This is a genomic window from Rhodobacter sp. (genome assembly GCA_020637515.1).
Taxonomy (GTDB): domain Bacteria; phylum Pseudomonadota; class Alphaproteobacteria; order Rhodobacterales; family Rhodobacteraceae; genus Pararhodobacter.
Map to the genome: position 1 here is coordinate 1 of JACKKG010000001.1, position 56,852 is coordinate 56,852.

At 68.8% G+C, this 56,852-nt stretch carries 51 protein-coding genes (1 of these 51 running past the window's edge); 24 read left to right on the forward strand and 27 right to left on the reverse strand.

Going from position 1 to position 56,852, the window contains the following annotated elements; translation table 11 throughout:
• Nucleotides 1-514 precede the first annotated feature (514 nt).
• Entirely contained in the window at nt 515-949 is a 435-nt protein-coding gene (locus H6900_00005; protein MCC0071647.1) for a DUF302 domain-containing protein, read from the forward strand.
• Between the two features lie 12 nt (nt 950-961).
• Here the strand turns inward: H6900_00005 and msrQ are convergent, their stop codons facing one another.
• The 6 genes from msrQ to H6900_00035 form a co-directional block, all read right to left on the reverse strand.
• Nucleotides 962-1,600 carry a protein-methionine-sulfoxide reductase heme-binding subunit MsrQ gene (msrQ, locus tag H6900_00010; GenBank protein ID MCC0071648.1) on the reverse strand — a complete coding sequence of 213 codons (639 nt, stop codon included), beginning with the start codon at nt 1,598-1,600 and terminating at the stop codon, nt 962-964.
• A complete protein-coding gene (gene msrP / locus H6900_00015; protein ID MCC0071649.1) occupies nt 1,600-2,499 on the reverse strand; it encodes a protein-methionine-sulfoxide reductase catalytic subunit MsrP in 900 nt (299 codons plus the stop codon). The genes msrQ and msrP overlap by 1 nt, the downstream gene beginning before the upstream one ends.
• Nucleotides 2,500-2,574: 75 nt before the next feature.
• The gene (locus tag H6900_00020; GenBank protein MCC0071650.1) at nt 2,575-3,975 is read right to left on the reverse strand and encodes an amino acid decarboxylase; all 1,401 of its coding nucleotides are present in this window, start codon (nt 3,973-3,975) and stop codon (nt 2,575-2,577) included.
• Between the two features lie 185 nt (nt 3,976-4,160).
• Nucleotides 4,161-5,012 (reverse strand): protocatechuate 3,4-dioxygenase, encoded by an 852-nt coding sequence (locus H6900_00025; GenBank protein MCC0071651.1) that lies wholly within the window; start codon nt 5,010-5,012, stop codon nt 4,161-4,163.
• 13 nt (nt 5,013-5,025) lie between these two features.
• Entirely contained in the window at nt 5,026-5,385 is a 360-nt protein-coding gene (locus H6900_00030; GenBank protein ID MCC0071652.1) for a protocatechuate 4,5-dioxygenase subunit alpha, read from the reverse strand.
• Nucleotides 5,386-5,402: 17 nt separating this feature from the next.
• Complete coding sequence (locus H6900_00035) at nt 5,403-6,275, reverse strand: amidohydrolase family protein (protein ID MCC0071653.1); 873 nt, start codon at nt 6,273-6,275, stop codon at nt 5,403-5,405.
• 138 nt (nt 6,276-6,413) lie between these two features.
• Here H6900_00035 and H6900_00040 point away from each other — a divergent pair, with 138 nt between their 5' ends.
• On the forward strand, nt 6,414-7,616 hold the full coding sequence (locus tag H6900_00040; protein ID MCC0071654.1) for a LysR family transcriptional regulator: 1,203 nt from the start codon (nt 6,414-6,416) through the stop codon (nt 7,614-7,616).
• A gap of 132 nt (nt 7,617-7,748) precedes the next feature.
• On the opposite strand, the gene betA is transcribed toward H6900_00040, so the two are convergent.
• Together betA and betI are read right to left on the reverse strand one after the other, a co-directional pair.
• Nucleotides 7,749-9,401, reverse strand: coding sequence for a choline dehydrogenase (gene betA / locus H6900_00045; GenBank protein MCC0071655.1), 1,653 nt, complete (start codon nt 9,399-9,401; stop codon nt 7,749-7,751).
• Nucleotides 9,402-9,456: 55 nt separating this feature from the next.
• On the reverse strand, nt 9,457-10,032 hold the full coding sequence (gene betI, locus H6900_00050; protein ID MCC0071656.1) for a transcriptional regulator BetI: 576 nt from the start codon (nt 10,030-10,032) through the stop codon (nt 9,457-9,459).
• A 116-nt stretch (nt 10,033-10,148) separates the two neighbouring features.
• Between betI and H6900_00055 the strand changes: the two genes are divergently transcribed.
• The 3 genes from H6900_00055 (at nt 10,149) to choV (ending at nt 13,095) form a co-directional block, all read left to right on the forward strand.
• Entirely contained in the window at nt 10,149-11,075 is a 927-nt protein-coding gene (locus H6900_00055) for a choline ABC transporter substrate-binding protein (GenBank protein ID MCC0071657.1), read from the forward strand.
• A gap of 62 nt (nt 11,076-11,137) precedes the next feature.
• Nucleotides 11,138-11,989, forward strand: a complete 852-nt coding sequence (gene choW, locus H6900_00060; GenBank protein ID MCC0071658.1) for a choline ABC transporter permease subunit — start codon at nt 11,138-11,140, stop codon at nt 11,987-11,989.
• Nucleotides 11,986-13,095, forward strand: coding sequence for a choline ABC transporter ATP-binding protein (choV, locus tag H6900_00065; GenBank protein ID MCC0071659.1), 1,110 nt, complete (start codon nt 11,986-11,988; stop codon nt 13,093-13,095). The genes choW and choV overlap by 4 nt, the downstream gene beginning before the upstream one ends.
• On the opposite strand, the gene H6900_00070 is transcribed toward choV, so the two are convergent.
• The 5 genes from H6900_00070 to H6900_00090 are packed head-to-tail and all read right to left on the reverse strand — an operon-like array spanning nt 13,096 to nt 18,083.
• A complete protein-coding gene (locus H6900_00070) occupies nt 13,096-13,557 on the reverse strand; it encodes a CAP domain-containing protein (GenBank protein MCC0071660.1) in 462 nt (153 codons plus the stop codon).
• Nucleotides 13,554-14,489, reverse strand: a complete 936-nt coding sequence (locus tag H6900_00075; GenBank protein MCC0071661.1) for a DMT family transporter — start codon at nt 14,487-14,489, stop codon at nt 13,554-13,556. Before H6900_00075 ends, H6900_00070 begins: the two co-directional genes overlap by 4 nt.
• A 60-nt stretch (nt 14,490-14,549) precedes the next feature.
• On the reverse strand, nt 14,550-16,328 hold the full coding sequence (locus H6900_00080) for an anion permease (GenBank protein ID MCC0071662.1): 1,779 nt from the start codon (nt 16,326-16,328) through the stop codon (nt 14,550-14,552).
• On the reverse strand, nt 16,315-17,268 hold the full coding sequence (locus tag H6900_00085; protein ID MCC0071663.1) for a DMT family transporter: 954 nt from the start codon (nt 17,266-17,268) through the stop codon (nt 16,315-16,317). Before H6900_00085 ends, H6900_00080 begins: the two co-directional genes overlap by 14 nt.
• Nucleotides 17,265-18,083, reverse strand: coding sequence for a YmdB family metallophosphoesterase (locus H6900_00090; protein ID MCC0071664.1), 819 nt, complete (start codon nt 18,081-18,083; stop codon nt 17,265-17,267). The genes H6900_00085 and H6900_00090 overlap by 4 nt, the downstream gene beginning before the upstream one ends.
• A 113-nt stretch (nt 18,084-18,196) precedes the next feature.
• On the opposite strand from H6900_00090, the gene H6900_00095 reads away from it, so the two are divergent.
• The 6 genes from H6900_00095 (at nt 18,197) to H6900_00120 (ending at nt 25,265) form a co-directional block, all read left to right on the forward strand.
• On the forward strand, nt 18,197-19,834 hold the full coding sequence (locus H6900_00095) for an ATP-binding cassette domain-containing protein (protein MCC0071665.1): 1,638 nt from the start codon (nt 18,197-18,199) through the stop codon (nt 19,832-19,834).
• The gene (gene cydC / locus H6900_00100) at nt 19,831-21,486 is read left to right on the forward strand and encodes a thiol reductant ABC exporter subunit CydC (protein MCC0071666.1); all 1,656 of its coding nucleotides are present in this window, start codon (nt 19,831-19,833) and stop codon (nt 21,484-21,486) included. Before H6900_00095 ends, cydC begins: the two co-directional genes overlap by 4 nt.
• A gap of 123 nt (nt 21,487-21,609) precedes the next feature.
• Nucleotides 21,610-23,220, forward strand: coding sequence for a cytochrome ubiquinol oxidase subunit I (locus H6900_00105; GenBank protein MCC0071667.1), 1,611 nt, complete (start codon nt 21,610-21,612; stop codon nt 23,218-23,220).
• A 5-nt stretch (nt 23,221-23,225) separates the two neighbouring features.
• Nucleotides 23,226-24,389 carry a cytochrome d ubiquinol oxidase subunit II gene (gene cydB / locus H6900_00110; protein MCC0071668.1) on the forward strand — a complete coding sequence of 388 codons (1,164 nt, stop codon included), beginning with the start codon at nt 23,226-23,228 and terminating at the stop codon, nt 24,387-24,389.
• Nucleotides 24,390-24,404: 15 nt separating this feature from the next.
• Entirely contained in the window at nt 24,405-24,530 is a 126-nt protein-coding gene (cydX, locus tag H6900_00115; protein MCC0071669.1) for a cytochrome bd-I oxidase subunit CydX, read from the forward strand.
• A gap of 111 nt (nt 24,531-24,641) precedes the next feature.
• Nucleotides 24,642-25,265, forward strand: a complete 624-nt coding sequence (locus tag H6900_00120) for a TetR/AcrR family transcriptional regulator (GenBank protein ID MCC0071670.1) — start codon at nt 24,642-24,644, stop codon at nt 25,263-25,265.
• On the opposite strand, the gene H6900_00125 is transcribed toward H6900_00120, so the two are convergent.
• On the reverse strand, nt 25,253-26,224 hold the full coding sequence (locus tag H6900_00125; protein MCC0071671.1) for a LysR family transcriptional regulator: 972 nt from the start codon (nt 26,222-26,224) through the stop codon (nt 25,253-25,255). The genes H6900_00120 and H6900_00125 overlap by 13 nt on opposite strands.
• A gap of 229 nt (nt 26,225-26,453) precedes the next feature.
• On the opposite strand from H6900_00125, the gene H6900_00130 reads away from it, so the two are divergent.
• Nucleotides 26,454-27,776, forward strand: a complete 1,323-nt coding sequence (locus H6900_00130; GenBank protein MCC0071672.1) for an aminotransferase class I/II-fold pyridoxal phosphate-dependent enzyme — start codon at nt 26,454-26,456, stop codon at nt 27,774-27,776.
• Nucleotides 27,777-27,803: 27 nt separating this feature from the next.
• Here H6900_00130 and H6900_00135 read toward each other — a convergent pair whose 3' ends face one another.
• Nucleotides 27,804-29,840, reverse strand: a complete 2,037-nt coding sequence (locus tag H6900_00135) for an AsmA family protein (GenBank protein ID MCC0071673.1) — start codon at nt 29,838-29,840, stop codon at nt 27,804-27,806.
• Between the two features lie 141 nt (nt 29,841-29,981).
• On the opposite strand from H6900_00135, the gene H6900_00140 reads away from it, so the two are divergent.
• The 4 genes from H6900_00140 to H6900_00155 all read left to right on the forward strand — a co-directional run bounded on the left by H6900_00140 (nt 29,982) and on the right by H6900_00155 (nt 34,204).
• The gene (locus tag H6900_00140) at nt 29,982-30,635 is read left to right on the forward strand and encodes a 1-acyl-sn-glycerol-3-phosphate acyltransferase (GenBank protein MCC0071674.1); all 654 of its coding nucleotides are present in this window, start codon (nt 29,982-29,984) and stop codon (nt 30,633-30,635) included.
• Entirely contained in the window at nt 30,632-31,573 is a 942-nt protein-coding gene (locus H6900_00145; protein ID MCC0071675.1) for a phosphatidate cytidylyltransferase, read from the forward strand. The genes H6900_00140 and H6900_00145 overlap by 4 nt, the downstream gene beginning before the upstream one ends.
• A 71-nt stretch (nt 31,574-31,644) precedes the next feature.
• Nucleotides 31,645-32,442, forward strand: a complete 798-nt coding sequence (locus H6900_00150; GenBank protein MCC0071676.1) for a crotonase/enoyl-CoA hydratase family protein — start codon at nt 31,645-31,647, stop codon at nt 32,440-32,442.
• A 148-nt stretch (nt 32,443-32,590) separates the two neighbouring features.
• On the forward strand, nt 32,591-34,204 hold the full coding sequence (locus tag H6900_00155) for an FMN-binding glutamate synthase family protein (GenBank protein ID MCC0071677.1): 1,614 nt from the start codon (nt 32,591-32,593) through the stop codon (nt 34,202-34,204).
• Between the two features lie 270 nt (nt 34,205-34,474).
• On the opposite strand, the gene murA is transcribed toward H6900_00155, so the two are convergent.
• The 4 genes from murA to H6900_00175 all read right to left on the reverse strand — a co-directional run bounded on the left by murA (nt 34,475) and on the right by H6900_00175 (nt 37,434).
• On the reverse strand, nt 34,475-35,785 hold the full coding sequence (gene murA / locus H6900_00160; GenBank protein MCC0071678.1) for a UDP-N-acetylglucosamine 1-carboxyvinyltransferase: 1,311 nt from the start codon (nt 35,783-35,785) through the stop codon (nt 34,475-34,477).
• 72 nt (nt 35,786-35,857) lie between these two features.
• Nucleotides 35,858-36,496, reverse strand: a complete 639-nt coding sequence (gene hisH / locus H6900_00165; protein MCC0071679.1) for an imidazole glycerol phosphate synthase subunit HisH — start codon at nt 36,494-36,496, stop codon at nt 35,858-35,860.
• Between the two features lie 3 nt (nt 36,497-36,499).
• A complete protein-coding gene (gene hisB, locus H6900_00170; protein ID MCC0071680.1) occupies nt 36,500-37,087 on the reverse strand; it encodes an imidazoleglycerol-phosphate dehydratase HisB in 588 nt (195 codons plus the stop codon).
• Nucleotides 37,088-37,140: 53 nt separating this feature from the next.
• The gene (locus tag H6900_00175; protein MCC0071681.1) at nt 37,141-37,434 is read right to left on the reverse strand and encodes a DUF1330 domain-containing protein; all 294 of its coding nucleotides are present in this window, start codon (nt 37,432-37,434) and stop codon (nt 37,141-37,143) included.
• Nucleotides 37,435-37,563: 129 nt separating this feature from the next.
• Between H6900_00175 and H6900_00180 the strand changes: the two genes are divergently transcribed.
• Nucleotides 37,564-38,415 carry an alpha/beta hydrolase gene (locus H6900_00180; protein ID MCC0071682.1) on the forward strand — a complete coding sequence of 284 codons (852 nt, stop codon included), beginning with the start codon at nt 37,564-37,566 and terminating at the stop codon, nt 38,413-38,415.
• Nucleotides 38,416-38,425: 10 nt separating this feature from the next.
• Here H6900_00180 and rimO read toward each other — a convergent pair whose 3' ends face one another.
• The 3 genes from rimO to H6900_00195 all read right to left on the reverse strand — a co-directional run bounded on the left by rimO (nt 38,426) and on the right by H6900_00195 (nt 44,525).
• A complete protein-coding gene (gene rimO / locus H6900_00185; protein ID MCC0071683.1) occupies nt 38,426-39,811 on the reverse strand; it encodes a 30S ribosomal protein S12 methylthiotransferase RimO in 1,386 nt (461 codons plus the stop codon).
• Between the two features lie 208 nt (nt 39,812-40,019).
• Nucleotides 40,020-43,463, reverse strand: a complete 3,444-nt coding sequence (locus tag H6900_00190; GenBank protein ID MCC0071684.1) for a Hint domain-containing protein — start codon at nt 43,461-43,463, stop codon at nt 40,020-40,022.
• Between the two features lie 153 nt (nt 43,464-43,616).
• Nucleotides 43,617-44,525 carry a LysR family transcriptional regulator gene (locus H6900_00195; protein MCC0071685.1) on the reverse strand — a complete coding sequence of 303 codons (909 nt, stop codon included), beginning with the start codon at nt 44,523-44,525 and terminating at the stop codon, nt 43,617-43,619.
• 144 nt (nt 44,526-44,669) lie between these two features.
• Between H6900_00195 and guaD the strand changes: the two genes are divergently transcribed.
• Nucleotides 44,670-45,968 (forward strand): guanine deaminase, encoded by a 1,299-nt coding sequence (gene guaD, locus H6900_00200; GenBank protein ID MCC0071686.1) that lies wholly within the window; start codon nt 44,670-44,672, stop codon nt 45,966-45,968.
• Nucleotides 45,969-45,983: 15 nt separating this feature from the next.
• On the opposite strand, the gene H6900_00205 is transcribed toward guaD, so the two are convergent.
• Nucleotides 45,984-46,769: a rhomboid family intramembrane serine protease gene (locus H6900_00205; GenBank protein ID MCC0071687.1), complete on the reverse strand. Its 786-nt coding sequence runs from the start codon at nt 46,767-46,769 to the stop codon at nt 45,984-45,986.
• A 32-nt stretch (nt 46,770-46,801) separates the two neighbouring features.
• Entirely contained in the window at nt 46,802-50,239 is a 3,438-nt protein-coding gene (gene putA, locus H6900_00210) for a bifunctional proline dehydrogenase/L-glutamate gamma-semialdehyde dehydrogenase PutA (GenBank protein ID MCC0071688.1), read from the reverse strand.
• 117 nt (nt 50,240-50,356) lie between these two features.
• Here putA and H6900_00215 point away from each other — a divergent pair, with 117 nt between their 5' ends.
• Nucleotides 50,357-50,815, forward strand: a complete 459-nt coding sequence (locus H6900_00215) for an Lrp/AsnC family transcriptional regulator (protein MCC0071689.1) — start codon at nt 50,357-50,359, stop codon at nt 50,813-50,815.
• On the opposite strand, the gene H6900_00220 is transcribed toward H6900_00215, so the two are convergent.
• Together H6900_00220 and H6900_00225 are read right to left on the reverse strand one after the other, a co-directional pair.
• On the reverse strand, nt 50,816-51,448 hold the full coding sequence (locus H6900_00220; GenBank protein ID MCC0071690.1) for a DUF1109 family protein: 633 nt from the start codon (nt 51,446-51,448) through the stop codon (nt 50,816-50,818).
• Nucleotides 51,445-51,990 (reverse strand): sigma-70 family RNA polymerase sigma factor, encoded by a 546-nt coding sequence (locus H6900_00225; protein MCC0071691.1) that lies wholly within the window; start codon nt 51,988-51,990, stop codon nt 51,445-51,447. The genes H6900_00220 and H6900_00225 overlap by 4 nt, the downstream gene beginning before the upstream one ends.
• Before the next feature lie 168 nt (nt 51,991-52,158).
• Here H6900_00225 and H6900_00230 point away from each other — a divergent pair, with 168 nt between their 5' ends.
• Genes H6900_00230 through H6900_00245 form a run of 4 tightly spaced genes read left to right on the forward strand, consistent with a single transcriptional unit; the run spans nt 52,159 to nt 54,528 of the window.
• On the forward strand, nt 52,159-52,461 hold the full coding sequence (locus H6900_00230) for a DUF2282 domain-containing protein (protein MCC0071692.1): 303 nt from the start codon (nt 52,159-52,161) through the stop codon (nt 52,459-52,461).
• A gap of 58 nt (nt 52,462-52,519) precedes the next feature.
• Entirely contained in the window at nt 52,520-53,362 is an 843-nt protein-coding gene (locus tag H6900_00235) for a DUF692 domain-containing protein (GenBank protein ID MCC0071693.1), read from the forward strand.
• Nucleotides 53,346-54,062 carry a putative DNA-binding domain-containing protein gene (locus tag H6900_00240; GenBank protein MCC0071694.1) on the forward strand — a complete coding sequence of 239 codons (717 nt, stop codon included), beginning with the start codon at nt 53,346-53,348 and terminating at the stop codon, nt 54,060-54,062. The genes H6900_00235 and H6900_00240 overlap by 17 nt, the downstream gene beginning before the upstream one ends.
• 1 nt (nt 54,063) lies before the next feature.
• A complete protein-coding gene (locus H6900_00245; GenBank protein ID MCC0071695.1) occupies nt 54,064-54,528 on the forward strand; it encodes a DoxX family protein in 465 nt (154 codons plus the stop codon).
• 131 nt (nt 54,529-54,659) lie between these two features.
• On the opposite strand, the gene H6900_00250 is transcribed toward H6900_00245, so the two are convergent.
• Nucleotides 54,660-56,030: an aspartate aminotransferase family protein gene (locus H6900_00250; GenBank protein MCC0071696.1), complete on the reverse strand. Its 1,371-nt coding sequence runs from the start codon at nt 56,028-56,030 to the stop codon at nt 54,660-54,662.
• Nucleotides 56,031-56,136: 106 nt separating this feature from the next.
• Between H6900_00250 and doeB the strand changes: the two genes are divergently transcribed.
• On the forward strand, nt 56,137-56,852 hold the 5' portion of the coding sequence (doeB, locus tag H6900_00255; protein ID MCC0071697.1) for an N-alpha-acetyl diaminobutyric acid deacetylase DoeB. The gene runs 286 nt beyond the window's last position; 716 of the gene's 1,002 nt are visible here — the first part of the coding sequence; the start codon lies at nt 56,137-56,139; the stop codon falls past the right edge of the window.

The following is a 56,852-nucleotide window of genomic DNA, read 5'->3' on the forward strand; positions in this document are numbered from 1 at the left end:
ACCGCACACAAAACAGACAGCCCGCCGGTCACCCGGCGCCCTCGCCTACCTTGCATCCAGAAGTCTCGCGGCGTAACCGCCACCGTCGCTGCAGCATCCGCGTTCCCGCGTCACCCCCGCTTCGGTGACGCCGTATCTAGGACCCAACGCAAACCTCCGCAAGTCCAAAAACGGGCCGGAACAACAAATTCCGCCAACTCCCCCCGTCAAACCCTTGTTTCCTTGACCCCAACCCAACGAAAACCCACACCCAACCCGACACCCCAAGACCGCACCACGTCACGAAATTGCAACAACCCCGGCCATCCACGCAACTTCCTGTCCCAACCCCCACCCCACCCACCCAACAACCCCGAATCGACAACAAAAATCACAGCAACGATGAGACCAGGATCGCGGCCCGCCCGCGCATTTTGTCCCCGTGCATTCCGGCCCGAGACATGCAAGACTGGGAATGTCCGGCGGGGGAGGGCCCGGAATGCGGCCCCGTCCCCGCCCCATCGAGGAGGTGCCCATGTCCAAGTTCCTGCCCGCCGTCCTGGCGTCGTTCCTGCTGTCCTCGCCCGCGCTGGCGGACGAATTCGTCCTGGTGCCCGCCGGCATGTCCTTTGACGACGCCACCTTTGCGGTGGAAAGCTCGATCGTCGGCCGCGGTCTGCAAGTCGAATACACCAGCCATGTCGGCGAGATGCTGGAACGCACGCGCGCGGACGTCGGCAGCGATGTGACATTGTTCACCAATGCGAACATCTACCTGTTCTGCTCGGCCTCGATGTCGCGCCAGGCGATGGAAGCCAACTGGCAGAACATCGCCTTCTGCCCCTACGGCGTGCACGTCATCGAGCGCCCCGGCGAGGCGGTGATGATCGGTTACATGCGCCGTGACGCGCCGGGGATGGAGCCGGTCAACGCGTTTCTGGCGGACCTGGTCGCCGAAGTGACCGAGTGATCGCGAAACAGGTCAGGCCGGCGCGCGCCGCGCCCCCTGCCCCCGGCGCTGCGGCCCAAGACGCAGCGCCAGCAGGGCCAGCACCACACCCAGATAGACAAAGGGTTCGGCGGGCCAGCCCTTGACCAGCCAGACATAGTGCACCGCGCCCAGAAGCACCGCCGCATAGGTCAGCCGGTGCAGCCGGCGCCAGCCCGACGCGCCCAGCCGGCGAATCGAGACGGCGTTCGAGGTCGCCGCCAGCGGGATAAGCGCCGTGAACCCGGCGAAACCGATCGTGATATAGGGCCGCTTGACCAGTTCCTCGCCGATCCGCGACAGGCTTTGCAGGTCCAGCACCGCCCAGACCGCCACATGCGCCAGCACGAAACCAAAGGCGGCAAGCCCCAGCGCGCGGCGGAACTTCAGCAAGCTGATCCCGGTCCAGACCCTGAGCGGCGTCACCACCAGCCCGGCGACCAGCCCTTGCAGCGCCAGTTCGCCGTAGCGGCGTTCCAGCGTGTTGATCGGTTCGGGACCCAGCGCGCCGGTCGCGCCTTGCCAGAACAGCCAGGCCGCCCAGGCCAGCGCCAGCACATAGATCGGCCACGACGGCACCCGCCGGGTCGCGCGATTGATCGCCTGCGCCCAGGCGGCCGGGATCAGGGCCATCAGTAATTCTCCCTGAGGTCCATCCCGTCATAGAGATGCGCCACCGCGTCGCCATAGCCGTTGAACATCAGCGTGGGTTGACGCCGGGCAAACAGGCCGCCGCCGATCTGCCGTTCGCTGGCCTGGCTCCAGCGTGGGTGATCGACCTCGGGGTTGACGTTGGAATAGAACCCGTATTCGCGGCTGTTCAGCCGGTTCCAGGTGGTCGGAGGCTGACGGTCGGTCAGGGTGATGCGCACGATCGACTTGATCGACTTGAATCCATATTTCCAAGGCACGACCAGCCGGATCGGCGCGCCGTTCTGGTTGGGCATGGGCTGGCCCCAGATGCCCGTTGCCAACAGTGTCAGCGGGTGCATCGCCTCGTCCAGCCTGAGCCCTTCGACATAGGGAAAGGGAATGACGCGGCTGCGCACGCCGGGCATGACGTCGGGTTGCACCGTGGTCTCGAAGGCGACGTAGCGGGCGCCCGACTGCACCCCCACCTTGTTCAGCACGTCGGCCAGTTCCACCCCGTTCCAGGGGATCACCGCCGACCAGGCCTCGACGCAGCGGAAGCGGTAGATGCGCTCCTCGACGCTCAGTCCGGCCAGCAGATCGGCCAGCGCATAGCTGCCAGGGCGGTCCACCATCCCGTCCACGCGGATCGACCAGGGACTGGTCACCAGCCCGGCCGCGTTGCGCGCCGGGTCCCCCTTGTCCACGCCGAATTCGTAATAGTTGTTGTAGCTCGAAATCTGTTCCAGCGTGTTGGGCGTCAGCGCCTGCGCGCGGCTTTCGCCCGCCAGCGACAGAACGCCGGCCGCGCCGGCCCCGGCGATCAGTTGGCGACGGTTCAGCCACATCGCCCGGGGGGTGACATCGGCATGGGTCAGGTCGTTTTTCCAGCGGTGAGCCATCGGGGCCTCCTTTGCGCCTGCGGTCCATGAACCATACGCACCAGGGGGCGGAAATGTTTCATCACGGGCCCGAATTCAAGCGTTCGTGACCGCGTCGAGCGCCGCGTCGATGTCCTGGGGGGTGGTGCGGTGGTTGGTGATCGCCGCGCGCAGGCAGGTGACGCCGCCGATCACGGTGGTGGAAAACACCGCCTCGCCAGAGAGTTGCAGCGCCTGGGCGATATGGGTGTTCCGCGCGCTCTGGTCCGCCGCGGGCAAGCGCGCATCGGCGGTGAACACGCAGAGGTTCGACACGACCGGAGCCGCCAGCCGCATCGGGGCGCGGGCTTCGACCCCTTGCCCCATACGCGCGGCCAGCGCACAGCAGCGCGTGATCGCCGCACCCAGCCCGTCCGCCCCATGCGCCCGGATTGCCGCCCAGGCCTTGAGCGCGCGATTGCCGCGCGACAGGTCGATGCCGTAGTCGCAAAACCAGGGATCGCCGCCACCCAGGCCCGCCGATTGGCCCGCCAGATAGGCCGGGCGCGCGGCAAAGGCGGCGCGGTGCGCGGCCTCGTCGCGGATCAGCACGAGGCCGCAGTCATAGGGCACGAACATCCATTTGTGGAAATCGCACGCCACCGAATCCGCCCGCCCGATGCCGTCGCTCAAGGCGCGCCAGGGCGTGTCCGCCAGCCGGGTCCAGGCCCCAAAAGCACCGTCCACATGCAGCCACAGCCCCTGTTCCGCCGCCAGATCGGCCAGCGCGTTCAGATCGTCGAATCGCCCCAGATCGACCGAGCCGGCCGTGCCGATCACCGCAAAGGGACAAAGACCCGCGGCGCGGTCCCGGGCGAGGGCGACGCGCAGCGCGTCCAGATCCATGCCCGCATCGGTTTCCGGGATAGCGCGCAGCGCCTGGTGCCCCAGTCCCAGCAGTTCCATTGCCTTGCGCGCGGCGTTATGCGCGCCCGCGCCGGCATAGGCGACCAGTCCTGGCGCGACCCCGCGCGAACGGACCTCGGGCTGGGCGCGGCCGCGCGCGGCGGCCAGCGCGATCACGGTGGCCTGCGAGGTGCCGGTGACCAGCACGCCGCTGCCGGTGTCGGGAAAGCCCATCACCTGGCGGGTCCAGTCGATCACGGCGCGCTCGATCTCGATCGCGCCATGGGCGCGCCCGCCGAGGTTGGCATTCATCGTCGCCGCGACCATTTCGGCCATCACGCCGCTGGCCAACCCGGTGCCGTGCACCCAGCCCCAGAATCGCGGATGCGTGTTGCCGGTGCCCCAGGGCAGCACCTGTTCGGTCAGTTCGCGCGCCAGCGCCACCTCGCCCCGTGCCACGCCGTCCAGCGCATAGCCAGCGCGGACGGTTTCGGGCAGCGGTTTCCAGGGATGCGCGCGCGCCGTCTCCAATCGGTCCATGCAGGCGTCGAGCAGCGCGTGCGCGGCGCGGCGATAGGCGTCCCAATCGGCGGGATCGAGGGTGTCGGCCATCAGCGCGCCCCCTCGGAACCGAAACCGCGGCCAACCCCGCGCCGTCGCGCCGTATCCCGTTTCGCGCCCATCCGAACCCTCCAAAAGCTGCGCCGGGCGATCCTGTCACGGCGCGCCCGGCGGGAAAAGGGGATGTGTCGGGCCGGGATGCGCAGGACCGCCCCGCGCATCCCGGCCCGCTCGGATCAGGCCGCGCATTCCAGCAGCAGCGTGCCGGCGGCGGTGTTCGAAATCGGGATGTGGTAGTTGCGCGTGACCTCGGTCACGTCGTCACCCAGCGCGCCGCGCATCATCATCCACATCAGGAATTCAGTCCCCTGGGCGCCCGCGTTCTTGACCAGCTCCTGGCGGGTGATCTTGGTCAGTTCCTCAGGGTTGTGGACGATGTTCTCCAGGCAATACTGGTCGAACTCCTTGTTGATGAAGCCCGCGCGCTGCCCGTCCAGCTGGTGCGACAGCCCGCCGGTGCCCAGCACGACGATCTTCGCGTCCTTCTCGGGGAAGGACAACAGCGCCTTGCGCAGCGCCTTGCCGAAGTTCAGCGCCCGGTTCAACGTTGGAATCGGGTGTTGCACGGTGTTCGCGCTGATCGGCACCGCCTTGGGCATGTGCGGATGGTGCGGCGCGTTCGGCCAGAACAGTTGCATCGGCACCACAAATCCGTGGTCCACCGCCAGTTCCTGGCACGAGGTGATGTCGAATTCATCCGCCACCAGCGATTCGATGATGTGCCAGCTCAGTTCCGGCGCGCCCGGGAACGGATCGAGCGCGGGCAGGCCCCAGCCTTCGTCCTCGTTCCTGTATTCATGCGCGGCGCCGATCGCGAAGGTCGGCATCCGGTCCAGGAAAAAGCCCAGCCCGTGGTCGTTGTAGATGTTGATCACATAGTCGGGCTTGTGCTCGTCGATCCAGGCGTGAACCTTGGGGTAGCCATCGAAAAACGGCTTCCAATAGGGATCGTCGTAGAGCTTGTTCTGGATCGCGTTGCCCACGGCGGGGATGTGCGAGGTGGTGATGCCACCGAGAATGCGTGCCATTGTCCGTTCCTCCTCAAGCCTGGCTGGCCAGGTAGTCCTTGAATTCCTGCGTGGTGCGGCCCGTTTGCAGACCGCCCACATCCTGCACCGACAGCTTGAAGATGCCGGCGAACTTGGCGAGGTAATAGATGTTGCCGCCGGCGGCGATCAGACCGAGCACGTCGCGCTTGCGAATGGCCTCTTTCTGCTCGTCGTTGAGGCCATACTTCGCCATGAAGCCTTCCTCATCGGCCAGGAAAGCCTCGCGGTTGACCTTCTGGTTGAACGAATAGCACATCTTGTTCAGGGCATAGCCCTTCATCGCCATCTTGCCGTCGAACAGCGTCGTGCCAGGGATGTCGATGTGATAGTCGTAACCGGGCATGTCGTGCATCGGTCTCTCCTCCTCTTCTACTGCGCCCAATACAGGCGCATCGGGTTGTCGATCAGCAGCTTGCGCCGCTGGGCGTCGGTCCGCGCGATTCGCGGAATGTAGTCCACCAGCGCGCCGTCATCGGGCATGTGGGATTTCATGTTCGGATGCGGCCAGTCGGTGCCCCACAGGACCCGGTCGTCGAAACGATCGACGATCGCCTGGTAGAAGGGCACCACATCGTCATAGGGCGCACCCTGCGCGGTCAGGCGTTCCGGGCAGGTGACCTTGCTCCAGATGTTCTCGTTTTGCGCCATCAGGTCGATGAACCGCTGGAAATCCGGGTGATCGACGCCCTTGGTCACGTCGGGCCGGCCCATGTGATCGACCACGATGATGCCGGGCAACTTGCGCAGGAAGGGGGTCAGCCCCTCGAGATCCGCGGCCTCGAAATAGACGACGATGGACCAGCCGAATTCCTGGATCTTTTCGGCAATCCCGATAAAAACCTCTTGCGGTGTCGCATCGACCAGCCGCTTGACAAAGTTGAAGCGCACGCCGCGCACGCCGCTCTCATGCAACGCCTTCAAGTCGTCGCGCGAGATGTCCTTGCCGACCGAGGCCACGCCCCGCGCCCTGTCGCCCGCGGCGAGGCAGGCATCGACCATGGCGCGGTTGTCCTTGCCATGACAGGTCGCCTGCACGATCACGTTGCGTTCGAATCCCAGAAAATCGCGCAGGGCGAACAACTTGTCCTTGCCTGCGTCACCCGGTGTATACTTGCGCTCAGGCGCATAGGGGAACTGGGCCGACGGGCCGAAGACGTGGCAATGGGCATCGACGGAACCCGCGGGCAGCCTGAAATCGGGCGCTTTCGGGTTCGGGTGATAGACCAGCCAGTCCTTGTCCATCGGTTGGGGTTGGGTCGTCATGCGCGTTCTCCTTCTGCGGCGGGCCCTGCCGCAATGTATACATTATGCCCCGTGGCGCGCCATTTGCCTATTTCGATCTGAGGCCATAAAATAAGTTTTTGCTATTCGGTTGGGCCCATGACCGACAGTCTGCCGAACCTGCGCCACATGCGGGTGTTCCTGGAAACGGTGCGAACCGGCTCGGTCTCGGGCGCGGCCGACCGCTGCGGCCTGTCGCAGCCGGCCGCGACCCAGGCCCTCGCGCGGCTCGAATCCGAGGTCGGCACCCCCCTGCTGGCGCGCCGCACCCGCCAGTTCGCGCCGACACCCTGCGGCGCGCTGTTCGTCCGCCGGGTCGAGGCCGCGCTCGCCCATCTGCACGCCGGCGCCCGCGCGGCGCTCAGGGGCGCACGCGAAAGCACCCGGCGCGCGGCTTTCGACCATCTGGTGACCGCCGCGCAGATCCGCGCGCTGGTGGCCGTGTCGGGCAGCGGCAGCTTCACCATCGCCGCCCGCCACCTGGGTCTGGCGCAACCCACTGTCCACCGCGCCGCCCGCTCGCTGGAAGAGGTCGCCGGCGTGCCGTTCTTCCTGACCACCGCGACCGGGGTCGAACTGACCCCGGCGGCGCAGGCCTTCACGCTGGGCGCCAAGTTGGCCCAGGCCGAGATCCGCCAGGGATTCGAGGAAATCGGCCGCGAACTGGGCGACGACCGCGGCACGTTCACCCTGGGCTCGCTCCCCCTCGCCCGCACCACCATCGTGCCGCGCGCCACGCACGCGCTGATCGCCGCGACGCAGGGTGTGCAGGTGCGCGTGGTCGACGGCCGCTATCCCGAACTCCTGCGCAGCCTGCGCGAGGGCGATCTCGACTGCCTGATCGGCGCCCTGCGCACCCCCCCGCCGGCCGAGGACGTGACCCAGGAACCCCTGTTCGAGGACGCGCTGGTGATCGTTGCCCACCCCAGCCACCCGCTGGCCGGGCGCGCGAACCTGCGGATCGAGGACACGCTCGCCTACCCCTGGGTCGCACCGCCCAAAACGACGCCCGCCGGAAGCTACCTGTTCGAAACCCTGCGTATCGACCAACGGCCCCGCACGCCGGTGCGGGTCGTGGCCTCGTCCCTGGTGTTCCTGCGCGGCCTGCTGGCACAGGGCGATTACATCTCGATCATCTCGCGCCATCAGATCGCCACCGAAATCCGCGATGGCCACATCGCCCCGCTCGACATCGCCCTGACCGGCGGCAGCCGGGACATCGGGCTGACCTACCGCAGCAGCTGGCGCCCGACGGCCACGCAGGCACGCCTCCTCGCCCTGCTGCGCGCCGCCATCCCCTGATGCCCCGCACAGCCGTCTTTGTGCTGGAAATATCCCGGGGGGTGTGGGGGGCAGCGCCCCCCACCGGATCGCCCGAGGGCTGGAGGCTGGAAGCCTCCCGGCCGAGGGCGAAACCCCGCCCCTTTTTACGCCCTAACGCTGCGCGACGCGCCAGTCCGGATGTATCCAGGGCTCCAGATTTGACGCCGGCAAGGGTTCGCGGCCCAGGATGTGATCCGCCATCTTCTCGCCGGTCAGGATCGAGGGCGCGTTCAGGTTGCCGTTGGTGATCCTGGGAAACACCGACGAATCCGCCACCCGCAGCCCCTGCACGCCGATCACCCGCCCCTGGGGATCGACCACCGCCAGCGGATCGTCGACACGCCCCATCCGCGCCGTGCCACACGGGTGATAGGCCGATTCGGCATGCGCGCGGATGAAATCGTCCAGCGCCGCGTCGTCCTGGATCGCCGCGCCGGGCTGGATCTCGTGCTTCACATGCTGCGCCATGGCGGGCTGCGCCATGATCTCGCGCGTCAACCGGATCGCGGTGCGGAACTCGGTCCAGTCGTCGGGATGCGACATATAGTTGAACCGGATCTCGGGCGCCTCGGCGGGATCGGACGAGCGCAGGCGCACCGTGCCGCGCGACTTCGATCGCATCGGCCCGACATGGGCCTGGAACCCGTGCCCGTCGGCCACCGCCTTGCCGTCGTAGCGCACCGCGATGGGCAGAAAGTGATACTGGATGTCGGGATAGTCGATCCCCGCGCGCGACCGGATGAAGCCGCAGCTTTCGAACTGGTTCGACGCCCCCGGGCCCTTGCCGAACAGCAGCCATTGCGCCCCGACCCAGGCCTTGCCCCAGGCGTTCCAGTATTTGAACAGGCTGATCGGCTCGCGTGTGGCGAATTGCAGGTACAGCTCCAGATGGTCCTGCAAGTTGCCGCCCACCCCCGCGCGATCGGCCACCACGGCGATGCCCTGCGCGCGCAGATGCTCGGCCGGGCCGATCCCCGACAGCATCAGCAGCTTGGGCGTGTTGATCGACGAGGCCGCCAGGATCACCTCGCGCGCGGCCGTCACCACGCGCCCGTCGGCCAGCGCGACACCCGTCGCGCGGGTGCCGTCCATCACCACCCGCGCCGCCAGCCCCCGGATGACGCGCACCCGCCCGGTGCGCATCGCCGGCCTGAGATAGGCCTTGGCCGCCGACCAGCGTTCCCCGCGCCAGATCGTCGCCTCCATGGCACCGAAGCCTTCCTGCTGGCAGCCGTTGTAATCGCGCGTGACGCGATAGCCCGCCTGCCGCCCCGCCTCGATGAAGGCATCGAACAGCGGGTTCGCGCGCGCGCCCCGCGAGACATGCAAAGGCCCGTCGTGGCCCCGCCACTCGCGCCCGCCGCCCGCATCCTCGGCGCCGTGCCAATGCTCCATGCGCTTGAAATAGGGCAGCACATCGGCAAAGGCCCAGCCATCCGCGCCCTGCTCGGCCCAATGGTCATAGTCGCGCGCATGGCCGCGCACATAGACCATGCCGTTGACGCTGCTCGACCCGCCCAGCACCTTGCCGCGCGGCGTCGCCATGCGGCGGTTGTTCAGCCCGGGTTCGGGTTCCGACGCCAAACCCCAGTCATAGCGCGCCATGTTCATCGGATAGGACAACGCGCCCGGCATCTGGATGAACGGGCCGGCATCCGAGCCTCCGAATTCGATCACGGCGACCGAATGCCCTGCCTCGGCCAGCCGCCAGGCCACCGCCGACCCGCCCGAGCCAGCGCCCACGATCACGTATTCCGCCTGCATGTCTTCCTCGATCTCGCGCGCCGGCAGCCGCGGGGCCCTCCGGCGCCAGTTACCGTCAACCCGCCAGCGCCAGCGTGAGATAGGCCTCGACCCGGGCGATGGCCCGGCCCGCGTCCGGGGTTGCCGCGCCCAGCGTCGCGTGCAAATAGGCGCCGTCGATCATCGCCGCGATCGAACAGGCCACCGAAGGCGCCCGGTCGGCCAGCAACGGGCGCAACGCGTGCGTCAGGTTCGACACCATGCGCCGCTGATAGACGACCAGCAGGCGCCGCACCTCGTCCTGGGTCTGCGCCAGGACGTAGAAATTGAGCCAGGCCGAGACCACCTCGCGGCGAAAGTTCGAGGCCGAGAACGAGGCCCGGATCACCGCCCGCACCCGGGCCTCGGGGCCGTCCGCCGCCGCCAGCGCACCGCGCACTTCGGCGCCATAAACCCCCAGCACATGACGCATCGCCGCCAGGAACATCGCCTCTTTCGAGCCGAAATAGTGATGCGCCAGCGCCGACGACATGCCAGCGCGCTTGGCGATCCGGCTGACCGTCACCTCGAGCGAACCGACATCGCCCATTTCGGCAATTGTGGCCTTGATCAACGAGGCACGTCGTATAGGCTCCATGCCGATCTTGGGCATGTCCGGCTCTCCTTCTGTCGTGTGCCGGACAAGCCCGCCACCGAAACTTTGCTTGATTCCGTGCTAGTCCATCGTTTATTGACTAGTCAATCAACAAAAACCAACGGGAGTTCCAGATGACCCTGATCCGCCTGTCCTCGGCGACCGCCGCGCTGGCCCTGATAACCGCGCCGGCGCTGGCCGATTGCGGCACCGTGCGCTTTTCGGATGTCGGCTGGACCGACATCACCGCGACGACCGCCGTCGCCTCGACCATCCTGGATGCGCTGGGCTACCAGACCGAGACGCTGGTGCTGTCGGTGCCTGTGACCTACACCTCGATGGCGTCTGGCGACATCGACGTGTTCCTGGGCAACTGGATGCCCACGATGGAGGCCGACATTGCCCCGTATCGCGATGCCGGAACCGTGGACACCGTCCGCATGAACCTGACGGGCGCGAAATACACGCTTGCCACCAATGCCGCCGGCGCCGCGCTGGGTATCCACGATTTCGCCGACATCGCCGCGCATCGCGATGAGCTGGAGGGCAAGATCTATGGCATCGAGCCCGGCAATGACGGCAACCGCCTGATCCTGGACATGATCCAGCAGGACGCGTTCGGCCTGCAGGGGTTCCAGGTTGTCGAAAGCTCGGAACAGGGCATGCTGGCACAGGTCGCGCGGTCGGACCGCCGCAACGAACCGGTGATCTTCCTGGGCTGGGAGCCGCACCCGATGAACGCCAATTTCGACATGACCTATCTGTCGGGCGGCGACGATTTCTTCGGCCCGAATTTCGGCGGCGCCGAGGTCTACACCAACACCCGCGCCGGCTATGTGGGCGAATGCCCGAACGTCGGCCAGTTCCTGACCAACCTGGAATTCAGCCTGGCGATGGAAAACGAGATCATGGGCGCGATCCTGGACGGCGGGCAGGAACCCGGCGCGGCGGCGGCGTCCTGGCTGGCGGCGCATCCCGATGTGCTGGGCCCCTGGCTGCAGGGCGTAACCACGATGGACGGTGGCGATGCGATGGCCGCCGTGACCGCCGCGCTGAACTGATGCCTGCCCCGGCCCGCCACCCCAGTGCGCGGGCCGGGGCTTCTCCAGCGACCGGATAGCCGATGTCAGACCCGATTTCCGACGCCGTCACGGGGGCCAAGATCCCGGTGGGGCATGTCGTCGCCAATATCTTCACCTGGGTGCAGGACAATTTCTGGCCAGCCTTCGACGCCCTCGAAGCCGTGCTCAGCCATGTCGTGGACGGGTTGTCGGCGGCTCTGCTCTGGCCGCACCCGCTGGTGCTGGTGCTGCTGTTCGGCGCGATCACCTGGCTGTTGCAACGCAACTGGGTGGCCGTGGCGCTGGTCGCGGGCTGCGCGCTGTTTGCCTGGAACCAGGGGTATTGGACCCTGACCATGCAGACCCTGGTGCTGGTGCTGGGATCGTGCGCGGTGTGCATGGCGGTCGGGGTGCCCCTGGGCATCTATTCGGCCCATCACCCGCGCTTCTATCGGTTGCTGACGCCGCTGCTGGACCTGATGCAGACGTTGCCGACATTTGTCTATCTGATCCCCGTTCTGGTGCTGTTCGGCCTGGGCATGGTGCCCGGGCTGGTCGCCACCGTGATCTTCGCCATGCCGGCGGCGATCCGCCTGACCGAGCTGGGCATCCGGTCCACCCCGACCGCCCTGTCAGAGGCGGCGACCGCCTTTGGCGCCACCACCATGCAACGGGTGTTCAAGGTCGAGCTGCCCTGGGCCTTTCCGCAGATCATGGCCGGTCTCAATCAGACGATCATGCTGTCGCTCAGCATGGTGGTGATTGCCGGGCTTGTCGGCGCGCCGGGGCTGGGCGTGCCGGTTGTGCGCGCGCTCAACTCGGTCAATGCGGCGCTGGGTTTCGAATCGGGGGCGGTGATCGTCGCGGTGGCGATCATGCTGGACCGGATGCTGCGCGTGGAGGCCAAGTCATGACCGAGCCCGCCACCTCGCCCGCAAAACCGGGCATTGCCGTGTCCTTCCGCCATGTCTCGATCGTGTTCGGCGACAACCCCTATGCGGCGATTCCCCTGATGGAGACCGGGCAGTCGCGCACCGACATCCAGAAAGCCACCGGCCAGGTGCTGGGGGTGCACGACTGCACCCTCGATGTGGCCGAGGGCGAGATCCTGGTGCTGATGGGCCTGTCGGGGTCGGGCAAGTCCACGCTGCTCAGGGCGGTGAACGGGCTCAATCCCATCGTGCAGGGCGACGTGCTGGTCCATGACGGCGCACAGATGGTCAGCGTGCCCAAGGCCGCGCCCAAGACGCTGCGCAAGCTGCGCACCGACACGGTGGCGATGGTGTTCCAGCAATTCGGCCTGCTGCCCTGGCGCAGCGTGCGCGAGAACGTCGGCCTGGGGCTGGAGCTGGCTGGCGTCCCGCGCGCGGAGCGCGCGCGCCGGGTCGCGGCGCAGCTTGATCTGGTGGGTCTGTCGCAATGGGCGGGGCGCAAGGTCGCCGAGCTGTCGGGCGGGATGCAGCAGCGCGTCGGCCTGGCCCGGGCCTTTGCCACCGAGGCGCCGGTGCTGCTGATGGACGAGCCCTTCAGCGCGCTGGACCCGCTGATCCGAACCCGGCTTCAGGATGAGTTGCTGGACCTTCAGGCGCGCCTCAAACGCACGATCATCTTCGTCAGTCACGACCTGGACGAGGCCTTCAAGCTGGGAAACCGCATCGCCATCATGGAGGGCGGGCGCATCATCCAGTGCGGCACCCCGTCCGAGATCTACACCGCCCCCGCGAACGGGTATGTCGCGGATTTCGTGGCGCACATGAACCCGCTGGGCGTGCTGCGCGCGCGCGACGCGATGGTCGCTGCGCCCCGCCCCGCCGCTGCGCCCCGCCCCGCCCCCGCCAGCCTGACCCTGCCCGCCGACACCCCGCTGCGCGACGCGATGGCCCGCCTGGCCGAGGGGCAGGGCCGCGTGCTGCTGACCGACAATCACCACGTCATCGGGATGCTGACCGAGGGCAGCGCGGTGGCCGCCCTGATCGCCAAGCGCGGCGCCGAGGGGCAGGAAGCCCGGGAAACCGCCTGATCAGCGCGGCGCGGCGGCGACCATCGACCAGTTCAGCCGCCCGGTTTCGGCCAGGGCGACCCCAAAACCGGCGTCGCGCGCGTCGGGCGCCAGCAGGTTCAGGCGGTGATCGCGCGAATCCATCCAGGCCGTGACGATCTCGGCCGGGTCGCGCTGGCCTTCGCCGATGTTCTCGACCGCCATCGCATAGGCGTAATCCTCGCGCCGCAAGCGCCGCCCCAGGCCGGCCAGCCAACTGCCGCGATGGGTCAGGCGTTCCCGGTCGGCCATGCGACAGGCCTGCGTCTGCGCCGCGCGGCCCAGGCGGGAATCGTTCGTCAACGCGGGCAGACCGGCCTCGGCGCGCCGGTCGTTGACCAGCGACAGCAGCGCGCTGCGCAGCGCCGGCAGATCCGCCGGCATCTGGCAGGCCGCCGCAGGTCCGGCCAGCAGCAGCACCAGAACCAGCAGGCGGAGGATCACGGCGCCACCGCGCCACGGATGGCCGCGCGCCGCAGTTGATGTTCGCGCAAGGCGATGAAAATGACCGCCGAAACGATCATCAAGCCGCCGATGACCACCCACAGGTCCACCCCCTCGCCGAAAAGGAGCGCACCCAAGGTGATAGACCAGACCAGTTGCAACGCGTTCACGGGTTGGGTCACGGTGATCGGCGCGGCGGCAAAGGCCATGGTCATCAGGTAGTGGCCCGCCGTCGCGGCCGTGGCGATGGCCAGGAACCACGCGATCTCGGTCCAGGTGACCGGCTGCCAGACCGCCAGCGCAAAGGGCGTCAGGCCGATGGTGACGGTCACCGACAGCATTCCAACGATCACCGTGGGCGAGGCCTTTCCGCTCAGGCTTTTGGCCATCATGTAGGACACCGCGAACAGGAACGAGGTCCCCAGCATCGCCAGATGGCCCGAATTCAGCTCGCGCATCCCCGGCCGCAGGATCACCAGCGCGCCCAGGATCGCCATGCCGATCGCCAGGATCCGGCGCAGCCGCAACGGCTCGCCCAGGAACAGCGCCGCGCCGATGGTGGTGTAGATCGGGTTCAGGTAGCCCATGGCCGAAACCTCGGCCAGCGGGATGCGGGTCATGGCGTAGAACCACAAGATCACCGCCAGCGTGTGCGCCGCCCCGCGCCAGCCAAAGGCCCGCCAGGTGGCCGCGTCCAGCTTTGCGCGGCGCATGGCGGGGATCATCGGCAGCAGGAACACCAGCCCCAGCGAATAGCGCAGGAACGCCGACTGCGCCGCCGGGATGTCCGATCCCATGTGCTTGACCCCGGCCGTCAGCCCGACAAAGCAGAGCCCGGATGCCAGCATCAGCAGAACCCCTTTCAGGGGCTGCTGGTCGCGCGGGCCAGCGGTTCGGGAGGAAGCAGCGGCTTCGGTATTTAACGTGTTCATGGTCTCAGCCTTGCCCCGCTTGCGTCCGCGTTGCAAGCGCGAATCGCAGACGTGCGCGGATCAAAGCGGCCAGATCAGCGGCACCACGGTGCAGACGGTCGCCGCCATCAGGATGTTCAGCGGCACGCCAACCTTCAGGAAATCGCTGAACCGGTAGCCCCCCGGCCCGTAAACCAGCGTGTTGGTCTGGTAGCCGATCGGCGTGGCAAACGCCGCCGACGCCGCGAACATGACCGCGATCACCATCGGCCGCGGGTCCACGCCCACGCTTTGCGCCAGGCTGATCGCCACCGGGGTCATGATGACTGCGACCGCGTTGTTCGACACCAGTTCGGTGAGCACCCCGGCCAGGGCATAGACCGCCAGCAACAGGGCCCAATGCGGCAGGCCTTCCAGATGGGGCGCGATCGCCGCCACCAGCAACGCCACCGCGCCCGAATGCTCCAGCCCCGCGCCGACGATCAACATGCCAAAGATCAGCCCCAGCAACCGCCCGTCGATGAAGCCGAACGCCTCGTCGGCATCGATGCAGCGGGTCAGCAGCACCGTAACCACCCCCAGCAGCGCCAGCACCTGGATCGGCGCCACGTTCAGCGCCGCCAGCCCCACCACGCCCGCCAGCACCGCCACCACGATGGGCGCGTGCTTGCGGCGATAGGCCCGCTCCGACGGTTGCGCGACATCCACCATGTCCATGTCGGCGGCCAGTCGGCGGATGTCCTCCATCGCGCCCTCGAGCAGGAGGGTGTCGCCGACCTGCACCACCAGATCGTCGAGCTGACGGCCGATGTTCTGGCTGCGGCGGTGCACGGCCAGCGGATAGACCCCGTAACGGCGGCGCAGGCGCAACTGGCCCAGCGAGCGGCCGATCATCCGGCACCCGGGCGTGATCAGAACCTCGACGGTCGCGGTCCGCACCGTGGACAACTGGTTGACCAGGCGCAGCTCGGGGTTTGCCTGCAGGCCCAGCACTTCGGACATCTGGGTGCGCAGGACCACCCGGTCGCCGGGTTCCAGCACCACCTCGCCCAGCGCCCGCCTGAGCGAGGCGTCGCCCCTGAGCACGTCAATCACCCGCGCGCCGCCGCGGGTGAACACGTCGGCCTCGGTCAGCTTCTTGCCGATCAGCGCCGACCCTTCCGGCAGCGCGACCTCGGTGAAGAATTTCATCGGCGCGCGGTCGCCCAGCAGGGCCGCCATCGAATCGCGCTCAGGCAGCAGCCAGCGGCCGGCCAGCGCCAGATAGGTCACCCCCACCGCCGACACGCACAGCCCGACCACCGTGATCTCGAAGATGCCGAAGGGCGCCAGCCCCCGCGCCTGCGCGACCCCGTCCACCAGCAGGTTGGTCGATGTGCCGACCAGCGTGATCGTGCCGCCGAAGATCGAGAAATAGCTAAGCGGGATCAATAGCTTGGATGGCGAAATCTTCATCGCCCGGGCCAGTTGCATGAAGATCGGGATCATCACCACCACAATCGGCGTGTTGTTGACGAAGGCCGACATGCCCAGCACGGTAAAGGTCAGCACGATCAGCGTGCCGCGCGGGTGTTCGGCGGCATGGGCGACGGCGCGGTGCGACAGCAGGTCCAGCGTGCCTGTGCGCACCAGCCCTCCGACGATCAGGAACATGCCGGCGATGGTCCAGGGCGCGGGGTTGGCAAAGACCGCCATCGCGTCGGTCTGCGGCACCACGCCCAGCACCAGCATCAGCGCCGCCCCGGACAGCGCCACGACCTCGACCGGGTAGCGTTCGCGCACAAAGGTGACCAGCATCGCCAGGACGATCGCCATCGCCACCCAGGGCTGCCAGTCCGCGGGCAGCTCAAGCCCGAACATCGGCCGCCCCCGCCGCAGTGCCCGTCGCGGTGCCCGTCTCAATGCGCGGGGCGTCGGCACGGCGCGGCTGCACCAGGAACAGGCCCAGGAACAGCAGGGCCAGCGCCGCCCAGATCCAGCCGCTATAGGTTTCACCCAACAAGACCATCGCCCAGACAACCCCCATGCCGGTCACGGTATAGGACACCTGCGCCCCGAACACCGATCCCGTGCGCCGCAGCAGCCACAGATACCCGCCATAGGCGCCGATTCCCAGCAGGCCCGACAGCACGAATCCCAGCCCCGGCCACCCGAAACCGGATTCGGGCAGCAACGGGGCATGGTCCAGCCAAACCAGCACGCCCGAGGTCAGAATGCTGACGACATAACCCGCCCAGAGCATCTGGAACGGCCCCGCCCGGCGCGCCGAGGCGCCATACACATAGGCCCCCTCGATGGCATAGAAGAAAGGCGCCAGCGCAGCCACCGGCACCCAGATCCACAGGCCGGGCGCGGGCAGGCTGGCCTCGGGGCCGATCAGCAGCGCCATGGCCAGCGCACCCAGCGCCACGCCCAGCAGGCGCCGCGGCACGAAGCGTTCGGTGCCCAGCGCCAGCGCCAGCGGCAGCGCAAAGACCGGCACCAAAGAGATGATGATGGACACCACGCCCGAGGGCAGGAACCGCGTCGCCGAATAGGACGCCCAGGACGGCAGCGCCATGCCGCAAAGCCCGACCACGGCATACAACCCCAGGTGACGCGCGTCGCGCGGCATCGACCAGAGCTTTCCACGCGCCGCCAACGCCACGCCCAGAACCAGGGTCGCCAGCAGGGATTGCCAGAACACGATCGCCACCGGCCGGTGCCCCGCGCCGACCGCGATCTTGATCAGTGGCGCGCTGATCCCCCAGGCCGCGCCGATCACCAGGAGCACCGCATAGGCCCGCAGACCGCGCGTCATGCCGTCGGGCCCACGCTCGCCAGTCGCCCGCCCTGACGCACGGCCACGATCCGCAGCGCCTTGCCGGTGCGGTCGTCGGTTTCCACGAACACGCCCGACACCGTCGCCGCGCCCATCGCCGGCTCGAACCGGCCCTTGGGCATGCCGGTGATGAAGCGGCGCAGCGGCTCGTCCTTTTGCATCCCGATCACGCTGTCGTAATCGCCGCACATGCCCGCATCGGTCATATAGCCCGTGCCGCCGTTCAGGATCATCGCATCGCCGGTCGGCACATGGGTGTGCGTGCCCACCACCAGCGACGCGCGCCCGTCGCACCAATGGCCCATGGCCATCTTCTCGCTGGTGGCCTCGGCGTGCACGTCGATCACCGCCGCCTGCACGCCGCCACCCAGCGGATGCGCGCGCAGCACGGGTTCGATGGCGCTGAACGGATCGTCGAAGGGCCGCTTCATGAAGACCTGCCCCATGACCTGCGCGACCAGCACCTTGCGCCCGTCGCCGGCGGTGAAGACCCGATGCCCGACCCCCGGCGCCACCTTGGAAAAGTTGATCGCGCGGATCAGCCGGGGTTCGCTGTCGATATGGCCGTGCATCGCCTTCTGGTCAAAGGCATGGTCGCCCAGCGTCACGCAATCCGCGCCGGCCTCGAACAGGGAGATCGCGTGATCGGGCGACAGCCCCATCCCCGAAGTCGCGTTCTCGCCGTTGACCACGACGAAATCCAGCCCCCAGTCGCGACGCATCGCCGGCAGCCTTTCGGCCACCGCCGCACGGCCCGACCGACCCATCACATCGCCCAGAAAGAGTATCCGCATTCCTGTTCTCTACGACGCCCCGACCCGCAAGGAAAGGCCGAAACGGGGTCGAAACGGGGCTGCGACGGTTTCGCTTATTGCCCATCCGGGAAATACCTTTCACACCCTGCAAGATGAGCGACTCGCGTCCTGATCCCCTGCGGGCGTTGCTGGCCCCGGTCCGCACCGCCGTGCTGCAAGGCTCGATCCTGAGCCTGGCCTCGGCCCTGGTGTGGCCAATCCAGGCGGCGCTTGTCGCGGCCGCGCTGGCGGCGCTGCTGGCCGAAGGCGAGCCCTCGCCCGGGCTTGCGCCCTGGCCCGCGGCGCTGGGGCTGCTGGCGCTGTTCGTGCTGCGCGCGCTGCTCTCGCACATGGCCGAGGCGCGGCTCTTCGACGCCGCCGACCGCGTGGTGGCCGACCGCCGCGCGGCGATCGTGACGCGCGAGGCGCGCACCCTGCGCGGTGACGGCGCCGGCCCGGGGGCCATCGCCACGCTGGCGGGCGAAAAGCTGGAAACGCTGGGGCCCTATGTCCAACGGTATTACCCCGCCATGGCGCGCAGTGCCGTGGTGCCGGTGGTGATCCTGGCGCTGGCCTTCTGGCACGCCTGGGCGGTGGGCACGGTTCTGCTGCTGGCCGGCCCGCTGATTCCGCTGTTCATGGCGCTGATCGGCTGGGCCGCGCACGAGGCCAGCGCCCGCCATCTGGCCGGGCTGGCCTCGATGACCGACCTGCTGGTGGACCGGCTGGCGGCGCTGGTGGACATCCGCCTGCTCGACGCCGGCGCGCGCGTCACCGCCGATTATGCCGCCAGCGCCGAGGACCTGCGCGCGCGCACCATGCGGGTGCTGCGGATCGCCTTTCTGTCCTCGACCGTGCTGGAGCTGTTCGCCGCGCTGGGGGTGGCGATGGTCGCGGTCTGGGTCGGGTTCTCGCTGCTGGGGCTGATCGCCTGGGGCGGCAGCATCGATGCCCGAACGGGGATCTTCCTGCTGCTGTTGGCGCCCGACTATTTCCAGCCGCTGCGCGATTTGTCCGCGGCATGGCACGATCGCGCCGCCGCCCGCGCGCTGGCCGACGAACTGGCCGACTGGCAGGCCCGGACCCCGGCGCTGATCCTGGGAACCGGCGCCCTTGCCGCCCCCCTGCCGGGCGCGCCCGAGATCCGGCTTTCGGGCGTCACGCTGGGCGCCGTCACCATCCCCGACGCCGTGATCGCACCGGGGGCGCGGGTCGGGGTGACCGGCCCTTCGGGGGCGGGAAAATCGACGCTGCTGAGGGCGCTGGCGGGGCTGGAGCGTCCGGACCTCGGCACCATCGCGGTGTGCGGCCGGCCGCTGGACGACGCCTCGGCCGACGCCTGGCGCGCGCGGTTGGGCTGGATGCCACAGGCGCCGCTGTTCCCCCAGGCGCCCCTGCGCACGATCATCGCGGGCAGGGGCGCGCTCGACCCCGACCTGCTGGCGATGGCGGCGCTGGGGCCGGTGCTGGCCCGTCTGCCGCAGGGGCTGGACACGGTCCCCGGCGAAACCGGCGCGGGCCTGTCGGGCGGCGAGGCCCGCCGCGTCATGCTGGCGCGGATGTTGCACGCGCGGCCCGCCGTGGTTCTGGCGGACGAGCCGACCGCCGACCTGGACCCTGAGACCGCGCGACAGGTCAGCGCCGCGCTGATGCGGCTGGCCGCCGGGGGCACGACGCTGATCGTGGCCAGCCATGACCCCGACCTGATCGCGCGGATGGACCAAAGGATTGCGCTGGAGGCCCGGCCATGAGCGCCCTCATGACCCTCTTGCGGCTGATCTGGCGCGACCAGCGGCGCGCCTTGCTGCGCGGGGCGCTGCTGGCGGTGCTGGTCCTGGCGATGGGTGCGGCGCTGCTGGGCCTTTCGGGCTGGTTCATCACCGCGGCCGCGATGGCCGGTCTGGCCGGGGGCGGCGCGGTGTTCGACGTCTTTCGCCCCTCGGCCGCGGTGCGGTTTCTGGCGCTTGGGCGCACGGCGGCGCGCTACGGCGAACGGCTCGCCACCCACGACGCCACGCTGCGCGCGCTGACCGGCTTGCGCGTGCGGCTGCTGGCAGCGCGAACCCGCGCGCCCTTTGCCGAACTGGCCCGGTTGCGCGCAGCCGAGGTCCTGAACCGGCTGAGCGCCGATGTGGATGCCCTGGATTCGGTGACGCTGCGCCTGGCGCTGCCAGTCGGCGCGGGACTGGCCGCGCTGGTCCTGGGCGCCGCCGGGCTGGCCTGGCTGGTCGATGCCCGCACCGCCCTGGCGGTCACCGGCACCCTTGGGCTGGGGGGCGCGGCGGTTCTGTGGCTGGGCGTCCGCGCCGCGCGCGCGCCGGCGCGCCTGGCCGAAATGCACGCCCAGAGCCTGCGCCGCGATGTCATCGACCTTGTCACCGCGCGCACCGACCTGGCCGCGCTGGGTCGGCTCGAGGCCCATCTGGACCAGATCGCCACCGGCGAGGATCGGCGCCGCGCACTGGCCCGCCGTCTGGACCGGATCGAACGCCGCGCGGGTCTGGCGCTGAGCCTGACAGGCGGCGTCGCGCTGGCGCTGGGCCTCGGCGGGACGCGGGCGGGCGCGGGCGGGCTCGATCCGGCGCGCGTCGCGATCGGGCTGTTTGTCGCGCTGGCGCTGTTCGAAGCGATCGCCCCGCTGCGCCGAACCGTGGGCAGTTACGGCCGGATGGAGGCCGCCGCGCGCCGTGTCGTCGCGCAACTGACCCCGGCCCCACGGCCCGACACCCCCCTGCCCCCGGACCGCACGCTGCGCATGCAAGGGGTGCGCTTTCGCCATCACCCCGACTCCGCGCCGGTTCTCGACGGGTTCGACCTGACCGTGCCGCCGGGCACCCGCCTGGGGCTGAAGGGAACCTCGGGCCGTGGCAAGAGCACGGTTCTGGCCCTGCTCGCCGGGCAGATTCGTCCCGAGGCGGGTCAGGTCACGCTGGGCGGCGACGCGGTGGCAGAGCTGGACGAGGCCCCGCTGCGCCGGACGCTGACCCTGGTGCCTCAACGCAGCGCGCTGATTCAAGGCAGCGTGGCCGACAACCTGCGCCTGGGCGCCGACCGCTGCGACGACGACACGCTGCGGCAGGTGCTGGACGCGGTGCGGCTGACCGATGCGCTGGCCACGCGCGGCGGGCTGGGCACGCCCCTGGGCGCGCGCGGCGCGGGCCTGTCGGGCGGCGAATCGCGGCGCCTCGTCGTGGCGCGCGCGCTGCTCAGGCAGCCCGACATCCTGCTGCTGGACGAACCGACCGAGGGGCTGGACCCCGCCATCGCGGCCGCCGTTCTGAACGCGGTCCTGGACCGCCTGCCCGGCGCGACGGTGATCGTCGCCAGCCACCGCGCGCAAGACCTGGCCCGGATGGACCGGGTGATCGACCTTGACCTCAGCGCGCCGGGCGACAATGCTTAAATCCGCATCAAATCATCGTATTTCCTTGATCTCGATCAAATACATATTCCGTCTACGGAATAGATAGGATCCATCTCGGCCCCGTTGCGGGGCCGGTCAAGACTGCAACCAAGGAGGTCCCGCATGGACTTCGGCATTGTCGAGCTGTCACGCCTGCAATTCGCGATGACGGCAATGTATCATTTTCTGTTTGTGCCCCTCACCCTGGGCCTGTCGATCCTGGTCGCCATCATGGAGACGGTCTACGTCATGACCGACCGCCCGATCTGGCGCCAGATGACGAAATTCTGGGGCACGCTGTTCGGCATCAACTTTGTGCTGGGCGTGGCGACGGGCATCACCATGGAATTCCAGTTCGGCATGAACTGGAGCTACTATTCCCACTATGTCGGCGACATCTTCGGCGCGCCTCTGGCGATCGAGGGGCTGATGGCCTTCTTCCTGGAGGCAACGTTTGTCGGGCTCTTCTTCTTTGGCTGGGACAAGCTGTCGAAAACCGCGCATCTGGTGGTCGCCTGGCTGGTGGCGCTGGGGTCCAACTTTTCGGCGCTGTGGATCCTGATCGCAAACGGCTGGATGCAGCACCCGGTCGGCGCGGTCTTCAACCCCGATTCGATGCGGATGGAGATGACGTCCTTTTACGACGTGCTGTTCAACATCGTCGCGCAGGCCAAGTTCGTGCACACCGTTTCGGCGGGCTACGTCACGGCCTCGGTCTTCGTGCTGGGCGTTTCGGCATGGTATCTGCTCAAGGGCCGGCACGTGGACCTTGCGCGGCGCTCGATTGCCGTCGCCTCGGCCTTTGGCCTGGCCTCGGCGCTGTCGGTCGTCGTGCTGGGGGATGAAAGCGGCTACACCGCCACCCACACCCAACGCATGAAACTGGCGGCGATGGAGGCGATGTGGGAAACCCACCCCGCGCCCGCGCCCTTCACGCTGATCGGCTTCCCGGACCAGGAGGCGCGGCAAACCCATTACGCGGTGGAAATCCCCTGGGTCGCGGGGCTGATTACCACCCGGTCGCTGACCCAGCCGGTGCCCGGCATCGACGACCTGGTGATCGAGGCCCAGGACAAGATCCGTTCGGGCCTGATCGCCTATGACGCGCTCATGACCATTCGCGAACAGCGCGACGCCACCCCGCAATCCGTGCGCGACACCTTCGAGGCGCATTCGGCCGACCTGGGCTTTGCGCTGCTGCTGCGCCAGTATGTCGATGACCCGCGCCAGGCCACCGATGCGCAGATCGCGCAGGCGGCCGAGGACACCGTGCCCGGGGTCTTTCCGCTGTTCTGGGCCTTTCGGGTGATGGTGGGCCTGGGCTTCGGCTTCATCGGCACGATGGCTTATTTCTTCTGGCGCGCCTCGTTCCGGGGAATGCGTTTCCCGCGCTGGTCGCTCAGATTGGCGGTCGTCATGATCCCGGCGCCCTGGCTGGCCGCCGAACTGGGCTGGTTCGTGGCCGAATTCGGCCGCCAGCCCTGGACGGTGGACGGCGTGCTGCCGACCGCGCTGTCGGCCTCCAGCCTCAGCGTCGGCGACCTGCTCATCACGCTGGCAGGCTTCGTGCTGTTCTACACCGTGCTCTTCATCATCGAGATGGGCCTGATGCTGAAATACATCCGCAAGGGCCCCTTCCAGGATGTCGAGGAAACCGAACGCTGGACGGAACGCCACGAGCACCGCCTGCGCACCACTGACGGACTGGGCCCGTTCGCGGCCCCGGCGGAGTAAGAGCCATGATCCTTTACGAACTCATCCCCTTCGACGTGCTGCGCGTGATCTGGTGGCTGTTGCTGGGCGTGCTGCTGATCGGTTTCGCCCTGACCGACGGGTTCGACATGGGGGTCGGCGCGCTGCTGCCCTTCGTCGCCAGGACCGACATCGAACGCCGCGTCGCCATCAACACCGTCGGCCCGGTCTGGGAAGGCAACCAGGTGTGGTTCATCCTGGGCGGCGGCGCGATCTTTGCCGCCTGGCCGCCGCTCTACGCGGTCAGCTTTTCGGGGTTCTACCTGGCGATGTTCCTGGTGCTGGCGGCGCTGATCCTGCGGCCCGTGGGCTTCAAGTATCGCTCGAAACGCGACGCGGCCGCGTGGCGCAGCGCCTGGGACTGGGCGCTGTTCGTGGGCGGCGCGGTGCCCGCGCTGATCTTCGGCGTGGCGGTGGGCAACGTGCTGCAAGGCGTGCCGTTCCACCTGACGCCCGATCTGCTGTCGGTCTACGAGGGCGGCGTTCTGTGGAAGCTGATCGCGCTGCTCAACCCGTTCGCGCTGCTGGCCGGCGTGGTGTCGCTGTCGATGCTGGTGATGCATGGCGCGGCCTGGCTGTCGCTGAAATCGGACGGCCCGGTCGCCGCCCGCGCGCGGCGCTATGGCACCGTTGCCGGGCTGGTCGCGGCTGCCGCCTATGCGCTGGCGGGGCTGTGGCTGGCTGTCGGGATCGACGGCTACCAGATCGTCGGCGCGGTGGTCACGGACGGGCCGTCGAACCCGCTGTATTCCACCGTCGCCCGGGGCGGAAGCTGGCTGGCCGCCTATGGCGCGCGGCCGTGGATCGCGGTGGCGCCGCTGATGGGGTTCGCGGGCATCCTGATGGCGGTGCGCGGGCTCAGGGCGGGGCGCGAGGTTTCGACGCTGCTCTGGTCGAAACTGGGCATCACGGGCATCATCGCCAGCGTCGGCTTGACGATGTTCCCGTTCATCCTGCCATCCTCCAGCCAGCCCGACAGTTCGCTGACCGTGTGGGATGCCTCGTCCTCGCATCTGACGCTGTTCGTGATGCTGGTGGTGACGGTGATCTTCATGCCGATCATCCTGGCCTATACGGCCTGGGTCTACCGGGTGCTGTGGGGCAAGGTGACGCAAGCCGATGTCACCGAAAACAGCCACAGTGTCTATTGAGAAAGGAACCTTGAGATGTGGTATTTCGCCTGGATGCTGGGACTGCCGCTGGCGGCGATTCTGGCGGTTCTGAACGCGATGTGGCTGGAACTGCGCGAGGATGCGCGCATCGTGCGCGAGGCCGAGGCCGAGGGGCACTGACCCCGGCCCGCCGATCGCCCCGGGGCGTGCATGGCTTGTGCCGCGCCCCGGGGCCGCCTAAGCTGCACCCGATGCCCTTTCGGAGGCCCCGATGCAGCCCGACTCCGCCTGATGCCCAGCGCCGCCCGCAAGCCCCGCAGCCCCGGCCGCACCACCCGCGACGATTGGTTGCGCGCCGCCCTGTCGGTGCTGATCCAGGAGGGCGTGGACAGCGTCAAGGTGCTGACCCTGGCCGAGCGCCTGGACTGCGCGCGATCCAGCTTCTACTGGTTTTTCAAGGATCGCGCCGAACTACTGGACGCGCTTCTGGATCACTGGCAAAGCACCAACACCCGCGCGCTGATCGCTGCGACGGAATTGCCCTCGGCCTCGATCACCGAGGCATTGGCACTGCTCTATCGCAGCTGGATCAATCAGGACGGCTTCGACACGCAGCTCGATTTCGCGATCCGCGACTGGGCGCGCCGTTCGGACGCGGTGCGCGCGGTGCTGCTGTCTTCGGACAATGCCCGGATCGCCGCCATCGCCGGAATGTTCCGCCGCTTTGGCTATGCCCCGGCCGAGGCCGACGTGCGCGGCCGCATGGTCTATTTCACCCAGATCGGCTATGCCACCATCGACCAGCGCGAGGGCTGGGAGGTCCGCAACGCGCGCGGTGAGACCTATCTCTATTGCATGACCGGCCAGCGCCCCTCGGCGGGGGAACTGGCGATCCTCATGGTTCACGCCGTCTGAAGCCAGGCCGCCACCCGCGCCGCCGCGCTGTCGCGGACCAGCGGCCGCAGCCGGAACAGGCGCAGCGCGCGCGGGCTGGGCACCGCCGGCATCAGGGGGGCGACCAGGGTGCCCGCCGCCAGATGGCGCCGCAACAAGGCGCTGTGCCCCATCAACACGCCCGCGCCCGCCACCGCCTCGTCCACCGCCAGCGCATAGAGCGAATGCGCGACGCCGCGCGGCGCGGGGCGGCCCGGCGTGGCAACGCCCGCCCAGGCCCGCCAGTCGCCCGACCAGACGGCATCGGTCAGGATCGGCACCCCCGCCAGATCCGCCGCCGTGCGCAGCCGCGCCGCCAGCGCGGGCGCACAGACCGGGACCAGCGCGTCCGGCTCCAGCACCGCGCCGCCGGTTTCGGCAAAGAACACCGCCAGATCATAGGGCGCGCGCTTGGCCTCGGGCGGGCGTTCCAGCGCTGTCACCGATACGCTGACCCCCAGCGCCGCGCGCAGGGCCGGCAGGCGCGGCGCCAGCCAGAGCTGCGCCACCGCCGGCAGCGCGGCGATGCGCACCGGCGCGGCGCCCAGCGTGGCCATGAGCGGGGCAAAGCCTTGCAACGCATCGCCCAGCGCCGGCAGCACGGCCGCGGCCTCGGGCGTTGGGGTGACGCCGCGGCTGTGGCGGTCGAACAACGCGCGCCCTGACCAGTCTTCGACCCGGCGGACCTGCTGCGCCACCGCGCCCGGGCTGACCCCCAGCGCCCCGGCGGCGGCGGTGAACCCCCCGTGGCGCAGCGCGGCCTCGAACGGGGCCAGGGCCCCCAGTGGCGGGTCGCTGCCCAGCGGGGCCAGCGCGCGGGCCAACCGCGCAAGGGCGGGCACCAGTCCCTCGGCCAGCGCCTCGGCCTCGGGCGTGGGGGTGACGCCCTGGGCGCCGGGGTGAAACAGCGCAACGCCCAAGGCGGCCTCGAGTGCGCGCATCTTTACCCGCACCGCCCCCGCCGTCACGCCCTGCGACTGGGCCGCCGCCGCATAGCCGCCCCGTTGCACGACCGCGACCAGCGTGGCCAGATGGGCCAGCGGCGGCAGTCGGGGCGGGGGCGGGGCAAGGGACATGCGCAGACTCATATTTCCTGGGCCTCAGGCAACAGAAAAAGGGATTTGCGCTCAAGCCCCCGCGCGCCGCATTCTGGGGAAAAGGAGACCCGCCATGCCCCATCTCACCGCCCGCCCCTGGGTGCCCGCCGCCTGTGAGGCCCGCGTCCAGACGATCGCCGCCGAAACGGCGCGCGCCGACGATTCCGCGGTCGATGCCCGCATCGAATCGCTGATCGCGCGCAATCAGCAAATCCACGAGCGCGACAATTTCAACCTGAACCCGGCGACCAACGTGATGAACCCCCGCGCCGAGGCCGCGCTGGCCAGGGGCCTCGGTTCTCGCCCCTCGCTGGGCTATCCGGGCGACAAATACGAGATGGGCCTGCAAGCCATCGAAGAGATCGAGGTCATCGCCGCCGAACTCGCGGCCGAGGTCTTCGATGCCACGCACGCCGAGATCCGCGTGCCCTCGGGGGCGCTGGCCAACCTGTATGGGTTCATGGCGCTGGCCAAACCGGGCGACGCGATCATCGCGCCGCCGGCTTCGATCGGCGGGCATGTGACCCACCACGCCGACGGCTGCGCCGGACTATACGGCCTGGTCACGCATCCCGCCCCGGTGAACGCCGACGGCTACACGGTCGATCTGGAGGCGCTGCGCGCGCTGGCCCTGCGCGTGCGGCCCAAGGTCATCACCGTCGGCGGCAGCCTGAACCTGTTTGCGCATCCCGTGGCCGATGTCCGCGCCATCGCCGACGAGGTGGGCGCCAAGGTTCTCTTCGATGCGGCCCATCAATGCGGGATCATCGCCGGCAAGGCCTGGGCCAACCCGTTGGCCGAGGGCGCCGACCTGATGACCATGAGCACCTACAAATCGCTGGGCGGACCGGCGGGCGGGCTGATTGTGACCCGCGATGCCGCCATCGCCGAGCGACTGGACAGGATCGCCTTTCCGGGCATGACGGCGAATTTCGACGCGGCGAAATCGGCGGCGCTGGCGATCTCGCTGCTGGATTGGCGGGCCTTTGGGCCGGCCTATGCCCGGGCCATGATCGACACCGCGCAGGCGTTCGCACAGGCGCTGTCCGACGCCGGCCTTCCGGTGTTCGGCGCCGAGCGGGGCTTTACCACCTCGCACCAGTTCGCGGTCGAAGCGGCCGGGTTCGGCGGCGGGCAGGCGGCGTCGCGGACGCTGGAGGCGGCGGGTTTCCTGGCCTGCGGCATCGGCCTGCCCATCGCGCCGGTGGCGGGCGATCTGAACGGGCTCAGGATCGGCACGCCGGAACTGGTGCGCTGGGGCGTGACGGTCGCGGACATCCCCGAGATCGCCGCGCTTGTGGCCGAGGCCCTCAGATCCAACGACCCGGCCAGCGTCGCCCCGCGCACGCGGGCGCTGCGCGCGCGCTTCGACCGGCTGCACTATATCCGCGCCTGAGGGCGCACGCGAACGGGGCGCGCGCGCTCAGTTGCCGGCGGCCGGGGCCTCGGCCTGACCGCCGCCACCGCCCAGAAGCCGCAGCAACCCCTCGCGGGCGCGATCCTCGACGCCCTGGCGCAGCGCGTCCTCAGCCGACTGGCCCTCTTGCTGGGTCACGCCCAGTTGTTGCTGCACCGCGTCCTGCACCCGGGCGCGGGCCTGGTCTTCCAGCCGCTGCGCTTCTTCCTCGGCGCGGGCGCGCAGGCGGTCCTGTTCTTCGCGCAGACGCTGTTCGGCCAACCCTTCCAGGTCCAGCCGGAAGCGCGGCTCGGACCACGGGCCGGTGATCAGCAGGGGCACGCGCAGCGCCTCGCCGGTGTCGGCGTTGCGCATCGCCTCGGGCGTGACGCGATAATCCAGCGTCTGGTTGCCCAGATCGACCGTGCCCTGCCCGCGCACCGCCAGCAGACTGGCCTCGAGCGCCAGGTCCTGGTTGGTCAGCACGCCGCCGTTCATGGTGAAACTGGCGCCGATGCTGTCATAGATCGTCGAATTGCCGGCGCCGATGGCCGACGGATCCAGATTGCGCAACATGCTGGACAGATCGAAGCCCAGGATCTCGCCCCGGCCGAAGCGGATCTGCCCCTGCCCTTCCAGGCTGCGCATGATCGCATCCACGGAATTGCCGACCCCCAGGAACCGCAGATTGGCCGAGGCCGTGCCGCTGAGCCGCTCGAACCCCAGCGACTGGCGCAGCGCCGAAAGCAGGCTCACCCCTTGCAGGCTGAGGTTGCCGCCCACCGACAGCCCGTTGCGGTTGTTTGCCACCAGTTCGCCCGAGCCCGTGCCGTCGAACCCGCGCAGTTCCGAAATCGTCAGGACGCCGCGCGACCGCTCGATCGTCAGGCTGCCGCGCAGGCTGTCCAGGGTGCCGTAGCCGGTGTTCACCGGGCCCAGCGTCAGGCCGATCTGCGCGTCCGCGATCCCGAGCGCCGAGGCGTCGATACGATTGGTCGGCCAGCCCGCGCCCGCCGCCGCCGCGCCGCCGCCGTTGCTCGTGCCGTTGCCCGAGGTGAACCCCGACAGGTCCAGGCTGTCGGCGCTGATCGTGCCCGAGACCTGCGGCCGGGGTCCGTCAAAGGTGGTGTCCAGCGCCAGCGCCAGGCGGTTCACGCCGACCCCCAACGCGCCGTCGCGCAGATGGATGCTGCCAGCCGGCGCCAGGGTGAACTGCCCCGCCAGCGAGAGCGGGCGCGCGGCGTCGGGCAGGACCTCGGCCCCGCCGGCCCCCGCAAGCGCCAGCAAAGGCGCCAATTGGCGGATGTCCAGCGCAATACGCCCCTCGGCCGCGACCGGCTGCACCCCCATGCGCCCGTCAAAGGTTCCCTGCGCACCCGAGGCCTCGATCGCCGCGGTGACCGGCACGACCTGCCCCGCCAGCAATTGCTCGACCGAGCCCAGGGTCGCGCGCACCGTCGCTTGCTGGCCGTTGTTCGCCACATTCAGCGTGAGCGTCGCGGCACCGCCAGCCTCGGGCATGGACAGGTCCAGCGTGACCCCCTGCACGGTCACATCCGTGCCCGCCTGGTGGTCGATGAACCTGAGGCTTGCGCCCTCGATCTGCGCGCGATCCAGCGAGATCGGCGGCAGGACCCCCGCGCCGCTGTCGCTGACCGTCGTGTCCTGCGTGGCGCCCAGCCCCGAGAACACCCAGTTCCCCTGTCCGTTCGCGTCCCGCTCCAGCACGATCTGCGGATTGCGGGCCTCGAACCGGCGCACAACGACCGAACCGCCCCACAGCGCCGACAGATCGACCCCCAGATCGACCGAATCCGCCACCAGCATCGGCCCGCCTTGCGCGCCGGGCGCGTTGGCCAGTGTCACGCCCTCGACCCGGGCGCCCAGCACCGGCCAGAAGGTGGGCGTGACGCCGCCCGCGATGGTCAGCTGGCGGCCGGTCGCGGCCTCGAACTGGCGGGCGGCCAGTTGTGCGATGCGATCGGCCGGCAACAGGAACAAGGCGCCGACCGCCAGCGCGATCAGCACGACAACCAGCCCGAGCAGCCTGAAAATCCAACGCATACGCACCTCCAACGCCGAAACCCCGGTCATGATACCATCGCGCGAGTCGTGCACAAGGCGCGCCACCCTCACGCTTGCGTGGATCGGCGGCGCGCTGCAAAGACGCTAGGCAGACCGCGCGCGCCGTCGCATGATGCGCGCATGTCGTGGTCCGCGCCTCTTCGTCGCTTCGCGGCCCGGGTTACCGGGCAAGGTCTGGTGCTGTTCGCCCGGGCCATCACCGCGGTGCACGCCGAATGGCGCGGCGTCGGCCCCGCGCCGCGACAGCGGGTCTATTTCGCCAACCATGTGTCGAACGCCGACATGCCGATGATCTGGTCCGTCCTGCCGCATGCCCTGCGCCTGCGCACCCGGCCGGTCGCGGCGGCGGACTATTGGCTGACCAGCGGCCTGCGCCGCTTTGCTGGGGCCGAGGTGTTCCGCGCGGTTCTGATCGACCGTCGCCCCGAGGCCCGGACCGAGGACCCGATGGCCGCGATCCTGACCGCGCTGGAAGCCGGCGATTCGCTGATCCTGTTTCCCGAGGGGTTGCGCAACCAGGGGCCCGAACCGCTGAAACCCTTCAAGGCCGGGCTTCACAACATCGCCGTGGCGCGGCCCGACGTCGAACTGGTGCCGACCTGGATCGCCAACCTGAACGCGGTCATGCCCAAGGGCGAGGTGATCCCGCTGCCGCTGATGTGCAGCGTCATCTTTGGCGAACCCGTCGCGCTGCGCCCGGACGAAGACCGCGGCGCCTTTCTGACGCGCGCCGCCGCCGCCCTGCTGGCATTGCGCCCCGAGGACCCGGCATGAGCCCGCTCACCCGCGATATCGCCCTTCTGGCGCTGGCCGTGTCGCTGCTGTTGCTGGCGCTCACCGTTCTGGGCGAACGGATGCGCGCCCGTCGCGCCGCGCCCGATCCCGCGATCGAGGTGTTCATGGCGCGGGTGGACAGCTGGTGGGCGATGGTGATCCTGTTCACGCTGGCGATGTTGGCGGGGCGGTGGGCGGTGATCTTGCTGTTCGCGACAGCCTCGTTCGCGGCGCTGCGCGAATTCTACACCTATTCGTCGCGCACACGGGCCGATCACCTGACCCTGGCGCTGGCCTTCTACATCCTGCTGCCCGCGCAATTCCTGCTGGTGTTCTTCGACCTTCAACGCACCTTCACCGTGTTCATCCCGGTCTATGTGTTCCTGCTGCTGCCCTTCGTCTCGGTGCTCAGGGGTTCGACCGAGCGGTTCCTTGCGCGGGTGTCGGAAACCCAATGGGGGCTGATGATCGCGGTCTTCTGTCTCAGCCACATCCCGGCGCTGATGTGGCTGGAACTGCCCGGCAGCACGGGGCGCGGGTTGCTGCTGATCGCCTTTCTGGTGCTGGTGGTGCAGACCGGGGACCTGGCCGATTTCTACCTGGGCCGGCGCACCGGGCGCCACCGCATCGTGCCCGGACTGTCCGCCAAGACCTGGGAAGGCGCCGCCTGGGGGGTGGCGGCGGCCGCACTGATGGGGCTGGCGCTGTCGTGGCTCACGCCCTTCGGCCCGCTGGCGGCGGCGGGCCTGGCGGCGATCGCCTCGGCCGCGGGGCAAGCCGGCAGCCTGGTGCTGCGCGCGATAAAGCGCGACCGCGGGCTCAGGGACTGGTCGCACTTGATCCCCGGCCAGGGCGGGTTCCTGGACCAGCTCGACAGCGTGATCTTCGCCGCGCCCGCCTTTTTCCACCTGACCCGGCTGTGGTGGTTCACGACCTGAGTGCCGCGACGTTCCGCTTGCCGTCGCGCGGCCCCTGCGTCAGCCTGCCCGGATCAGGCAAAGGGGACACCATGACCGACACCCGCGTGACGATCACCATCGAGAACGGCGTGGCCGAGGTCACCTTGAACCGCGCCGACAAGATGAACGCCTGGGACGAGGCGATGTTCACCCAGATCGCCGCGGCAGGCGAGCGGCTGATCGACGAACCCGACCTGCGCGCGGTGGTGCTGACCGGCGCCGGGCGCGCGTTCAGCGCGGGCATCGACACGGCGATGCTGGCCGGGTTCGCCGGCAATCTCGATGCGCTGCGGTCCGAGATCGTCACCCCGCCGCCCGGCCAGCCCGCGAACCGTTTTCAGCGGCCCTGCACCGTCTGGGCCGATCTGCCGGTGCCGGTGATCGCGGCGCTGCACGGGGTGACCTATGGCGCGGGGATGCAACTGGCGTTGGGCGCCGACCTCCGCATCGCGGCGCCGGACACGCAGCTTTCCATCATGGAAATGCGCTGGGGCCTGATCCCCGACATGGGGCTGACGAAACTGCTGCCGGGGCTGATGCGCGCCGACCAGGCGCTGGAGCTGATCCTTTCGGCCCGCGTGGTGGCCGCGCCCGAGGCCCAGGCGCTGGGTCTGGTGACCCGCCTGGCCGAACATCCGCTCGAGGCCGCGCGCGCCCTCGCCCGCGACATCGCCGCCCGCTCGCCCGAGGCCGCGCGCGGCGCCAAGGCGCTGGTGCGCGCCGCCTGGCCCGGCGATGATTCCGCGCTCGCGCTCGAGGCGCGCCTCCAGGCCGCGATCATCGGTTCGCCCAACCAGATCGAGGCGGTGATGGCCGGGATGCAGAAACGTCCGCCGCAATTCCGCTGACCCGGAATTCAGGGTGGCCACACCGGCGCGCTCTGGCTAGGGTTCCGGCAGTGCCCCGACGCGCCCGGCGGTCTTCACCGTTTCGCAATACCCGCGGAACAGACTGCCGGCGACGCACCACAAACGGGGCGCCGAACGGGGAGTTGTCATGTTTTCGCGCCTGCTGCGCTTTTCCACCTTGATCGCCTGCGTCGTGCTGGCGCTGGCCTCGGCCGTGGCGCTGACCTGGTCCGGCGCCTTCTGGTTGCCTCTGGCGATTTTCGGCGCCCTGGCGGCGCTGGGGATCTACGACATGCTGCAAACCCGGCACGCGATCTTGCGCAACTATCCGATCCTGGGCCACCTGCGCTATTTCTTCGAAATGATCCGGCCCGAGATCCGCCAGTATCTCCTCGAAAGCGATTTCGACGAGGAACCCTTCTCGCGCGAAGCGCGCAACATCGTCTACCAGCGGTCCAAGAATGTCGAGGACAAGCGCCCCTTCGGCACCAAGGTCAGCGTCTACGACGGCGGCTATCAATGGCTCACCCACTCGATCCGCCCGCGCAAGATCGAGAATTCGGATTTCCGCGTGCGGATCGGCGGGCCCGACTGCAAACACCCCTACGATCTGTCGCTTTACAACATCTCGGCCATGTCCTTTGGCGCGCTGTCCGCCAACGCGATCTCGGCGCTCAATCGCGGCGCCAGGATCGGCGGATTCGCCCATGACACGGGCGAGGGGGGGATCTCGCGCTATCACCGCGCGGGCGGCGGCGACCTGATCTACGAGATCGGCACCGGGTATTTCGGCTGCCGCACCCCCGACGGACAGTTCGACCCCGACCTGTTCCGCCAGGTCGCGGCCGACCCCCAGGTCAAGATGATCGAGATCAAGCTGAGCCAGGGCGCGAAACCGGGACAGGGCGGCATCCTGCCCGCCGCCAAGATCACCCCCGAAATCGCCGAGGCGCGCGGCGTGCCCATGGGGGTCGATTGCCATTCGCCCGACGGGCATTCGGCCTTTTCCACCCCGGTCGAACTGATGCAATTCATCGCACGGCTGCGCGAATTGTCGGATGGCAAGCCCGTGGGCTTCAAACTGTGCATCGGCCACAGGCGCGAATTCATGTGCATGGTCAAGGCGATGCTGAAAACCGGCATCACCCCCGATTTCATCGTCGTCGATGGCAAGGAAGGCGGCACCGGCGCCGCGCCGCTGGAATTCGCCAACCACATGGGAATGCCGCTGGTCGATGGATTGACGTTTGCCCATAACGCACTGCGCGGCGCCAGTCTGCGCGACCGGGTGAAGATCGGCGCCTCGGGCAAGCTGGTCACCGCCTTCGACATCGCCAAGGCGCTGGCCCTGGGGGCCGACTGGGCCAACTCGGCGCGCGGCTTCATGTTCTCGATCGGCTGCATCCAGGCGCAATCGTGCCACACCAACCACTGCCCGACCGGCGTCGCCACCCAGGACAAAAGCCGCCAGCGCGCACTGGTGGTCCCCGACAAGGCCCAGCGCGTCGCCAATTTCCACCGCAACACGCTGAAGGCGCTGGGCGACATGACGGGGGCGGCGGGGCTGACCCACCCGTCGGGGTTCCTGCCCTGGCACCTGATGATGCGCGAGAACGAGCGCGAGATGGTCACCGGCGAGGATGTCTATCCCTACATGCCCGACGGTTTCCTGCTGCGCGAGGACGACGAGCGGTTCGGCTACATGAAGCGCTGGCGCCGTGCCAGCGCGGACAGTTTCGAACCCTTCGACGAAGGCGTCTGAGCCCTCCGTTCCCCTCGGCTGGCCCACGCCGCCGTCGAGGGGATGCCTATGGGGCACGACCACCGGTGGCCCCCCGACCCAGGCCCTGATGCGCCGCGCCCGCCCTTCTTTGTGCCACAAATATCCTGGGGGGTGAGGCCGTCAGGCCGAGGGGGGCAAGGCCCCCCTGCCCCGTCCCGCAAACCCCGCCCGCGCCGCCGGGGTGTCGCGCGACGGCGGCCTGGCGCGGGTGGCAAGCGTCGCGCGGCTGCCGACTGGTATCGGCCGGTATCAGGCGCGGGGCGGCACGCGGGTGATCTTCGCGCCCATCGCGTTCAGCCGCTCGTCGATGCGTTCATAGCCGCGCTCGATCTGCTGCGCGTTGTTGATGGTCGAGGTCCCCTCGGCGCACATCGCGGCGATCAGCATCGCCATGCCGGCGCGGATATCGGGGCTTTCCAGCCGCGCCCCGCGCATCGACGACGGGCCCGCGACGATCGCGCGGTGCGGGTCGCACAGCACGATCCGCGCCCCCATCGCGATCAGCTTGTCGACAAAGAACATCCGGCTTTCGAACATCTTTTCGAACATCATCACCACGCCTTCGCATTGCGTCGCGGTGACGATGGCAATCGACATCGTGTCGGCGGGGAACGCGGGCCAGGGCTGGTCCGAGATCGTCGGGATATGGCCGCCGAAATCGGCCTGCACGCGCATTTCCTGTCCCGCCGGGATGAACAGGTCGTCGCCCCGCACCTCGCAGCGGATGCCCAGCCGGCCGAACCCCATCAGGGTCGATCGCAGATGCTCGACGCCCGCGTTGCGGATCGTGATCTCGGATTTTGTAACCGCCGCCAGGCCTATCAGCGAGCCGACCTCGATGTGATCGGGGCCGATGCGGTGCGTGCAGCCGCTGAGCGGCGCGCCGCCGCGAATCGTCATCGTGTTGGTGCCGATGCCCTCGATCGTGGCGCCCATCGCCATCAGGAAGCGCGCCAGATCCTGCACATGCGGCTCCGAGGCGCAGTTGCGCAGGATCGTCACCCCCTCGGCGCAGACGGCGGCGCACAAGGCGTTCTCGGTCGCGGTGACCGAGGGTTCATCCAGGAACACGTCGGCGCCGCGCAGGCGCGCGGCCTTGAACCGGTAATGCCCGTTCACGCTGATCTCGGCGCCGAGTTGTTCGAGCGCCAGGAAATGCGTATCGACCCGGCGCCGGCCGATGACATCGCCGCCCGGAGGGGGCAGCACCACTTCGCCACAGCGCGCCAGCATCGGCCCGGCCAACAGGATCGACGCCCGCACGCGCGCGCAAAGATCGGGGTCCAGATCGGCGGGGCGCAACCGGGCGGCGCGGATTTCCAGCGCGTTGCGGTCCAGCCAGCGGGCCTCGGCGCCGACGGACTGGATCAGTTCGACCAGGACCTCGATGTCGCGGATCCGCGGCACATTGGTCAGCGTGACCGTCTGGTCAGTCAGCAGCGCCGCCGCGACAATGGGCAGCGCCGCGTTCTTGTTGCCCGACGGTTCGATCGTGCCCGAAAGCCGATGCCCGCCCTCGACGATATACTGGATGCGTTCGTGCGGTTGCGCCTGCGCCATGCGTTGTCCCTCTGCCCATTGAGCGAGAGCTAGCAAAACTCTGCCCTCACGAAAACCGACAATCCCGTGCGTTCAGGGCCGCCACGCCAGGAAATTCGCGATCAGGCGGAGTCCCGCCGCCTGGCTCTTTTCCGGGTGGAACTGGGTCCCCAGAATGTTGTCCCGCCCGACGATGGCCGTAACCGGCCCGCCGTAATCGACATGCGCCAGCAGATGCGCCGGGTCCGACACCTGAAAGCGGTAGGAATGCACGAAATAGGCGTGATCGCCCGTCGCCAGCCCGGCCAGAACCGGATGCGGGCGGTCCAGCACCATGTCGTTCCAGCCCATGTGCGGCACCTTCAACGCCGGGTCGGCGGGGGTGATGCGCACCACGTCACCGCCGATCCAGTCCAGGCCCGGGGTATCGGTGTATTCGTGACCGGCGGTCGCCAGCAACTGCATCCCGACGCAGATGCCCAGGAAGGGCCGGCCGCGGTCGATCACGGCCTCGGTCAGGGCCTGGGTCATGCCGGGCACCGCATCGAGTTCGCGCCGGCAGGCCGGAAACGCGCCATCCCCGGGCAGCACGATTCGGTCGGCCCTCAGGACGTCCTCGGGCCGGTTGGTGACCAGCACGCGGCCGCCGCCGGTTTCGCTGGCCATGCGTTCAAAGGCCTTCTGCGCCGAATGCAGATTGCCGCTTTCGTAATCCACCAGAACCGTCAACATGATTTACAGCGTGCCCTTGGTCGAGGGCACGGCGTCGGCCTTGCGCGGGTCGATCGCGCAGGCGTCGCGCAAGGCGCGCGCGGCGGCCTTGAACGCGGCCTCGGCGATGTGGTGGCTGTTCACGCCGTGCACCTGGTCCAGGTGCAGCGTGATGCCGCCATGCGTGCTGAAGGCCTGGAAGAACTCGCGCACCAGCTCGCTGTCGAAGGTGCCGATCTTCTGCGTCGGCAGGCTGACGTTCCACACCAGGAACGGCCGGCCCGACAGGTCCAGGGCGCAGCGCACCTGCGCATCGTCCATCGGCAGCGCGCATTCGCCATACCGGCGGATGCCGCGCTTGTCGCCCAGCGCCTGGGCCAGCGCCTGGCCCAGGGCGATGCCCGTATCCTCGACCGTGTGGTGGTCGTCGATATGCAGGTCGCCGTCGGCGCGCACAGTCAGGTCGAACAGCGCGTGCCGGGCCAGCTGGTCCAGCATGTGGTCAAAGAAACCGACCCCGGTCTGGTTGTCATAGCGGCCCGAGCCGTCGACATCGAGCGTGACGGATATCTCGGTCTCGCTGGTCTTGCGGGTGATGGTGGCGCTGCGCATGGGCTTATCCGTCGCTGGAACGGCGCCGGTATAGGCCGGGGCGGCGCGCTTGACTAGCCCTCATACCCTTCGACGATGACCATGTCCGCGCTCGAGATCGGCTCGCGGATCGCCTTGGCCGCCTGATATTCGGGCGAGTGGAAGCAGGCCAGCGCGGTTTCCATGTCCTTGAACTCGATCACCACGGTGCGGGCGCGGCAGTCGCCCTCCATCAGTTGCTGCGGCGCGCCCCGGATCAGGAACCGGGCGCCGTATTTTTCAAAGGCGACCGCGTTGGCCTCGCGGTAGCGGCCATAGATTTCGGCGTCCTCGACATCGACATGGGCGACCCAATAGGCTTTCGGCATCCGCGTTCCTCCGTTTTGGCCAAGGTGGACGCGGCCATCGTCGGGTGCAAGCCTGAACTGCGGCCCGCGGCCGGGGGCCACCGCGTCCCACGTTGACAAGCCCGGGGGATCGGCGCGAGGGTCAGGACCATGTCCGCGCTCCATCTGCACACCTGGGGGCCGCCCGATGCCCCGCCGCTTCTGATGCTGCACGGCTTTCCCGAATACGGGGGCGCCTGGGCCGAGGTCGCGGCGCAGCTGCCCGGCTATCGCTGCATCGCCCCCGACCAGCGCGGCTACGGGCAAAGCCCCGCCCCGCCCGCGGTCGATGCCTATCGCATCGGCGCGCTGACCGGCGACATCGCCACGCTGATCGAGGGCCTGGGTGCCCCGGTGCCCGTGGTGGCGCACGACTGGGGCGCGGCGGTGGCCTATGCGCTGGCGATCCGGCGGCCCGAACTGATCTCGGCGCTGATCGTGGTGAACGGGGTGCATCCCGGGCCCTTCCAGCGCGAGCTGGCGCGCGGCGGCGCGCAATCCCGGGCGTCGGCCTATATCGACTATCTGCGCGACCCCGGCGCCGAGGATCGCCTGTCGGCCGACGGTTTCGCCGGGCTGCAACGGCTGTTCGCGGCCAAGATGGACATGCGCTGGCTGTCCGGCGCGGTGCTGGATCGCTATCGCGCCGAATGGTCCCGTCCGGGGCGGCTGACGGGCATGCTGAACTGGTATCGCGCGACGCCCCTGCGGGTGGCCAGGCCTGACCAGCCGCTGGACCTGCCCCTGCTGCCCGCCGCCGCCGGACGCATCGCGATGCCGCATCTGGTGATCTGGGGCGAGGATGACGCGGCGCTGCTGCCGGTCTCTCTGGATGGGCTGGACACCTGGTGCACCGACCTGACGATCCGCCGCCTGGCCGGCGCCGATCACTGGATCTGTCACCAGAAACCGGCCGATGTGGCGGCGCTCATCACCGAATATCTGACATTTCGCGGGCTCTGAGCCCTGTCACTTATTCGACGATCCGCCCCCAGAGATCATAGTCCGAGGCCTCGTCCACCAGGACCTTTACGATGTCGCCCGGGTTCAACGCCGCGAACCCCTCGTCGATGAACAGGTTGCCGTCGATCTCGGGGGCATCGGCCTGGGTGCGGCAGGTCGCGCCCTCGTCATCGACCGTGTCCACGATCACCGGCAAGACGCGCCCCACCTTGGCCGCCAGCTTCGCCTCGCTGATCGCCTGGGCTTTCGCCATGAACCGGTCCCAGCGGTCCTGCTTCACGTCGTCGGGCACATGGTCGGGCAGATCGTTCGAACGCGCGCCCTTCACATTCTCGTACTGGAAGCACCCCACCCGGTCGAGCTGCGCCTCGTCCAGCCAGTCCAGCAGGGTCTGGAACTCGGCCTCGGTCTCGCCCGGATAGCCGACAATGAAGGTCGAGCGCAGTGTGATCTCGGGGCAATCGGCGCGCCAGCGGGCGATCTCGTCCAGCGTCTTCGCCGCCGCCGCCGGGCGTGCCATGCGTTTCAGCGTGTCGGGATGCGCGTGCTGGAAGGGGATGTCCAGATACGGCAGCACCAACCCCTCTGCCATCAGCGGAATCAGGTCGCGCACATGCGGATAGGGATAGACATAATGCAACCGAACCCAGGCGCCCAGGCTGCCAAGATCACGCGCCAGATCGGTGATATGGGCCCGGTGCCCGCGCTCCTCGGCGTGTTTCAGATCGACGCCATAGGCCGAGGTGTCCTGCGAGATCACCAGAAGCTCGCGCACCCCGGCCTCGACCAGCTTCTCGGCCTCTCGCAGCACGGCGTGGGCCGGGCGGCTGACCAGGCGGCCGCGCATGTCGGGGATGATGCAGAATTTGCAGTGGTGGTTGCAGCCCTCCGAGATCTTCAGATAGCTGAAATGCCGGGGCGTCAGCTTGACGCCAGCGGGCGGCAGCAGGTCGATGAACGGGTCCGGTGCGGGCGGCACCGCGTCATGCACGGCGTCCAGCACCTGCTCGTATTGATGCGGGCCCGTCACCGCCAGAACCTTGGGATGCGCGCCGGTGATATACGCCGGCTCGGCGCCCAGGCAGCCGGTGACGATCACCCGCCCGTTCTCGCGCAGCGCCTCGCCGATCGCCTCCAGGCTCTCGGCCTTGGCACTGTCCAGAAAGCCGCAGGTGTTGACGATCACCGCATCGGCGCCGCGATAGTCGGGGCTGATCGCATAGCCCTCGGCCCTGAGGCGCGTCAGGATCCGCTCGCTGTCCACCAGCGCCTTGGGACAGCCCAGACTGACCATGCCCACCGTCGGCTGGCGGTCGCGTCCCGCGGGGCGGGGCGCATCCTGGATCAGCGCACGCGGCGCCAGGTCGGGGCGGAGATTGGGCGGGTTCTGGCTCATGCGCTGCCTATACGCCGCCCGCGCCGCCGCGAAAAGAGCCCACACCGCGCCCCTTCTTTGTGCCGGAAATATCCTCGGGGGTTCCAAGGGGGTGGAAAACCCCCTTGGCCCGCAGCCGACACGGGCGGGCGGTCCCGGAACCGCGCGGCGCCAACGCCATGGGCCGCCCCTGACGGGACGGCCCCTCGTTGCGGCGACCGGGACGCGATCAGGCCGCGAACAGCACCTTCGCCTCGGCCCCCGACAGCACCGGGCGCGCCGCGGCAAAGCCCTGGCGGCCGGCCTCGGTGCCCAGCGCCGGGAACAGGCCCAGCAACTCCTCGCGGGTCGCCGCGTCCAGCGCGTTCAGCACCGCCTCGGCCGGCTGGAAGCTTTCGCTCCAGGCGCCCTCGGCGCGGATGATCTCGTGCGAGTCGCACATCACGTGGATGTAGCTGACCGGCCCGACCGCGTCCTGCTGCACGCCCGGCAGGCCCAGCAGATCGGCGGCCGCCACCAGCACCTCGCGCTCGCCGAACATCAGCTCGGCGCGGGCGCCGGTGATCAGCATCCGGTGGCGCGGCGAGACGACGAGGTCGCGCTCGGGCAGGCCGCGGCCCAGCGCCCCGGCGGCGATCCGCACCGGCGCCACCGCCGGGCAGCGGGCGACCTCGGCCGCGCTGAGATCGCGCCGTCCGGTCCAGGCCAGCGGCTGGTAGCCGTTGTCGCGGGTCAGCACCCGGTCACCCGGTTGCAGGTCCTCGACCGCCACGAGGCCGCGCATCGTGTCGATCCGCATTCCCGGCGTAAAGCACAGGATTTCCTCGAAATTCTCAAAATACATCCGGCTGCCGTCGGGGAAATCGACATAGCCCGACTTGGTCGTCGCACCCGGGAAACCGGTGCCGGTATAGGGCGTTTCCGAGGTCACCGTGACCACCGGCGCGGGATCGCCTGGCGCGCCCACCGGCAGGTCCAGCGTGTCGAACCCGTCCGAACCGTTCACCGTCCCCGTGGTCGAGGTCAGAACCTGCACCGTGTCGTCGCCCGAGCCGAGGTCCAGGTTCTCGATCTCGACGAAGTCGATGGTCGCGCTGCCATCGCTGATCGTGCCCGTCTCGTCGCCGGAATAGGTCACGTTGACGCCGGTGTTCAGCGAGGTCCCGTCGATGGTGTCGCCGACCACTTCGCCCGCTTCGCCGCCGATGATCTGGTCGTTGCCGAAGCCGTCAAAGATCTGGAAGGTGTCGTCGCCGGACCCGCCATAGGCGGTATCATCGCCGCCATCCAGCACCAGCGTGTCGTTGCCGAAGTTGGGTTCGGGCGTGTCGGTCGAGGCCCAGCCACCGGTATCGCCAAAGACGTCGTCGCCATAGAGCAGGTCGTTGCCGGTGCCGCCTGTCAGCAGGTCGTCGCCGCCGCCGCCGATCAGCTTGTCGTCGCCGTCGTTGCCGTAGAGCGTGTCGTTGCCCAGGTCGCCCCAGATCGAATCGTTGTCCGCCCCGCCCGAGGCCAGATCGTTGCCGTCGCCGGCAAAGATCCAGTCCTGACCGGCGCCGCCGTCGATCGTGTCGTCGCCCGTGCCGCCATAAACGGTGTCGTCGCCGCCGTTGGCCATGATGACGTTGCCGCTGTTGTCGATCTGGTCGCCATCGGCATCGACATAGCCGCCGTTCATCGTCTCGCCGGTATCGGTGCCATCGACGACGCCGTCAGGCGTCGCGGCCGGGGCGGGCACCCCCATGGCGGTCAGCACTGCCGGGGTCACGCCGACGGGATCGACCCCCATCAGCAGGATCGATTCGCCGTTGGGGAAGGACAGCAGCGTGTTGCCCAGGCCGTCGCCGCTCACGCTGACGTCGCTGGCATCCACCGGCGCGCCGCCGGCGTCGGTCAGGCCCGACAGGTCCAGCAGATCGACCGGCGTATAGGTGCCGTCGCCGTTGTCGATGGGCATGTCGAAGCCGGTCACGGTATCATTCCCGTCGCCGTCGCCCATCACCAGCACGTCGTTGCCGTCGCCCAGCGGACCCAGGGTGATGGAGTCGTTGCCGGCCCCGCCCTGCACGGTATCGCTGCCGGTGCCGGCGTCGATCGCGTCGTCGCCCGAGCCCCCGAGGATCGAATCGTCGCCGGCGCCGCTCGACAACTGGATGCCGGTGGTGGTGGCCGAGGCATCGACGGTGTCGTTGCCCGATCCCAGGTTGACCCGTTCGATCTCGTAGAATTCGGTATACCCGGTCGCGCCGATGTTGGCGGTGCCTGTCTCGTCGCCGGTAAAGGTCATCGAGATGTTGCCGGTGGCGGTTCCGGCATCCAGGCTGTCGGTGTCGCCGCCTTCGTCGCCACCGATGATCTTGTCCTGATAGGTGCCGTCGTCCAGGATGAACGTGTCGTTCCCGAGACCGCCGTCGATGTTGTTGACACCGTCGCCGCCGTCGATGGTGTCGTCACCACCGTTGCCGTAGATGGTGTCGTTGCCATCGGTGATCTGGTCGCCGTCGCCGTCGGTAAAGCCGACGCCCATGATCTGGCCCGCATCGGCGCCATCGACCAGACCGTTTCCGGCTGCGCCCCCTTGAACCAGAACCGCCCTTTCCAGAACCGAGGGGGTCAGCTGCGCCGGCGTGATCGACTTCAAGGTGATCGTTTCGCCATTCGGAAAATTGATGACCGCGTTGCCACCGACATCGGCCGTCACCGTCAGGTCGGAAATCTGGACCGGCATCCCCGACGAATTGACCATGCCGCGCGCATCGATCACGTCCACCGAGGCGATGGCATTGCCAAAGCTGTCAACGAGGGGCAGTTCGAACCCCCCGATGGAGTCGTTGCCGCCCCCGTTGTCCATGATATAGCTGTCCTGGCCACCCGCCGCCAGGTTGACCACGTCGTCGCCCAGGCCGCCGGTGATCGTGTCCGATCCGGCGCCGCTGTAGATAACGTCGTTCCCGGCGCCCGCGTCGATCATGTCATTGCCGCCCCCGGCGTCGATGACGTCGTCGCCGCTGGTGATCTGATCGCCGTTGGTGTCGGTATAGCCGACGCCCATCGTGTCGTTCGTTTCGGTGCCGTTGACGACGCCATCGGGCACAGGCGTGGCCGCGGACGCCGCAAAGATATCCACGTTGTCATAGTTGGAGGGGCTGGTCGCGTAGGTTCGCGTGGTGCCCGCGCCGTCCTCGTTCTGGCCCAGCTTGATCGACAGCTTGTTCGGGTCGAGTTCGGTCACGCCCAGCGTCGAGGCCAGGTTGCTCAGCGCGGCGTCATCGAACAGCACCATATAGGTGCCGTCGGTGAACAGCGCGACCTGCACGTTGGCCATGGTATCCACGGGATATTGGACGCCGTCATAGGTGATCGTGTTGGGCGCCCCGCCTTCGCTGTCGCCAAAGTTGACGAATTCATCGACGGTTTTCGTCATGCCGCCAAACGTGAATTCCGAACCGGTGTTCGAGTTCCCGATGGCGCCTCCGAACGTGGATTCATCGGTGTCGGCGTCTTCCATCCAGCCGTTGACGTTGGTCGTGGCGGAAATGCTGCTGATGAAATTCGTTCCGTCAACGGACGACCCCTCGAGCGCGTTCAGCGCCGTCGAGGCGGAATCCTCCTGGCTCGCGGAGGGGTCCGCGACGATGACGGTATCGACAAACCAACCAAAAATCGTTGCCATTTCTACACTCCAACACCTGTTAAGCCCACGGATCGGGGTTATGAGTGCTGTTAGACAGCCGGTTTCGGGCGCAATTGCGGCAAGAAGGGGAAACATTTGGGATTTCGAAACCGATTGTTTCGAAATTCGTATGGGCGACCCGGGGTCAGGGGCTCAGGCGCGCTCCATCGCCCCGCGGCAATGGCGCACCATGAAATCCAGGAAGCGCTGGATCTTGGGGTCTTGCAATTTGCGATGCGGATAGAGACAGCCGAAAACGGCCGGCTGGGGCGGGGTGGCGGGCAGGACCTCGATCAGCGCGCCCGATTCGAGGTGGCGCGCGATCTCGAACCGGGGCTTCATCGCGATGCCCCGCCCGTCCAGCGCCCAGTCCAGCAGGACATCGTGGGTATCGGCGTCGAACCGGCCGGCAACCTCCAGCTTCTGGGGACCGTCGGGGGTATCCAGGACCCAGAAATATTCGGGCGAGCGCGGAAAGCGCAGCAACAGGCAGTTGTGCCCCTGATCCAGCAGGTCCTGCGGCTGCCGGGGCACGCCGTGGCGGGCCAGGTAATCGGGCGCGGCGCACAGCAGCCGGGGACAATCGGCGATCTTGCGCATCTTCAGCGTGGAATCGCCGGGCATGCCCAGGAAAAAGGCCACGTCCTGCTCGTCCTCGAACAGATCCACGCGGCGATCGGACAGCCGCAGGCGAATGTCCACCTCGGGGAACAGATCGCAAAAACGCGGTACCAGGGGGGCTATGATCCGCTGCCCCGCACCCAGTGGCGCGGTCACCCGGATGGTGCCGCGCGGACGGCCCTCGAACCCGGCGAGCGAGGCTTCGGCATCCTCGAGCGCGGCGACAACGCTGCGGGCGTGTTCGTAGAACACGCGCCCGGCCTCGGTCGGGACCAGTTTGCGCGTGGTGCGGTTCAACAACCGCGTGCCCAGCTTGGTCTCCAGTTCCTTGATCCGCTTCGAGGCCACCGCCGGCGTCAGGCGCTGGTCGCGCCCGCCCGAGGTGATCGACCCCAGTTCGACCACGCGCACGAAGACCTTGATACTTTCCAGGTAGGGCATCGGACCTCCAACGATCCGTTGACAATACAACAGGTTTTGGGCCCGATTTTCAACGCCTTCTTAAAACAGTCAAACGAATTCACCGGTTGCGCGATCCGGCGGGGCGGCTAACCTGCCGCGCCAACCGGGTTGAGGGCCGAAATCATGACCGAACGATTGCTGCGTGGGCGCGTGTTGAGCTTCCGGCGCGAACCTGCCGGGCCGGGCGACCTGCAAGCCCTGCACTGGCACGAGGATGGCGCGGTGCATCTGCGCGACGGGCACATCGTGGCGATGGGCGATTTTGACACGCTGGCGGCCGCGGCCCCGACCGTGCCCGTCACCGACCACCGCCCGCATCTGATCACGGCCGGCTTCATCGACGCGCATCTGCACTTTCCCCAGGGCCAGATCGTCGCCTCGTGGGGGGCGCAATTGCTGGACTGGCTGAACGACTACACCTTTCCCGCCGAGACCCGCTTTGCCGATCCCGACCACGCCGCGCGGATGGCCGGGGCCTTTTTCGACCTGCTCTTGCGCAATGGCACGACGACGGCCTCGGCCTTCTGTTCGGTGCACCCCGCGTCGGTCAACGCCTATTTCACCGAGGCCGAGCGCCGCGGCCTCAGGATGCTGGGCGGCAAGGTGCTGATGGATCGCAACGCCCCCGAGGACCTGCGCGATACGCCCCAGACCGCCTATGACGACAGCGCCGGGCTGATCGCGCGCTGGCACGGGCGCGGGCGCGCGCTCTATGCAATCTCGCCGCGCTTTGCCATCACCTCGACCCCGGCGCAGATGGCGGCCGCGCAGGCGCTGATCGCCGCGCATCCCGACTGTCACGTGCAGACCCATCTCAGCGAGAACCGCGCCGAGATCGCCCTGGCCTGTTCCCTGTTCCCCGAGGCCGACGGCTATCTGGACATTTATGCCCGCTACGGGATGCTGGGGCCAAAGGCGCTGCTGGGCCATGCCATTCACCTCAGCGACCGCGAACGCGCGGTGATCGCGGAAACCGGCGCGCATCCGGTGCATTGCCCCACCTCGAACCTGTTCCTTGGATCGGGGCTGTTCGACGAGGCGGCGTTGAAGACCGCCGGGGCGACCAGCGGCATCGCGACGGACATTGGCGCCGGAATGAGCTGGTCCATGCTGCGCACCGGCGGCGCGGCCTATGCGATCGCGCAGTTGCAGGGCCGCGCGCTGGACCCGCTGCGGGCCTTCTGGTGGATCACCCGCGGCAACGCCGAGGTTCTGGGCCTGGTTGACCGGATCGGCACGCTGGACCCGGGGACCGAGGCCGACCTGGTCGTGCTCGACAGTCGGGCCACGCCCGACCTGGCGTTGCGGATGGAGGCCGCGCGCGATCTCAAGGACGAGCTTTTCGCGCTGCTCATTCTGGGCGACGACCGCGCGGTGGTCGAAACCTATGCCGCGGGCGTGCCGGTCAAGCCCCGCGACTGACCCGCGCGCAGCGCCCTAGCGCCGCGAGGCGCCGTCGCGGCGGAACAGCCCGCTGGGTTGCGGCGGCGGCAAGCTCGAGCCGCGCCGACGCACGACCGGGATCTCGACCTTTGCCGTCGGGTGCGGCGGACGCCCGCCATAGCGTCGCCAGAAGGTGCGCGCACCCCGCATCCGCCACAGGCGGACGCTGAACGCGATGCCGGCCAGAAACCCGCCGACATGGGCCCAAAAGGCCACCGCCCCGCCCGCGGGCGCCGACAGCCCGCCCAGCACCTGCAACAGGAACCACAACCCCAGCAAACCCCAGGCCGGCACCGGCACGGCCCTGAGGCCGACGACGTAATAGAACAGCAAGTCCACCTTGGCGCGGGGGAACATCAGCACATAGCCCCCCATGACCCCCGCCACCGCACCCGAGGCCCCGGCCACCGGCACCGGGCTGAACGGCGCCGACACGAATTGCAGGAAAAACGCGACCAGCCCCGTCACCAGGTAGAACCCCAGAAAGCGCAGGTGCCCCATCTCGGCCTCGAGGTTGTCGCCAAAGATGCGCAGGAACAGCATGTTCAACGCCAGGTGCAACCAGCCGCCATGCACGAACATCGCGGTGAAGATCGTGACCAGCCCCTGCCCCGCGCTTAGCCGGCTGGGAACCATGCCCCACTGCCGAAAGACCGCGTTCACCGACTCGTCGGTGCCCAGTGGCCAATAGGACAGGAACACCGCGACGTTGATGACAATCAACCCCCATGTCACATAGGGCGTCAGGCCAGAGGGGTTGCGGTCGCGTATAGGTAGCATGGCAGGACCCTTCCGCGATCCGCGGCGGTCCGTCAAGCACTCGTTGCGGCAACAAGCAGTTGCGCGTTCCCTCCCGATGCCGTGGTGTCGATGCACAGGTGGCGCTCGGTCACGGCGTGGGCGGCGTCGGGCATGGCGGTTATCAGGGGCACGATGGGCCCCGCCCGCCGCGCCAGGGCCGTCACCAGGCGGCGCCCGGTGACCTTGTCGCCCCACCACAGCGCCCCGGACAGGCCCGGCGCGGTTTCCAGCCAGTCGTCCGGCACCGCGCCACCCGCAAGAACCGCCACGCCACCGGCGGCACGGATGGCAGCGGCCTGGGCGGCCTCGGCCCCGGGTCCCGGCCCCAGGCACAGCACCGGGCCGCGCGGATGCAGGCTCAAGCGGTTCGATTCCCCGGTCGGACCGGGCAGGTCGTGGGTCGCCGTCGCCGCCTCGGGCACGGGGTCGCGCAGGGTCCGCGCCAGCGCGGTCAGATCGGCCGGCGCCCGGTCGCCGGGTTCGGCCGGGATCGTGGCGAGGATGGGCGCGGGCCGGGCCAGCCGTGCGACATACTGCGGCCCGCCCGCCTTTGGCCCGGTGCCCGAAAGCCCCTCGCCGCCAAAGGGCTGCGAGCCGACGACCGCGCCGATCTGGTTGCGGTTGACATAGAGGTTGCCGACGCGCAGCGCCTCGACCACCTCTTGCACGCGATTGTCGATGCGGGTGTGCAGGCCAAAGGTCAGCCCGTAGCCGCGCGCGTTCACCGCTGACAGCACTTTTGGCAGATCGCGGCCCTTGAAGCGGGCGACGTGCAGCACCGGGCCGAAGATCTCGCGCGGAAGATCCTCGATCCCGCCGACCTCGATCACCACGGGGGCGACGAAATACCCCTGGGTGGGGGCGCGCAATTCGTGCAGCACGCGGCCGGCACGGCGCGCATCGGCCACATAGGCGCGGATCTCGCGCGCGGCGTCGGCGTCGATCACCGGCCCCACGTCGGTGGCCAGCGCCCAGGGATCGCCCAGCGTCAGTGCGTCCATCGCGCCGGTGAGCATCGCCAGGACGCCGGGGGCGACGTCGTCCTGGACGTAGAGACACCGCAGCGCCGAACACCGCTGACCCGCCGACTGAAAGGCGCTGGCGATCACGTCGCGCACCGCCTGCTCGGGCAGGGCGGTGGAATCGACCACCATCGCGTTCAACCCGCCGGTTTCCGCGATCAGCGGCGCGCCCGGGTCCAGATGCGCGGCCATCGCGCGGCGGATCACCTGCGCGGTTTCGGTCGAACCGGTGAAGACCACGCCATCCACCCGCACATCCGCCGTCAGCGCGGCGCCCACCTCGGCCCCGTCGCCGGGCAGCAGTTGCAGCGCGCTGGCCGGCACGCCGGCCTTCCGCAGAAGATCCACCGCCAGACTGGCGATGAGGGGGGTCTGTTCGGCGGGTTTGGCCAGAACGGCGTTGCCCGCCGCCAGCGCGCCGGCGATCTGGCCCGTGAAGATCGCCAGCGGAAAATTCCACGGGCTGATGCAGACGATCCGCCCGCGCGGCGCCGTCTCGGGGGTGATCCGCGCGGCGTAGTAGCGCAGGAAATCCACCGCCTCGCGCAATTCGCCCACGCAATCGGGCAGGCCCTTTCCGGCCTCGCGCGCCAGCAGCGCAAAGATGGGGCCGAATTCGGCCTCGTAAAGATCGGCGGCGGCGTTCAGGATGCGGGCGCGCTCGGTGGGCGGGGCGTCCCAGACGCGGGCGGCGTCCAGCGCCGCATCCACGTCGGCGCGGCTGGCCTGCGTGACATGGCCGACGGTTTCGCCCGCGCGGGCCGGGTTGCCGACCGCGACCACCGCCCCGCCCCGGGCCGCCACCGCCAGACGCGGGCCGCCCGTGAAGGTCGCCTGCGCATGGGGGGCGCGCGCGGCCTCGATCATGGCCAGATCCGGCGCGGCGGTCAGATCCCAGCCCTGTGAATTCGCACGCTCAGGCGCGAACAGCGCGGGCCCGGTGGTCAGCGCGTGCGGGCGGTGACGGCTTTGGGGATCGGCGGCGACGACCTCGGGCGGGACCCTGTCATCGACGATCTGGTTCACAAAGGACGAATTCGCGCCGTTTTCGAGCAGGCGCCGCACCAGATAGGCCAGAAGATCGCGGTGCGCGCCGACCGGGGCATAGATGCGGCAGCGGGTCCTTTCCGCCTCGAGCACGAGGTCATGCAGCCGCTCGCCCATGCCGTGCAGGCGCTGGAATTCGAACGCATCGCGCGGCAGGCCCTGCGCCATCTCCAGCACGGCGCCAACGGTATGGGCGTTGTGCGTGGCGAATTGCGGATAGAGCCGGTCGGTCAGGCCCAGCAGCTTGCGCGCGTTGGCGATATACGAGATGTCGGTTGCGGTTTTCGCGGTGAACACGGGAAATCCGGGCAGCCCCAGCACCTGCGCGCGCTTGATCTCGGCGTCCCAGTAGGCGCCCTTGACCAGCCGCACCATCAGCTTGCGGTCCAGGCGCGCGGCCTCGGCGTGCAGCCAGTCGATCATCGCACCGGCGCGCGCCCCATAGGCCTGCACGACCACGCCGAAACCGTCCCAGCCATCCAGCGCGGGGTCGGCCAGAACGGCGGCGATCACGTCGCGCGACAGGGCCAGCCGGTCCTGTTCCTCGGCGTCGATGTTGAAGCCCATACCGCGCTTTGCCGCCATCCGCGCCAGCCGGGTAACCCGCGGCACAAGGTCCGCCATGACGCGGGCGCGCTGGCTTTCCTCGTAGCGGGGGTGCAGCGCCGACAGCTTGACCGAGATTCCCGGGTTGGCCTTGATGTCCTGCCCCTTGCAGCCCTTGCCGATGGCCTCGATCGCGGCGGCATAGGCGGCCTGATAGCGGAGCGCATCCTCGTCGGTGCGCGCCGCCTCGCCTAGCATGTCATAGGAATAGGCGTAGCCGCGGGCCTCCATCGCGGCGCCGCGTTTCATCGCCGCGTCGATGGTTTCGCCCAGCACGAACTGGCGGCCCATTTCCTTCATCGCGCGGCCCACCGCGGTGCGGATCATCGGTTCGCCCAGACGCTTGACCGCGGCGCGCAAATGGCCGGCGACGCCGGGCTCGCGCGCGTCGTCCAGCACACGGCCCGTCAGCATCAGGGCCCAGGTCGAGGCATTGACCAGCGACGAGGCCGAGTGCCCCAGGTGCCGGCCCCAGTCCGACGGCGCGATCTTGTCCTCGATCAGGGCATCCATGGTGCCTGCGTCGGGGACCCTGAGCAGCGCCTCGGCCAGGCACATCAGGGCAATCCCCTCGTCGGTGGACAGACCGTATTCGGCCAGAAACACCTCCATCAGGCCGGGGCGCGCGCCCGTGCGAATGTCGCGCACCAGCGCCGCGGCGCGGCCGGTGATGCGCGCGCGCGCGGCGGCGTCCAGAGCGGCGGCATCGGCCAGCGCGGCGACCAGCGCCTCTTCGTCACGCGGCAGGGCAATCAGCAGGGGATCGGTTTGCATGGAGGCACCCAAGGGGTTACATATGTTCCCCTGAATACCGCGAACAGAGCCCGCCTTCTTCCCGATTACCCCGCCAACCAAGGCGAAATTCCCGATTTCTATAAAGGAACCAGCCAAATGACCCGCGACGATCTGGACAGTTTCGACCTGGCGATCCTGCGGGTCCTGCGCCACGAAGGGCGCATCAGCGTCACCGAACTGGCCAACCGCATCAGCCTGTCGAAATCGCCGACCCAGGCGCGGCTCAAGCGGCTGGAAAACGCCGGGTTCATTACCGGCTATCAGGCCCTGCTGGACCATCAGCGGCTGGGCATGGGACATATCGTCTTTGTCGAGGTCCGGCTGTCCGACACCCGCGAGTCGGCGCTGAAATCCTTCAACACGGCGGTGATCGCCACCCCCGAGATCGAGGAATGCCACATGATCGCCGGGGCCTTCGACTATCTGCTCAAGGTGCGCAGCGCCGATATCGTCGATTATCGCCACACGCTGGCCGAGAAGATCTCAAGACTGCCGCATGTCGCCTCGACCTCGACCCATGTGGCGATGGAATCGGTGAAGGAAGGCGGGCGCTGATCACCAGCGCAAGAACCGCGCGCCCAGCGCCGCCCCGGCCAGCGTGACCGCCCCGATCGCGATGCCGTAGCCGGTAAAGAAATAGATCACCGGGTCATGCGGGCAGTGCAGCGAATAGATCGCCGCGGCGATACCGGCGGCCAGCAGGCCCAGGACCGCGCCGGCGGCGGCCGGATTCGCCGGCGCGCCGGACCGCATGGCCCAGAACCCGGCCGCCAGCACCGGCACCGACAACGCCGGGACCGAGATCAGGCAATTGACCAGATCGGGGGTCGAAAGATCGGCGATCATCTGCCCGGCCGACTGCGTGGCCAACGTCCGGCCCAGCGCCAACGCCAACCCGGCCAGCACCAGACCCAAAAGCCCGGTCCCGACCCTGAGGCGCGCCTCGGGATGGCCGATACCGCGCGCCAGACCCAGCGCCAGCGCCGCCAGCACCAACGGCACGGCCGTCTTGTAGACGGCAAACGACCCCAGCGCCTGCGCCAGATCGGGGCGCGTGTGCCAAAACAGCAGCAACGCCCCCAGCGCCAGCAGCGATGCGCCGGGCAAGGCACGCCACATCCGGCCCTCGGGGGTGATCCGGGGGGCCCCGTCGGCGGACAGCGCGGCGATCAGCTCGTCGGTGTTCATTCGATCATCCTTTCGCGCAATTGGGCCAGCCGCTTGAACGCCCTGTGCAACGCGACCCGCACCGCCCCCTCGGTCATGCCCAACCTGTCGCCGGTCTGCGCCACGCTGTCGCCATCGATCCCGATCGCCCGCACGATCGCAGCCGCGCGAGGATCGAGCTGGCCGATCACCCGCTCCATGTCCCGCGCCTCGAGCGGGTCGTCGGCGGTGGGTGCTGGCAGGACTTCGGCGAAATCCTCGACCGGCAGGTCCACCCGGTTGCCCCTTGCGCGAAAGGCGTCGATCACCTTGTGGCGCGTGACCGCATAGAGCCAGGGCCTGAGCGGCTGATCCTCGCGCCAGGTTTGCCGCTTCAGGTGGATCGTCAGCAAAACGTCCTGCACGATGTCTTCACATTGCTCAAAACCCAGCGCCGCACCGCGCGCCCGCACGATGCCACGCACCACCGGGGCGATCGCCCCGAGAAGGCTGGCATAGGCCCGCTGGTCGCCGCGGTTCGCGGCGCGCATCAGCGATTCCCAGCTTTGCTCACGGTTTGTCACCTGGCCTCCGATACGGGTGCAGCGCGGCCCTTGTTACACCGGACTTTGCCAAAATCACCGAAAATCGGGGCGATGTCACGGCTGCGTGAAGGGCGTAACGAACCCTGCCGCGTCGCCGTCTTGCCCGGCAGGTCCGCAGCAAGGCGGCCTTCAACAGGAGACTTTCCGATGACCAAGACCACCCCGTTTCTCGCCGCGTCGATCGCCGCTGCGCTGACCCTGGCCGCCGGCGCCGCGCAGGCCGACGACATGGCGATGGAGCATTGCTACGGCGTGTCGATGGCCGGCCAGAACGATTGCGCGGCCGGGCCGGGCACGACCTGCGCCGGCACCTCGACCATCGACTACCAGGGCAACGCGTGGAAAGCGGTTCCCGCGGGCACCTGCGCCTCGATCGAACTGCCCGCCGATTCGATGGGCCATGTTCGCATGGGCGCGCTGGAGCCCCTGGACCGCGACCTGCCGATGTGACCCGGCAACGGGCGGGCCACCCCGACCGGCCCGCCCGCCTTTGCCCCGAGGACCCGCCATGCCCCTGCCCCCTCATCCCGGCGTCGGCTTCAAACCCGACCACTACGCGCAGATCCTGCGCGCCCCCGGCGCTGTCCGGTTCATCGAGGTGCACGCCGAGAATTACATGGGCGCCGGCGGCGCGCCCCATGCCATGCTGGACCGGCTGCACGCCGATCACGCGCTGTCGGTGCATGGGGTCGGCCTGTCGATCGGCGGGGCGGGCCCCCTGGACCGTGACCACCTGGCGCGGCTGAAGACCCTGCTCGCCCGTCACCGGCCCGAGAGTTTCTCGGAACACCTCGCCTGGTCCTCGCATGGGGCGGCCTGGCTGAACGACCTGCTGCCCCTGCCCTATACCGACCAGACGCTGGAAACGATCTGCACCCATGTCGATCAGGTTCAGACCGCGCTTGGCACGCGGATGCTGCTGGAAAACCCCGCGACCTACCTCACCTTTCCCGAAAGCACCTGGAGCGAGACCGATTTTCTGCGTCAGATCGCCCGGCGCACCGGCTGCGGGCTACTGCTCGATGTGAACAACGTCTTCGTCAGCGCCACGAACCACGGCTTCGATGCGCGGGCGTATCTGAGCGCGTTTCCTCTCGACCAGGTGGCCGAGATCCATCTCGCCGGCCACGAGGTCGAGGCCCTGCCCGAAGGCCCGCTGCTGATCGACAGCCATTCGCGCCCGGTAGCCGATCCGGTCTGGTCGCTCTATGCCTGGGCGTTGTCGCGCACCGGCCCCCTGCCCACGCTGATCGAATGGGACAACGACCTGCCCGACTGGCCCGTCCTGCGCGCCGAGGCCGGGCGCGCCGAAACCATCTTGCACGGGGTCTCTCATGACCGGGCCCTTTGATCACGCCACCCTTCAGGCACGCTTTCATGCCGCGCTTTGGCAAACCGAACCGCCCGAGGGCCTGGATCCGCGCCGCTTCGCCGTCTACCGCAACAATGTCCAGCACGGCCTCTCCCGCGCGCTCGCCACCCGATTCCCGGTGATCGAACGCCTGGTGGGCGCCGAATTCTTCGCCCGGATGGCCCGCGTCTTTGCCGCCGCCCATCCTCCCGCGACCCCGGTTCTGCTGGCCTGGGGCAAGGACTTCGCGGCCTTCCTGGAAACCTTTCCGCCGCTCGCCGGTCTGCCCTATCTGCCCGATGTCGCGCGGCTGGAATGGGCGCGCGGGCGCGCCTATCACGCCGCCGACGCCCCCGTGGCCGATCCCGCCCGGCTTGGCCACGGCGACCCGGCGCGGCTGCGCCTGACCCTCGCGCCCTCGGTCCGGGCCTGGGCCAGCCGCTGGCCCGCCCTGTCGATCTGGCGGCAGAACCAGCCCGGCGCCGTCGCCGCCCCGCTCGGCCAGGCCCCCGAACAGGCGCTGGTCGCGCGCACCCCGGCGTTTTCGGTGATCGTCGAGCCGCTCACCCCGGACGGGCACGCCACCCTCGCCGCCCTTCTCGCCGGCCACCCGCTGGGTCAGGCCACGATGGGCACCGACCCAACCCCGCTGCTGACGCTGCTGCTGCGCCACGGCCTCATCACCGCGATCGGAGACTGACATGACCCAGACCCCCGCCACCCCAAGCGGCCTCAGGGCGCGCCTGGGCGCGCTCAACGCCGCCGCCGGGCGCTGCGTGCCGGCCGACCTCGCGCAACTGGCCGCACGGGTCTTCGTCGCGATGGTCTTCTGGCAATCCGCCCGCACCAAGGTCGAGGGGCTCTTCACCATCAAGGACTCGACCTGGTATCTGTTCCGCGAGGTCTACGCCCTGCCGCTGATCCCCCCTCAGATCGCGGCGGTGCTGGCCACCACGGCGGAACACCTGCTGTCGGCGCTGTTGATCCTCGGCCTCGCCAGCCGCTTTGCCGCCGCCGGGCTTCTGGTCATGACCGCGGTGATCGAAATCTTCGTCTTCCCCGAGGCCTGGGTCATGCACGGGCTCTGGGCCGCCAGCCTGCTCGCCGTCCTTGCCCGGGGCCCGGGCCGCGTGTCGCTGGACCGCCTCCTGCGCCTCGACCGCTGAGCCCCATCATCTTGTCGGAAATACGCACGGGGTTTCCAAAGGGGGGCGTGCCCCCCTTTGGGCGGGGGGTGCGGGGGGCGGCAGCCCCCCGCCTCTGTCACGCCGGAACCACCGTCACGCCGGAACCGCGGTCACCCCAGAACCGCCGTCACCGCCTCGCGCGTGACCTCGACGATCCGGTCCGCCTCGTCCCGCGTCAGGCACAGCGGCGGCGCAAAGCCGATCAGATCGGCCTGCGGCATCGCCCGGGCGATCACGCCGCGCTTCAACATCTCGCCCACGACGCGCGGCGCGACCGAACCCACGGGCGCGAACGCCCCGCGCGTGCCCTTGTCCGAGGTCAGCTCGACCGCCACCATCATCCCTTCGCCGCGCACCTCGCCGACATGGGGATGCCCGCCCACCGCCGCCGCCATCGCGTCGCGCAGATAGGCCCCCGTCGCGCCGGCATTCGCGACGAGGCCCAGCGAATCGATCAGGTGCAGGTTCGCCACCCCGGCCGCCGCGCCGATGGGATGCGCGGAATAGGTCCAGCCGTGACCGATGGGCCCGTTCTCGTCCGTGCCCTGGCACAGCACGTCCCACATCCGTTGCCCGACGATCGAACCCGACAGCGGCGCATAGGCCGAGGTCAAGCCCTTGGCGATGGTGATCAGATCGGGCTTCAACCCGTAATGCGCCGAGCCGAACATGCTGCCCAGCCGACCGAAACCGGTGATCACCTCGTCCACGATCAGCAAGATGTCGTGACGATTCAGGATCGCCTGCACCCCCTCCCAGTAGCCGGCCGGCGGCGGCACGATGCCACCCGTGCCCAGCACCGGCTCACCGATAAAGGCGGCGATCGTCTCGGGGCCCTCGCGTTCGATCAGCGTCTCCAGCTCGCGCAGCAGGAACGCGGTGAAATCGGCCTCGGTCATGGCGGGGTCGGGGCGGCGGTAGAAATAGGGCGCCTCGGTGTGCAGGACATGGTCCAGCGGCAGGTCGAATTTCTTGTGGAACAGCTCGAGCCCGGTCAACGAGCCCGACATCAGCCCCGACCCGTGATACCCGCGCCAGCGCGAGATGATCTTCTTCTTTTTCGGCAAGCCGCGGATGTTGTTGTAATACCAGACCAGCTTGATGTTGGTCTCGTTCGCGTCGGACCCGCCCAGGCCGAAATAGACCCGCGCCATGCCCTTTGGGGCGCGGTCCATGATCATCTTCGACAGGGTGATCGAGGCCTCGGTCCCATGGCCGACATAGGCGTGGTAATAGGCCAGCTCGCGCGCCTGCCTGGCGATCGCGTCCGAAATCTCGGTGCGCCCATAACCCACGTTCACGCAATAGAGCCCGGCAAAGGCGTCGAGCAGGCGGTTTCCCTCGCGGTCTGTGATATGAACCCCCTCGCCGCCGGTGATGATCCGTTGCGGCGCCTCGCCCCGCGCGAATTGCGCCAGATGGGTCGAGGGGTGAAAGAAGCTCTCGCGGTCCCATTGCGCGAGTTGGTCATTGGTCAGCATGATGCCCTCCGTTTGCGGGCGAACGCTAACGCAGGCGGCCGGCGGGGGAAACCCTCTGGCCTCGGCCAAATTTCCGGGGCTAGAGTGGGCCGAACGAGAGGTCCCCATGAACGCCACCGCACCCGCCAATCCGATCCGCCCGACCATCCCTCTGGATGCCCCCGGCAAACACCACGGTTTTCTCAAGCTGCCCTGGTCGCGCAATGACAGCGCCTGGGGCGCGGTGATGATCCCCTTGACGGTGGTGGTCAATGGCACCGGGCCGACGGCGTTGTTGACCGGCGCGAACCATGGCGACGAATACGAGGGGCCGGTCGCCCTGCAAGCCCTCGCGCACGAGCTGGACCCTGCCAGGGTGAACGGCCGCGTGATCATCGTGCCCTACATGAACTTGCCGGCGTTTCGCGCCGGCGCGCGCGTGTCGCCGATCGACGGGGGCAACCTGAACCGGGCCTTTCCGGGCGCGCCCGACGGCAGTGTCACGCAGAAGATCGCGCATTATTTCAATGACGTGCTGGTGCCGATGGCGGATCTGGTGGTGGATTTCCACTCGGGCGGAAAGACCCTGGATTTCCTGCCCTTCGCCTGCGCGCATTACCTGGACGACGCCCGGCAGCAGGCCGCCTGCGTCGCCGCGGTCACGGCCTTCAACGCCCCCTACACGCTGATGCTGCGCGAGATCGACGCGGTCGGCATGTATGACACCGCGGTCGAGAGCCAGGGCAAGGTTTTCGTCACGACCGAACTGGGCGGCGGCGGCAGTCTCAGCGCGCGCTCGGCCAGGATCGCGCGGCGGGGGTTGCGCAACGTGCTGATCCACGC

Coding starts and splice junctions, on each gene's coding strand:
- putA (MCC0071688.1), bottom strand. CDS start 50,239: ATGCAAACCGATCCCCTGCTGATTGCCCTGCCGCGTGACGAAGAGGCG.
- H6900_00230 (MCC0071692.1), top strand. CDS start 52,159: ATGACCAAGACCACCCCGTTTCTCGCCGCGTCGATCGCCGCTGCGCTG.
- msrP (MCC0071649.1), bottom strand. CDS start 2,499: ATGGCTCACCGCTGGAAAAACGACCTGACCCATGCCGATGTCACCCCC.
- msrQ (MCC0071648.1), bottom strand. CDS start 1,600: ATGGCCCTGATCCCGGCCGCCTGGGCGCAGGCGATCAATCGCGCGACC.
- H6900_00005 (MCC0071647.1), top strand. CDS start 515: ATGTCCAAGTTCCTGCCCGCCGTCCTGGCGTCGTTCCTGCTGTCCTCG.
- H6900_00140 (MCC0071674.1), top strand. CDS start 29,982: ATGTCGTGGTCCGCGCCTCTTCGTCGCTTCGCGGCCCGGGTTACCGGG.
- cydC (MCC0071666.1), top strand. CDS start 19,831: ATGAGCGCCCTCATGACCCTCTTGCGGCTGATCTGGCGCGACCAGCGG.
- H6900_00235 (MCC0071693.1), top strand. CDS start 52,520: ATGCCCCTGCCCCCTCATCCCGGCGTCGGCTTCAAACCCGACCACTAC.
- rimO (MCC0071683.1), bottom strand. CDS start 39,811: ATGAGCCAGAACCCGCCCAATCTCCGCCCCGACCTGGCGCCGCGTGCG.
- cydX (MCC0071669.1), top strand. CDS start 24,405: ATGTGGTATTTCGCCTGGATGCTGGGACTGCCGCTGGCGGCGATTCTG.
- H6900_00175 (MCC0071681.1), bottom strand. CDS start 37,434: ATGCCGAAAGCCTATTGGGTCGCCCATGTCGATGTCGAGGACGCCGAA.
- H6900_00245 (MCC0071695.1), top strand. CDS start 54,064: ATGACCCAGACCCCCGCCACCCCAAGCGGCCTCAGGGCGCGCCTGGGC.
- betI (MCC0071656.1), bottom strand. CDS start 10,032: ATGCCCAAGATCGGCATGGAGCCTATACGACGTGCCTCGTTGATCAAG.
- H6900_00215 (MCC0071689.1), top strand. CDS start 50,357: ATGACCCGCGACGATCTGGACAGTTTCGACCTGGCGATCCTGCGGGTC.
- H6900_00195 (MCC0071685.1), bottom strand. CDS start 44,525: ATGCCCTACCTGGAAAGTATCAAGGTCTTCGTGCGCGTGGTCGAACTG.
- H6900_00125 (MCC0071671.1), bottom strand. CDS start 26,224: ATGCGCGCACTCGAGGCCGCCTTGGGCGTTGCGCTGTTTCACCCCGGC.
- H6900_00220 (MCC0071690.1), bottom strand. CDS start 51,448: ATGAACACCGACGAGCTGATCGCCGCGCTGTCCGCCGACGGGGCCCCC.
- murA (MCC0071678.1), bottom strand. CDS start 35,785: ATGGCGCAGGCGCAACCGCACGAACGCATCCAGTATATCGTCGAGGGC.
- H6900_00155 (MCC0071677.1), top strand. CDS start 32,591: ATGTTTTCGCGCCTGCTGCGCTTTTCCACCTTGATCGCCTGCGTCGTG.
- guaD (MCC0071686.1), top strand. CDS start 44,670: ATGACCGAACGATTGCTGCGTGGGCGCGTGTTGAGCTTCCGGCGCGAA.
- hisH (MCC0071679.1), bottom strand. CDS start 36,496: ATGTTGACGGTTCTGGTGGATTACGAAAGCGGCAATCTGCATTCGGCG.
- H6900_00030 (MCC0071652.1), bottom strand. CDS start 5,385: ATGCACGACATGCCCGGTTACGACTATCACATCGACATCCCTGGCACG.
- H6900_00120 (MCC0071670.1), top strand. CDS start 24,642: ATGCCCAGCGCCGCCCGCAAGCCCCGCAGCCCCGGCCGCACCACCCGC.
- H6900_00040 (MCC0071654.1), top strand. CDS start 6,414: ATGACCGACAGTCTGCCGAACCTGCGCCACATGCGGGTGTTCCTGGAA.
- choW (MCC0071658.1), top strand. CDS start 11,138: ATGTCAGACCCGATTTCCGACGCCGTCACGGGGGCCAAGATCCCGGTG.
- hisB (MCC0071680.1), bottom strand. CDS start 37,087: ATGCGCAGCGCCACCATCACCCGCAAGACCAGCGAGACCGAGATATCC.
- H6900_00145 (MCC0071675.1), top strand. CDS start 30,632: ATGAGCCCGCTCACCCGCGATATCGCCCTTCTGGCGCTGGCCGTGTCG.
- H6900_00130 (MCC0071672.1), top strand. CDS start 26,454: ATGCCCCATCTCACCGCCCGCCCCTGGGTGCCCGCCGCCTGTGAGGCC.
- H6900_00150 (MCC0071676.1), top strand. CDS start 31,645: ATGACCGACACCCGCGTGACGATCACCATCGAGAACGGCGTGGCCGAG.
- H6900_00250 (MCC0071696.1), bottom strand. CDS start 56,030: ATGCTGACCAATGACCAACTCGCGCAATGGGACCGCGAGAGCTTCTTT.
- H6900_00075 (MCC0071661.1), bottom strand. CDS start 14,489: ATGAACACGTTAAATACCGAAGCCGCTGCTTCCTCCCGAACCGCTGGC.
- H6900_00190 (MCC0071684.1), bottom strand. CDS start 43,463: ATGGCAACGATTTTTGGTTGGTTTGTCGATACCGTCATCGTCGCGGAC.
- H6900_00080 (MCC0071662.1), bottom strand. CDS start 16,328: ATGTTCGGGCTTGAGCTGCCCGCGGACTGGCAGCCCTGGGTGGCGATG.
- H6900_00020 (MCC0071650.1), bottom strand. CDS start 3,975: ATGGCCGACACCCTCGATCCCGCCGATTGGGACGCCTATCGCCGCGCC.
- H6900_00035 (MCC0071653.1), bottom strand. CDS start 6,275: ATGGACAAGGACTGGCTGGTCTATCACCCGAACCCGAAAGCGCCCGAT.
- choV (MCC0071659.1), top strand. CDS start 11,986: ATGACCGAGCCCGCCACCTCGCCCGCAAAACCGGGCATTGCCGTGTCC.
- H6900_00055 (MCC0071657.1), top strand. CDS start 10,149: ATGACCCTGATCCGCCTGTCCTCGGCGACCGCCGCGCTGGCCCTGATA.
- H6900_00105 (MCC0071667.1), top strand. CDS start 21,610: ATGGACTTCGGCATTGTCGAGCTGTCACGCCTGCAATTCGCGATGACG.
- H6900_00180 (MCC0071682.1), top strand. CDS start 37,564: ATGTCCGCGCTCCATCTGCACACCTGGGGGCCGCCCGATGCCCCGCCG.
- H6900_00095 (MCC0071665.1), top strand. CDS start 18,197: ATGAGCGACTCGCGTCCTGATCCCCTGCGGGCGTTGCTGGCCCCGGTC.
- H6900_00135 (MCC0071673.1), bottom strand. CDS start 29,840: ATGCGTTGGATTTTCAGGCTGCTCGGGCTGGTTGTCGTGCTGATCGCG.
- H6900_00240 (MCC0071694.1), top strand. CDS start 53,346: ATGACCGGGCCCTTTGATCACGCCACCCTTCAGGCACGCTTTCATGCC.
- H6900_00085 (MCC0071663.1), bottom strand. CDS start 17,268: ATGACGCGCGGTCTGCGGGCCTATGCGGTGCTCCTGGTGATCGGCGCG.
- H6900_00205 (MCC0071687.1), bottom strand. CDS start 46,769: ATGCTACCTATACGCGACCGCAACCCCTCTGGCCTGACGCCCTATGTG.
- cydB (MCC0071668.1), top strand. CDS start 23,226: ATGATCCTTTACGAACTCATCCCCTTCGACGTGCTGCGCGTGATCTGG.
- H6900_00090 (MCC0071664.1), bottom strand. CDS start 18,083: ATGCGGATACTCTTTCTGGGCGATGTGATGGGTCGGTCGGGCCGTGCG.
- betA (MCC0071655.1), bottom strand. CDS start 9,401: ATGCAGGCGGAATACGTGATCGTGGGCGCTGGCTCGGGCGGGTCGGCG.
- H6900_00025 (MCC0071651.1), bottom strand. CDS start 5,012: ATGGCACGCATTCTCGGTGGCATCACCACCTCGCACATCCCCGCCGTG.